The 56394-nt window shown below is 67.5% G+C and carries 57 protein-coding genes and 1 tRNA gene (2 of these 58 only partly in view); 29 read left to right on the top strand and 29 right to left on the bottom strand.

The genetic code is table 11. The features are described 5' to 3' along the window. Positions 1-12, top strand: the 3' portion of a protein-coding gene (locus RTY13_RS11465; protein ID WP_312783523.1) for an IPTL-CTERM sorting domain-containing protein. It extends 720 nt beyond the left edge of the window; 12 of the gene's 732 nt are visible here — the last part of the coding sequence; the start codon falls outside the window, past its left edge; its stop codon occupies positions 10-12. Between the two features lie 10 nt (positions 13-22). On the opposite strand, the gene RTY13_RS11470 is transcribed toward RTY13_RS11465, so the two are convergent. After that, entirely contained in the window at positions 23-208 is a 186-nt protein-coding gene (locus RTY13_RS11470; protein ID WP_312062632.1) for a DUF6898 family protein, read from the bottom strand. Further along, the gene (hemA, locus tag RTY13_RS11475) at positions 208-1434 is read right to left on the bottom strand and encodes a 5-aminolevulinate synthase (protein WP_312783524.1); all 1227 of its coding nucleotides are present in this window, start codon (positions 1432-1434) and stop codon (positions 208-210) included. Before hemA ends, RTY13_RS11470 begins: the two co-directional genes overlap by 1 nt. Positions 1435-1629: 195 nt before the next feature. Between hemA and RTY13_RS11480 the strand changes: the two genes are divergently transcribed. Then, a complete protein-coding gene (locus RTY13_RS11480) occupies positions 1630-2703 on the top strand; it encodes an agmatine deiminase family protein (protein WP_312783525.1) in 1074 nt (357 codons plus the stop codon). Here the strand turns inward: RTY13_RS11480 and RTY13_RS11485 are convergent. The 5 genes from RTY13_RS11485 to gor all read right to left on the bottom strand — a co-directional run bounded on the left by RTY13_RS11485 (position 2700) and on the right by gor (position 7878). Beyond that, positions 2700-3842 (bottom strand): sialidase family protein, encoded by a 1143-nt coding sequence (locus tag RTY13_RS11485; RefSeq protein ID WP_312783526.1) that lies wholly within the window; start codon positions 3840-3842, stop codon positions 2700-2702. The two genes, RTY13_RS11480 and RTY13_RS11485, sit on opposite strands and share 4 nt — an antisense overlap. A 50-nt stretch (positions 3843-3892) precedes the next feature. Then, a complete protein-coding gene (gene mmsB / locus RTY13_RS11490) occupies positions 3893-4792 on the bottom strand; it encodes a 3-hydroxyisobutyrate dehydrogenase (RefSeq protein WP_312783527.1) in 900 nt (299 codons plus the stop codon). An 84-nt stretch (positions 4793-4876) separates the two neighbouring features. Next, positions 4877-5644, bottom strand: coding sequence for a methyltransferase (locus RTY13_RS11495; RefSeq protein ID WP_312783528.1), 768 nt, complete (start codon positions 5642-5644; stop codon positions 4877-4879). Positions 5645-5672: 28 nt separating this feature from the next. Next, positions 5673-6419 carry a hypothetical protein gene (locus RTY13_RS11500; RefSeq protein WP_312783529.1) on the bottom strand — a complete coding sequence of 249 codons (747 nt, stop codon included), beginning with the start codon at positions 6417-6419 and terminating at the stop codon, positions 5673-5675. Positions 6420-6495: 76 nt separating this feature from the next. Then, entirely contained in the window at positions 6496-7878 is a 1383-nt protein-coding gene (gene gor, locus RTY13_RS11505; protein ID WP_312783530.1) for a glutathione-disulfide reductase, read from the bottom strand. Positions 7879-8094: 216 nt separating this feature from the next. On the opposite strand from gor, the gene RTY13_RS11510 reads away from it, so the two are divergent. Both RTY13_RS11510 and RTY13_RS11515 read left to right on the top strand, forming a co-directional pair. Beyond that, entirely contained in the window at positions 8095-9078 is a 984-nt protein-coding gene (locus tag RTY13_RS11510) for a hypothetical protein (protein WP_312783531.1), read from the top strand. A gap of 175 nt (positions 9079-9253) precedes the next feature. Further along, positions 9254-10084, top strand: a complete 831-nt coding sequence (locus RTY13_RS11515; RefSeq protein WP_312783532.1) for a hypothetical protein — start codon at positions 9254-9256, stop codon at positions 10082-10084. 17 nt (positions 10085-10101) lie between these two features. Here the strand turns inward: RTY13_RS11515 and rpiA are convergent, their stop codons facing one another. Next, the gene (gene rpiA / locus RTY13_RS11520) at positions 10102-10785 is read right to left on the bottom strand and encodes a ribose-5-phosphate isomerase RpiA (protein ID WP_312783533.1); all 684 of its coding nucleotides are present in this window, start codon (positions 10783-10785) and stop codon (positions 10102-10104) included. Continuing rightward, the gene (gene glmU, locus RTY13_RS11525) at positions 10782-12161 is read right to left on the bottom strand and encodes a bifunctional UDP-N-acetylglucosamine diphosphorylase/glucosamine-1-phosphate N-acetyltransferase GlmU (RefSeq protein ID WP_312783535.1); all 1380 of its coding nucleotides are present in this window, start codon (positions 12159-12161) and stop codon (positions 10782-10784) included. The genes rpiA and glmU overlap by 4 nt, the downstream gene beginning before the upstream one ends. Before the next feature lie 72 nt (positions 12162-12233). Between glmU and RTY13_RS11530 the strand changes: the two genes are divergently transcribed. The 4 genes from RTY13_RS11530 to RTY13_RS11545 all read left to right on the top strand — a co-directional run bounded on the left by RTY13_RS11530 (position 12234) and on the right by RTY13_RS11545 (position 14810). Continuing rightward, on the top strand, positions 12234-12923 hold the full coding sequence (locus tag RTY13_RS11530) for an HAD-IA family hydrolase (protein ID WP_312783537.1): 690 nt from the start codon (positions 12234-12236) through the stop codon (positions 12921-12923). Between the two features lie 2 nt (positions 12924-12925). Then, positions 12926-13243 (top strand): DUF2834 domain-containing protein, encoded by a 318-nt coding sequence (locus tag RTY13_RS11535; RefSeq protein WP_312783538.1) that lies wholly within the window; start codon positions 12926-12928, stop codon positions 13241-13243. Between the two features lie 117 nt (positions 13244-13360). Then, the gene (locus RTY13_RS11540) at positions 13361-14650 is read left to right on the top strand and encodes a dicarboxylate/amino acid:cation symporter (RefSeq protein WP_312783539.1); all 1290 of its coding nucleotides are present in this window, start codon (positions 13361-13363) and stop codon (positions 14648-14650) included. 85 nt (positions 14651-14735) lie between these two features. After that, a tRNA-Val gene (locus RTY13_RS11545) sits at positions 14736-14810 on the top strand. Positions 14811-14822: 12 nt separating this feature from the next. Here RTY13_RS11545 and RTY13_RS11550 read toward each other — a convergent pair. After that, positions 14823-15860, bottom strand: a complete 1038-nt coding sequence (locus RTY13_RS11550; RefSeq protein WP_312783540.1) for an NADP-dependent oxidoreductase — start codon at positions 15858-15860, stop codon at positions 14823-14825. A gap of 153 nt (positions 15861-16013) precedes the next feature. On the opposite strand from RTY13_RS11550, the gene RTY13_RS11555 reads away from it, so the two are divergent. Together RTY13_RS11555 and RTY13_RS11560 are read left to right on the top strand one after the other, a co-directional pair. Beyond that, positions 16014-16514, top strand: a complete 501-nt coding sequence (locus tag RTY13_RS11555; protein WP_312783541.1) for a nuclear transport factor 2 family protein — start codon at positions 16014-16016, stop codon at positions 16512-16514. 4 nt (positions 16515-16518) lie between these two features. After that, positions 16519-17676, top strand: coding sequence for a 12-oxophytodienoate reductase (locus RTY13_RS11560; protein ID WP_312783543.1), 1158 nt, complete (start codon positions 16519-16521; stop codon positions 17674-17676). 60 nt (positions 17677-17736) lie between these two features. Here the strand turns inward: RTY13_RS11560 and RTY13_RS11565 are convergent, their stop codons facing one another. From RTY13_RS11565 to RTY13_RS11595, 7 genes are all read right to left on the bottom strand, one after another. After that, positions 17737-19158 (bottom strand): aldehyde dehydrogenase family protein, encoded by a 1422-nt coding sequence (locus RTY13_RS11565; protein WP_312783545.1) that lies wholly within the window; start codon positions 19156-19158, stop codon positions 17737-17739. Further along, on the bottom strand, positions 19155-20423 hold the full coding sequence (locus tag RTY13_RS11570; protein WP_312783547.1) for an NAD(P)/FAD-dependent oxidoreductase: 1269 nt from the start codon (positions 20421-20423) through the stop codon (positions 19155-19157). The genes RTY13_RS11565 and RTY13_RS11570 overlap by 4 nt, the downstream gene beginning before the upstream one ends. Before the next feature lie 85 nt (positions 20424-20508). Continuing rightward, positions 20509-22866 (bottom strand): TonB-dependent receptor, encoded by a 2358-nt coding sequence (locus tag RTY13_RS11575; protein ID WP_312783549.1) that lies wholly within the window; start codon positions 22864-22866, stop codon positions 20509-20511. Between the two features lie 146 nt (positions 22867-23012). Continuing rightward, positions 23013-23870, bottom strand: coding sequence for an SDR family NAD(P)-dependent oxidoreductase (locus RTY13_RS11580; protein WP_312783551.1), 858 nt, complete (start codon positions 23868-23870; stop codon positions 23013-23015). Continuing rightward, positions 23863-24699 carry an acetoacetate decarboxylase family protein gene (locus RTY13_RS11585; protein WP_312783553.1) on the bottom strand — a complete coding sequence of 279 codons (837 nt, stop codon included), beginning with the start codon at positions 24697-24699 and terminating at the stop codon, positions 23863-23865. The genes RTY13_RS11580 and RTY13_RS11585 overlap by 8 nt, the downstream gene beginning before the upstream one ends. A 72-nt stretch (positions 24700-24771) precedes the next feature. Next, positions 24772-25962: an amidohydrolase family protein gene (locus RTY13_RS11590; RefSeq protein WP_312783556.1), complete on the bottom strand. Its 1191-nt coding sequence runs from the start codon at positions 25960-25962 to the stop codon at positions 24772-24774. A gap of 130 nt (positions 25963-26092) precedes the next feature. Continuing rightward, positions 26093-27415 carry an MFS transporter gene (locus tag RTY13_RS11595; protein WP_312783558.1) on the bottom strand — a complete coding sequence of 441 codons (1323 nt, stop codon included), beginning with the start codon at positions 27413-27415 and terminating at the stop codon, positions 26093-26095. 283 nt (positions 27416-27698) lie between these two features. Between RTY13_RS11595 and RTY13_RS11600 the strand changes: the two genes are divergently transcribed. The 15 genes from RTY13_RS11600 to RTY13_RS11670 are packed head-to-tail and all read left to right on the top strand — an operon-like array spanning position 27699 to position 41577. Then, positions 27699-28571 (top strand): CoA-transferase, encoded by an 873-nt coding sequence (locus RTY13_RS11600; RefSeq protein ID WP_312783560.1) that lies wholly within the window; start codon positions 27699-27701, stop codon positions 28569-28571. Positions 28572-28582: 11 nt separating this feature from the next. Beyond that, positions 28583-29395 (top strand): CoA-transferase, encoded by an 813-nt coding sequence (locus RTY13_RS11605; protein ID WP_312783562.1) that lies wholly within the window; start codon positions 28583-28585, stop codon positions 29393-29395. A 2-nt stretch (positions 29396-29397) separates the two neighbouring features. Further along, complete coding sequence (locus RTY13_RS11610) at positions 29398-30297, top strand: enoyl-CoA hydratase (protein WP_312783564.1); 900 nt, start codon at positions 29398-29400, stop codon at positions 30295-30297. Further along, positions 30294-31376 (top strand): nitronate monooxygenase, encoded by a 1083-nt coding sequence (locus RTY13_RS11615; protein ID WP_312783566.1) that lies wholly within the window; start codon positions 30294-30296, stop codon positions 31374-31376. The genes RTY13_RS11610 and RTY13_RS11615 overlap by 4 nt, the downstream gene beginning before the upstream one ends. Before the next feature lie 12 nt (positions 31377-31388). Beyond that, the gene (locus RTY13_RS11620) at positions 31389-32138 is read left to right on the top strand and encodes an enoyl-CoA hydratase family protein (protein WP_312783568.1); all 750 of its coding nucleotides are present in this window, start codon (positions 31389-31391) and stop codon (positions 32136-32138) included. Between the two features lie 10 nt (positions 32139-32148). After that, positions 32149-33309, top strand: coding sequence for an acyl-CoA dehydrogenase family protein (locus RTY13_RS11625; protein WP_312783570.1), 1161 nt, complete (start codon positions 32149-32151; stop codon positions 33307-33309). A 2-nt stretch (positions 33310-33311) separates the two neighbouring features. Continuing rightward, on the top strand, positions 33312-34388 hold the full coding sequence (locus RTY13_RS11630; RefSeq protein WP_312783572.1) for an acyl-CoA dehydrogenase family protein: 1077 nt from the start codon (positions 33312-33314) through the stop codon (positions 34386-34388). Next, entirely contained in the window at positions 34378-35529 is a 1152-nt protein-coding gene (locus RTY13_RS11635) for an acetyl-CoA C-acetyltransferase (RefSeq protein ID WP_312783574.1), read from the top strand. The genes RTY13_RS11630 and RTY13_RS11635 overlap by 11 nt, the downstream gene beginning before the upstream one ends. Before the next feature lie 11 nt (positions 35530-35540). Beyond that, complete coding sequence (locus RTY13_RS11640) at positions 35541-36452, top strand: SDR family oxidoreductase (RefSeq protein WP_312783576.1); 912 nt, start codon at positions 35541-35543, stop codon at positions 36450-36452. A gap of 10 nt (positions 36453-36462) precedes the next feature. Beyond that, positions 36463-37623, top strand: a complete 1161-nt coding sequence (locus RTY13_RS11645; RefSeq protein WP_312783578.1) for an acyl-CoA dehydrogenase family protein — start codon at positions 36463-36465, stop codon at positions 37621-37623. Beyond that, the gene (locus RTY13_RS11650) at positions 37620-38399 is read left to right on the top strand and encodes an SDR family oxidoreductase (protein WP_312783580.1); all 780 of its coding nucleotides are present in this window, start codon (positions 37620-37622) and stop codon (positions 38397-38399) included. The genes RTY13_RS11645 and RTY13_RS11650 overlap by 4 nt, the downstream gene beginning before the upstream one ends. Next, complete coding sequence (locus RTY13_RS11655; RefSeq protein WP_312783582.1) at positions 38399-38854, top strand: MaoC family dehydratase; 456 nt, start codon at positions 38399-38401, stop codon at positions 38852-38854. The genes RTY13_RS11650 and RTY13_RS11655 overlap by 1 nt, the downstream gene beginning before the upstream one ends. Before the next feature lie 9 nt (positions 38855-38863). Continuing rightward, positions 38864-40066: an acetyl-CoA C-acyltransferase gene (locus tag RTY13_RS11660; protein WP_312783584.1), complete on the top strand. Its 1203-nt coding sequence runs from the start codon at positions 38864-38866 to the stop codon at positions 40064-40066. Further along, positions 40066-40389, top strand: coding sequence for a 2Fe-2S iron-sulfur cluster-binding protein (locus RTY13_RS11665; protein WP_312783585.1), 324 nt, complete (start codon positions 40066-40068; stop codon positions 40387-40389). Before RTY13_RS11660 ends, RTY13_RS11665 begins: the two co-directional genes overlap by 1 nt. Before the next feature lie 9 nt (positions 40390-40398). Then, a complete protein-coding gene (locus RTY13_RS11670) occupies positions 40399-41577 on the top strand; it encodes an acyl-CoA dehydrogenase family protein (RefSeq protein WP_312783587.1) in 1179 nt (392 codons plus the stop codon). A gap of 64 nt (positions 41578-41641) precedes the next feature. On the opposite strand, the gene RTY13_RS11675 is transcribed toward RTY13_RS11670, so the two are convergent. From RTY13_RS11675 to RTY13_RS11710, 8 genes are all read right to left on the bottom strand, one after another. Next, positions 41642-42412: an SDR family oxidoreductase gene (locus RTY13_RS11675; protein ID WP_312783589.1), complete on the bottom strand. Its 771-nt coding sequence runs from the start codon at positions 42410-42412 to the stop codon at positions 41642-41644. Beyond that, positions 42402-43955 carry a FadD3 family acyl-CoA ligase gene (locus tag RTY13_RS11680; RefSeq protein ID WP_312783591.1) on the bottom strand — a complete coding sequence of 518 codons (1554 nt, stop codon included), beginning with the start codon at positions 43953-43955 and terminating at the stop codon, positions 42402-42404. The genes RTY13_RS11675 and RTY13_RS11680 overlap by 11 nt, the downstream gene beginning before the upstream one ends. Further along, positions 43952-45370 carry an MFS transporter gene (locus tag RTY13_RS11685; RefSeq protein WP_312783593.1) on the bottom strand — a complete coding sequence of 473 codons (1419 nt, stop codon included), beginning with the start codon at positions 45368-45370 and terminating at the stop codon, positions 43952-43954. Before RTY13_RS11685 ends, RTY13_RS11680 begins: the two co-directional genes overlap by 4 nt. 123 nt (positions 45371-45493) lie before the next feature. Next, positions 45494-46189, bottom strand: coding sequence for an SDR family oxidoreductase (locus RTY13_RS11690; protein ID WP_312783594.1), 696 nt, complete (start codon positions 46187-46189; stop codon positions 45494-45496). Next, positions 46186-46734 (bottom strand): 6-carboxytetrahydropterin synthase, encoded by a 549-nt coding sequence (locus tag RTY13_RS11695; RefSeq protein ID WP_312783596.1) that lies wholly within the window; start codon positions 46732-46734, stop codon positions 46186-46188. Before RTY13_RS11695 ends, RTY13_RS11690 begins: the two co-directional genes overlap by 4 nt. A 37-nt stretch (positions 46735-46771) precedes the next feature. Next, entirely contained in the window at positions 46772-47737 is a 966-nt protein-coding gene (locus RTY13_RS11700) for a Rieske 2Fe-2S domain-containing protein (RefSeq protein ID WP_312783598.1), read from the bottom strand. 208 nt (positions 47738-47945) lie between these two features. Beyond that, positions 47946-48911: a LysR family transcriptional regulator gene (locus tag RTY13_RS11705; protein ID WP_312783600.1), complete on the bottom strand. Its 966-nt coding sequence runs from the start codon at positions 48909-48911 to the stop codon at positions 47946-47948. A gap of 151 nt (positions 48912-49062) precedes the next feature. After that, complete coding sequence (locus tag RTY13_RS11710; protein ID WP_312783602.1) at positions 49063-49872, bottom strand: enoyl-CoA hydratase-related protein; 810 nt, start codon at positions 49870-49872, stop codon at positions 49063-49065. 211 nt (positions 49873-50083) lie between these two features. Between RTY13_RS11710 and RTY13_RS11715 the strand changes: the two genes are divergently transcribed. Continuing rightward, entirely contained in the window at positions 50084-50764 is a 681-nt protein-coding gene (locus RTY13_RS11715; protein WP_312783604.1) for an SDR family NAD(P)-dependent oxidoreductase, read from the top strand. A gap of 91 nt (positions 50765-50855) precedes the next feature. On the opposite strand, the gene RTY13_RS11720 is transcribed toward RTY13_RS11715, so the two are convergent. Further along, a complete protein-coding gene (locus RTY13_RS11720; protein WP_312783606.1) occupies positions 50856-51431 on the bottom strand; it encodes a hypothetical protein in 576 nt (191 codons plus the stop codon). An 88-nt stretch (positions 51432-51519) separates the two neighbouring features. Between RTY13_RS11720 and RTY13_RS11725 the strand changes: the two genes are divergently transcribed. From RTY13_RS11725 to RTY13_RS11735, 3 genes are all read left to right on the top strand, one after another. Further along, positions 51520-52599: a winged helix-turn-helix domain-containing protein gene (locus RTY13_RS11725; RefSeq protein ID WP_312783608.1), complete on the top strand. Its 1080-nt coding sequence runs from the start codon at positions 51520-51522 to the stop codon at positions 52597-52599. A gap of 286 nt (positions 52600-52885) precedes the next feature. Then, positions 52886-53356, top strand: coding sequence for a DUF4136 domain-containing protein (locus RTY13_RS11730; RefSeq protein WP_312783610.1), 471 nt, complete (start codon positions 52886-52888; stop codon positions 53354-53356). Between the two features lie 53 nt (positions 53357-53409). Next, a complete protein-coding gene (locus tag RTY13_RS11735; protein ID WP_312783611.1) occupies positions 53410-54483 on the top strand; it encodes a BamA/TamA family outer membrane protein in 1074 nt (357 codons plus the stop codon). 3 nt (positions 54484-54486) lie between these two features. Here the strand turns inward: RTY13_RS11735 and RTY13_RS11740 are convergent, their stop codons facing one another. The 3 genes in view from RTY13_RS11740 to RTY13_RS11750 are tightly spaced (each overlapping or abutting the next) and all read right to left on the bottom strand, a layout consistent with a single transcriptional unit that may run on beyond the window. After that, positions 54487-55431, bottom strand: coding sequence for a formylglycine-generating enzyme family protein (locus RTY13_RS11740; RefSeq protein WP_312783613.1), 945 nt, complete (start codon positions 55429-55431; stop codon positions 54487-54489). Continuing rightward, the gene (locus RTY13_RS11745; RefSeq protein WP_312783614.1) at positions 55431-55982 is read right to left on the bottom strand and encodes a hypothetical protein; all 552 of its coding nucleotides are present in this window, start codon (positions 55980-55982) and stop codon (positions 55431-55433) included. Before RTY13_RS11745 ends, RTY13_RS11740 begins: the two co-directional genes overlap by 1 nt. Continuing rightward, on the bottom strand, positions 55979-56394 hold the 3' portion of the coding sequence (locus RTY13_RS11750) for a DUF2092 domain-containing protein (RefSeq protein ID WP_312783615.1). It continues 367 nt past the right edge of the window; the window shows 416 of its 783 coding nt (coding positions 368-783); its start codon lies off the right edge, out of view; the stop codon is at positions 55979-55981. Before RTY13_RS11750 ends, RTY13_RS11745 begins: the two co-directional genes overlap by 4 nt.

Here is a 56394-nt window from a genome sequence, read left to right on the forward strand (position 1 = left end):
CAGACGGCCTGACCCCAGAGGACTAGCGACGGGTCGCCAAAGCGCGTTTCAGCTTGGCGATGGCGACCCGCTCGACGGCGCGCGGCTCTAGGGCCGGGCCCATGGCGGAGACCTCGACGCCGGTGGCCGTGTGGACGGCCGAGCATTTCACATAGGTCCCGTTTCGGACGAACTCGACGATGACTTCGCCCAGTTCGGCGTCCTGCATCAGGCGGCGACCGGGCGACGCGCCACGTTGCAATGCGAGAACAGCTTGTCCATCGCGTCGACCAGCTTGTCGATCATGCCGTCGTCATGGTTCGGCGACGGGGTGAAGCGCAGACGCTCGGTCCCCTTGGGCACGGTCGGATAGTTGATCGGCTGGACGTAGATGCCGTGCTCTTCCAACAGCATGTCCGAAATCAGCTTGCAGTGGACCGGGTTGCCGACGTGGACCGGGACGATATGGCTGACGCTGGGCAGGACCGGGATGCCGGCCTCCAGCAGACGGCGCTTCAGGGTCTCGGCGCGCTCCTGATGGGCGACGCGCAGTTCCGGGTGGGCCTTGAGGTGGCGCACCGAGGCCAGGGCCCCGGCGGTCAGGGCGGGCGGCAGGCTGGTGGTGAAGATGAAGCCCGAGGCCCAGCTGCGCACCGCGTCCACGATCACCGCGTCGGCGGCGATGTAGCCGCCCATGACGCCGATGGCCTTGCCCAGGGTGCATTCGACGATGTCGATGCCGTCCAGCACGCCGTCACGCTCGGCCACGCCCGCGCCGGTTTCGCCATACAGGCCGACCGCGTGGACTTCGTCCAGATAGGTCATGGCGCCGTATTTCTTGGCCAGGGCGATGGTCCCGGCGATGTCGGCGATGTCGCCGTCCATCGAATAGACGCTCTCGAAGGCGATCAGCTTGGGCGCGCCAATGGGCGCTGCGGCCAGCAGTTCCTCAAGGTGCTCAAGGTCGTTGTGGCGGAAGATGTGGCGCGGGCCGCCGCCGTGACGGATGCCCTCGATCATCGAGGCGTGGTTCAGGGCGTCCGAGAAGATGATCAGGCCCGGCAGGATCTTCTGCAGGGTCGACAGCGTCGCCTCATTGGCCACATAGCCCGAGGTGAACAGCAGGGCCGCTTCCTTCTGGTGCCAGCTGGCCAGCTCGGCTTCCAGATCGACCGCCGAACGGGTGGTGCCGGATATGTTGCGCGTGCCGCCGGCGCCGGCGCCGGCCTGGTCGATCTCGGCCGTCATGGCCTCGACCACGACCGGATGCTGGCCCATGCCCAGATAGTCATTGGAGCACCAGACTACGACGTCCTGTTCGGAGCCGTCCTCGCGGCGACGCACCGCCTGCGGGAACTGGCCGCGCACGCGCTTCAGGTCGGCGAAGACGCGATAACGCCCCTCGTTGCGGACCTGCTCGACCGAGTTTTGAAAGGCGGACTTATAGTCGAACAAGACGGTAGTTCTTTCGCTTATACAGCTTTCCCCGCCTAATTGCGCTCGCCGACCAGCCTTGTCCATGTTCAGAGGCGGACAAAACGTCCCAACCCCTTAATTGATAACGATTCTCACCTCACACGTTTCACATGCGCTTGCGACTTGACCGTCCGTCGACCCCGCCTAGGTTCCGGCGGCATGAACAGACGCCATGTGATCAAAACCGGAGTCGCCGCCTTCGGGATTGGAGCCGCCGGCTGCGCCGCCCCCACTCGCACCTCCTCCGCGCGCTATGAAATGCCGATGGAGAGCGAGCGTCACACCCGCACCCTGATGCAGTGGCCGGTCAGCGTCGAAGTCTACGGCTCGCGGGACCTGGCGGCGGTTCAGGCCGACATCGTCGCGATCGCCAACGCCATCAGCAACTACGAGCCCGTAGCCATGATGGCCGCCCCCGGCGCACGCGGCCTGAACCGCGACCGCTTCAGCGAGGAGGTCGAGTTCTGGGACATCCCCACCGACGACCTGTGGTGCCGCGACAGCGGACCGACCTTCGTCAAGGATGCGGACGGCGAACCGGCCGTGGCCCACATCCGCTTCAACGGCTGGGGCGACAAGCAGCGCCACCGCAATGACAGCCTGATCGCCGAGCGCGTGGCGGCGCGGCTGGGCCTGCCGCTGATCGACAGCGGCGTGATCGGGGAACAGGGCGGGCTGGAACACGACGGCGCCGGGACCATGATGGCCCACGCCAGTTGCTGGGTGAACGACAACCGCAACCCCGACCTGACCGAGGACGAGATCGCCGAGCGCCTGGGCGCCGCCATCGGCGCGACCAAGATGATCTGGGCGCCAGGGGTCAAGGACGCCGACATCACCGACTATCACATCGACTCCCTGGCTCGCTTCACCGGGCCGGGCCAGGTGCTGATCCAGATCGACGACGAGTTGGACCCCGAGGACCCCTGGTCGGTCGCGGCCCACCAGACGCTGGGCATCCTGCAACAGGCGACGGATGCGCGCGGGCGTCCGCTGGACATCCGGCGCCTGCCGGAGCCGATCGACACTCGCGCGACGGGGGACGACTTCGTCTCCAGCTACGTCAACTACTACGTCTGCAACGGGGCGGTGATCGCGCCGCAGTTCGGCGACCGCCGCGCCGACGCCGAGGCGCGCGAGATCCTGGCCGCCCTCTATCCAGGGCGCGACGTGGTGCAGCTCAACATCGACGCGCTTGGCGCATCCGGCGGCGGCATCCATTGCGCCACACAGCAGCAGCCGGCCTAGAGGCAATCACCCCTCAAGGCTGATAACGGGACCCGCGTCACCTGCACGTCTTCCTTATTGGTCGCGTAGCCGACATAGAGCGCGTCGTTCCAGACGATGCTCTTGGGGTAGTGATAGCCGGGACGCTTATACTGGCCTTCGTACCGCAGGGGTTGCAGGTCCCCTGCCCCACGCAGCAGGAAGCTGCGGTCGAACACCCGCCCGTCGTCGCTCAGGGTCACGGCCAGCGGCATGCGCGGGCGGTCGCTGTTGGGCGCATTGACCAGATAGGCGGTCCCGTCGGGCAGATTGCCGGCGCTTTGTTTGGCGCGGGCGTCGGGCATGTCGGTCAGGACCGGCGTGGTCCAGGTGACACCCCGGTCGCAGCTTTCGGACGCCAGTTGGCGGAAGCTCAGCTCCTCGTCGCGGAAGACCATGACGGCGCAGTCGCCGCGCTGGAACAGGCTGGGCTCGATCTCGCGGCTGAGGCGCTTTTCGTGCTCCGCCGCCGCGCCGCTGGCGTCGCGCGGCAGGTTCTGCATCCGGCCGGGCGTCCAGCCCGTCAGGCCCAGCGGGTCGTCAGTGTAGAAGGGGCCGGCGATCATGCCCGGCCGCATGTGGAAGCCCGTCATCAGCCGTCCGCCGATCAGATGCGGGTCCTGTTCGATGACGCCCTCGACCGGACGGCCATCGGCGCCCATGACGCGGCGCGGTTCGCTCCAGGTCTCGCCGTCGCGACTCAACCGGTATTCGGCATAGCCGCCCGCCCCCGACTGGAAGCCGTCGGGCCAGACGTTGACGTAGGCGACCAGGGTCTCGCCGTCGGTCCACCAGCCGCCGCTGGAGCGCATCAGCCCGCCCTCGCCCGCATGGGCCAGGGCGACGGGCGCGCGCCAGGTCTCGCCGTCGTCGCTGACGCTGTAGGCGACCCAGGTGTCGGGCGCATCCTCGTCGCGGGCCGAGCTTTGCCACTGGGCGAAGAGCCGGCCCTTGAAGGGCATCAGCACCACGCCGTTGCTGAACCGGTCCGTGGCCTCGCCCGGCGCGAAAACCGTGAAGGTCTGCGTGCCCGGCGCGGGCTTCAGCCCCAGATCGCGCGCCCCGGCCTGAAACAGGCCAGCCGCCGCGCGATAGGGCGGATCGGCCGGAGCGGCGGCCATCAGGCCAATCGCCGCCAGACCGGTCAATAGAGCAAGCCCCCCCCGGAGCCTCATTGGGCCAGGGTGTCCAGACGCCCGCGGAGCATCTGGACCATGGCGGAGAAGTCCTTGCCGCCGTAGCCGAGGCCGTTGAAGAGGGCGTAGAGGGCCTCGGCCTGGGCGCCCAGCGGGGTGGTGGCGCCCGCCTTGGCGGCGGCGTCCTGGGCGAGTTTGAGGTCCTTAAGCATCATGGCGGTGGCGAAGCCGCCTTCGTAGTCGCGGTTCGACGGGGCGGTCGGGACCGGGCCGGCCCAGGGGTAGTAGTTGCTGACGCTCCAGCACTGGCCCGAGGACTTCGAGGCGATCTCGAAGAAGCGTTCCGGCTCCAGACCCAGCTTCTCGGCCAGGGCGATGGCCTCGCAGGTGCCGACCATGGAGATGCCCAGCAGCATGTTGTTGCAGATCTTGGCCGCCTGACCCGCGCCGTGGTCGCCCGCGCGGATGGTGATGCGGCTCATGGGGTCCAGGGCCGGTTCGACGCGGGCGAAGTCGGCCTCGTCGCAGCCGACCATGAAGGCCAGGGTGCCGGCGTCGGCGGCGGCGGTGCCGCCCGAAACGGGGGCGTCGGCGAAGGCGTAGCCGGCCTCTCTGGCCAGACCCGCGACCTTGCGCGCCGTCTCCACGTCGATGGTCGAGCAGTCCAGCAACAGGGCGCTGGTCGGGGCCACGCCGATGATCTGTTCGGAATAGACGCTGAGAACGTGCGGACCGGCGGGCAGCATGGTGATGACCACCTCGGCGTCCTTCACCGCCTCGGCGACCGAGGCGACGGTGCGGCACCCGGCCTCGGCGGCGCGTTCCAGCGCGGCGGGCGACAGGTCGAAGGCGGCGACGTCATGCCCGGCCTTGGCCTGATTGGCGGCCATGCCGCCGCCCATGTTGCCGAGACCGATGAAGGCGATGCGAGTCATCTGAGGCGTTTCCCTTATGGATTTTGGGGGCAGGGTTAGCCCCTACCCGCCCGCTTCGCCAGTCACCTGTTCGACAGTTTCGGCTCAGGCCGGTTTTCTGAACCGCAGCATGAACTGACTGGTCTTGCCGCGAATGGAGGGGGCGAAGACATTGGCCGTTCGCGGGTCGTCGCCGCGGGCCAGAAGATCGCTGGAGCCGTCGAGGACAAAGCCCGCCGCCTCGACCTCGCGCCTGACCTGATCGACCTCGATGCGGTGCAAGCTGTCAGGGGCGTCTGACCCGGCGCCCGCCGCCGCGTCATGGTCGATGATGACATAGAGGCCGCCGGGCTTCAGGGCCTTGAAGACCGCCGCGTTGACCCTGGTCGCCGTGTCCGTGGCGAAGGGCTTGAGGTGCAGGTCGTGGTAGTTCTGGGCGGTGAAGATCAGGTCCAGACCTTCGGGCCATTCCGGCGCGCCGATGGGCGAACTGATGGCGTCGGCGTTGTCGAGAGCGGCGGCGGCGGCCAGGGCCTCGCCATAACTGGCCTGGAAGCCGATGAACTCGGCCGGTTGCCAGGCCGTGACGTGGCCCTCGGGGCCGACGGCGGCGGCGAACAGACGGGTGAAGTAGCCCCCGCCGATGATCATATCGCCGATCTTCTGACCCGGCTTCACCTCGGCGAAGGCCAGGGTGTCGGCGGCATGACGGGCGACATCGCGCGCCCGGTCCTCCGTCGTGCGGATCGGGCTGGCCATAGCGGCCTCATAGGCGACGGGCGCCGTCTGGGCCGAGGCGACCGGGGCGACCGGGGCGACCGGGGCGACCGCCGCCAATGAGGCGGCGAGGATGACGGCAAGCAAGGGACGCATGACTGATCCTCCTGTGGTTTCAGCCGGTTCAGCCCGGCTTTCTGAAGCGATAGACGAACTGGTCGGTCTTGCCGCGAATGGCCTCGTCGAAGACGTTCAGGCTGTGGTCGTCGGCAGGGTTGGCGACGGCGGCGGTTTCACCGTCGAAGACGAAGCCGGCGGCCTCGACCTCGCGTCGCAACTGCGTGCCCTCGATGCGGTGCAGGGTCTCCACCGCCGTGTTGCCTGCGCCGGGCGCGGCCTGATGGTCGATGACCACGAACAGGCCGCCCGGCTTCAGCGCCTTGAAGATGTCGGCGTTCATCTTGGCCACGTCCACGCCGAAACGGGGGATGTGGAAGTCGTGGTATTCCTGGCTCATGAAGACCAGGTCCAGAGGCTGATCGAAGGTCATGGCGTCCAGGTCGCCGTTGACGCGGCTGATGTTGGGATAGGCGGCGACCAGGGCGTCGGCGCGCGGGTTTTCGCGCTCGGCCGTGCGGTTGGGCACGAAGGCGTAGACGTGACCGCCCTCGCCCACCACCCGCGCGAACAGACGGCTGAAATAGCCCGCGCCGGGCCGGATGTCGGCGACGCGCTGACCCGGTTGAAGCTGGGCGAAGGCGAGGATTTCGGCGGGGTGACGCAGGGGGTCGCGGGCGACCTCTTCGGCGGGACGCAGGGTGTCGGCGACGGCGCTCTGATAGGCGGCGGGGAGCGCGGTCTGGGCCAGGACCGGCGAGGCGGCGGCGACCATCAGGGCGGACAGGGCGGCGGCGAGCAGACGGGACTTCATGGGGCGACCTCCGAAACAGCTGGGCCGCATAAGGCGCGCGTCCGGAGCCGCTGGCAAGCGGCTCCGGACAGCAGGATCAGCCCGCCATCGCTGACGGCGACTGCTTCTCCTTCAGCGTCACCAATTCCTCGGCCATGGTCGGGTGGACGGCGCAGGTGGCGTCCCACTGGGCCTTGGTCAGACCGGCCTTCACGGCGATGGCGGCCAGTTGGATCATCTCGGGGCTTTCCGGGCCGACGATATGGACGCCGACGACGCGCTGGCTGTCAGCGTCCACCACCAGCTTCATCAGCACACGCTCGTCCGAACCGGTGAAGGCGTATTTCATCGGGCGGAAGCGGGTCACATAGACATCCACCTCGCCCGGACAGGCGCGGCGGGCCTCGGCCTCGGTCAGGCCGACGACGCCGACCGGCGGCTGGCTGAAGACGGCGGTAGCCACGGCTTCATAGTCGAAGTGCTGCGGGTTGTTCTTGTAGACCGTCTCGTGGAAGGCGACGGCCTCACGGATGGCGACCGGAGTCAGGTTCATGCGGTCGGTGACATCGCCGATGGCCCAGATGTTTTCGGCCGAGGTCTTCGAGAAGGGGTCGACGGCGATGGCGCCCTCGTCGTTCAGCTCTACGCCCGCGTTCTCGAGCCCCAGTCCCCTGACGTAGGGGACGCGGCCAGTGGCGAACATGACCACGTCATGCTCCAGCGTCATGCCGTTGCCGAGGTGACTGACCAGACCCGTCTCGGTCTTCTCGATCGATGTGTGCTGGCAGCCCAGGATGACCTTGATGCCGCGCTTCTCGATCTCGCCTGCCAGGTGGGCGCGCACGTCGTCGTCGAAGCCGCGCAGGATGTTGGGGCCGCGATAGATCAGGGTCGTCTCGACGCCGAGCCCGGCGAAGATGCCCGCGAACTCGACCGCGATATAGCCGCCGCCCGCGATCATGATGCGCTTGGGCAGTTCGGGCAGATGGAAGGCTTCTTCGGAGGTGATGGCGTGTTCGACGCCGGGCAGGTCCTCGGGCTTCCACGGGCGGCCGCCGGTGGCGATCAGGATCTTCTCGGCGGTGAAGGTCTGGTTCTTGCCGACGATCTCGACGGTGTGGGCGTCCTTCATCACGGCGCGGCCGTGGACCAGATCGACGCCCGCCTTGCCCAGGTTGGCGGCGTAGATGCCCGACAGGCGGGCGATCTCGACGTCCTTGGCCTGCAGGAAGGTCGGCCAGTCGAACTTGGCGTTGTCGAAGGACCAGCCGTAGCCCTCGGCGATCTCCAGCGCGTGGCTGACTTCCGAGGCCATGACCATGAACTTCTTGGGCACGCAGCCGCGAATGACGCAGGTGCCGCCGACCCGATATTCCTCGGCCACGGCCACCTTCTTGCCGCCCAGGGCGGTCAGGCGCGCCGCGCGCACCCCGCCGGAGCCGGCGCCGATGACGAAGAGGTCGTAGTCGTACTGGGTCATTTGAAACTCCGCGCGGCAACCAGAAGCGCTGCCTGCGTTCAAAACGAGATTATAGTGCGCCTGACGCTTCCCCCCAGGCACGTGGAATACCGTCCAGTTAGGAGGGGGGCGGGCCCCAGGCAAGGCGTGAAATCCCGATGTACACGCGAGAGCGATTTGACTTTGCGGTGACCACACCTAGGGTGAAATAACACTGATTGATCGAGCGAGTTCGCAATGATCGCTTTCGCCCTTGCCGCCTTGCTTGCCGCGACCCCGGTCCAGAGCACGCCTTCTGTTGAATCGCCTGCCGTCCTGGAGGATGCGCCCGTCCGTCTCGAAGACGTGGAAGTCACGGGCCGTTCCTTGAATTCCATGATCCAGAACTTTGTCGGCTCGGTCGCCGCGCCCAACCCCAACCGTGGCCTGGCCCGCTGGCGCAACGCCGTGTGCGTGGGTGCTGTCAATCTGCAACCCGAAGTCGGTCGCTACCTGGTCGACAGGGTGTCGGCCACTGCGGATGAGATCGGCCTGACGCCGGGCGCACCCGGATGCACGCCAAACCTGCTGATCGTCGCCACCAATGACGCGCCAGGTCTGTCGAGAATTCTAGCGCGCCAGCACCGCCGCGCCCTGCGCATGGGCGGCGCTGGCATGGACCGTGGGCAAGCCGCTCTGGATGCGTTCCAGACCTCGGAGCGCGCCGTACGCTGGTGGCAGGTCAGCATGCCGGTAGACAGTCAGACCGGCGAGCGCGCCACCCGGCTACCCGGAGAATGCAGGGGGTCTTGCGGCGCCGACCAGCCAAAGGCGGCGCCCGGCGAAGGCGGGTCCAGCTTCATGTTCGCTCCCAACTTGAGCGTCTTCGCCGCCTCACGACTCAGCACGCAGATCGTCGACGACATCATCAAGACCTTCGTGGTGGTCGACGTGAACCGACTGCAAGACGTCAACGCGGATCAACTGGCGGACTACATCGCCATGGTCGCCTTCGCCCAGATCAACCCTGAGGCCGACACCAGCAGTTACGCCTCGATCCTCAATGTCTTTGAGACCCCCAGTGAAACGCCGAACCTGACGGACTGGGACCGAGCCTACCTGCAAGGGCTCTACAACACCGAACGCACGCGCAAGAACCTGGCGACCGGCCGGCTCGAGGTTGCGGCGTCCATCGAGCGAACCCACCAACGGCTACGCGATACGTCGCCGGATCGCCCCTAATGCAATGAGGAGATAGCAAGTCATGATCGCCGCCCTCGCCCTTTCGGTTGCTCTGTCCGCCGCCTCGCCCCAGCCCCTGCCGTCGCCGCTATCCTCGTCGCAACAACCAACAGCCGCGCCTATCCCATCGGAGGACCCCGTCCGACTGGAAGACGTCGAGGTCACGGGGCGTCCCTTGGAATCCCTGATCCGCTCCTTCGTCAATGAGGTGGCCGCTCCCAACTCGGGACGCGGGGTGGCGCGGTGGCGCGACCGACTCTGCGTCGGAACGGCGAATCTGAAGCCGGAAGCCGCGCAGTATATTGTGGACCGGGTGTCCACGGTGGCGGAGGACCTGGGCCTTTCGCCGGAAGGCCCGGGCTGCAAGCCCCACATCATCATCATCGCCACGAATGACGGCGAGGCCGTGGCCCGTCAGTTGGTCCAGGAACGCGGACGCGCCTTCCGCATGGGCGGCGGCGGCATGGATCGGGGCGGCGTAGCCTTGCGCGACTTCCTGGAAACCCCTCGCCCCGTCCGCTGGTGGCAGTTGAGCATGCCAGTCGATGCTGAAAACGGGCAAATAGCCACGCGTATTCCCGGTCAGTGCACAGAATCATGCAGCGACACCTACGAATACGCGCCCATACTCGACATCTTCGCGGCGTCGCGACTGTCCACACAGATTGTCGATGACATTTTCCGGGCGGTCGTGATCGTCGACATGGACGAGATGACGAACGTCACCCTTGCGCAACTGGCCGACTACATCGCCATGGTGACGCTCGCACAGATCCTGCCCAACGCCGACACCAGCAGCTACGCCTCTATTCTCAACCTGTTCGACGCCCCAGCAAGCACCGACGGCCTTACAGAGTGGGACAGGGCCTATCTGGAGGGCCTCTACGACACCGTCCGCACCCGCAAAAATCCGGGAGCCGGCCGCCTCGAAGTGGCCGCTTCGATCGGCCGCACCCATCAACGTTTGCAGAATGAAGCCGCCGCCGGCGACGACGGCAAGGACTAGCCGACCTATCGTCGCCCCTAGGGATTCAACGTCTCGAACCCGTCGTCCGTGCCGATGACAGCCAGGTCGGTGAGGTCGAGGAAGAGGCCGTGCTCGACCACGCCCGTCAGGCTTTTCAGGTCGGCGGCGAGGCGGGCCGGGTCAGCGATCAGCTTGCAGGCGGCGTCGTAGATAAGGTTGCCGCCGTCGGTGCGGATCAGGCCGCGCTCGGCCTGACGGACGCGGGCGGGCGAGGCGATGTCGTGATCGGCCAGGACGTCGGCGATGCGGTTGGCGGTCGTCTTGTGACCGAAGGCGACGACCTCGATCGGCAGGGGGAAGGTCCCCAGGGCGGGAACCACCTTGGCCGCGTCGGCGATGCAGATGCAGCGTTCAGACGCTTCCCACACCAGCTTCTCGCGCAGCAGGGCCGCGCCGCCGCCCTTGATCAGGGCCAGACCGGGGCCGATCTCGTCGGCGCCGTCGACGGTCAGGTCGATGCGGGGGGTGTCTTCCAGCGTCGACAGGGTCAGGCCCAGCTCGCGCGCCAGATCGGCGGTGCGCTCCGACGTCGGCACACAGCGCAGGTCGGGAAGGTTGCGCGCCGCTAGCGCCTTGACGAACCAGGCGGCGGTGGAGCCGGTGCCCAGGCCAACCACCATGCCCGCCTCGACATAGGCGGCGGCGGCTTCGCCGGCGTTCTTCTTCTGCAGGTCGCTCATTGGGATTTCGCCGCCTTCTTTGCGCGCATCGTGTCCATGAAGCGGGCGGCCCAGCCCGGCTTCGTCGTCTGTTCGGCGCGGCCCAGCGCCAGATCGCCCGGCGCGACATCCTTCGTCACCACCGAGCCCGAGCCGATCATGGCGCCCGCGCCAATGGTCACGGGGGCGACCAGAGAGGAGTTCGAACCGACGAAGGCGCCCTCTCCCACCGTGGTGCGGTGTTTGAAGAAGCCGTCGTAGTTACAGAAGATGGTTCCGGCGCCGATGTTGGCTTTCGCGCCCACATGGCCGTCGCCGAGATAGGCCAGGTGGTTGGCCTTGGCGCCCGCGTCCATGCGGACGTTCTTGACCTCGACGAAGTTGCCGATCTTGACGCCCTCGCCCAGGTCCGCACCGGGGCGCAGACGGGCGTAGGGGCCGACCTCGGCGCCGCTGGCGACCTTGGCGCCTTCGATATGGCTGAAGCTGCGGATGCGCGCGCCGTCGGCCACGACCGCGCCCGGGCCGAAGACGACGAAGGGCTCGATAGTCGTGCCGGCGCCGACTTCAGTGTCCCAAGCGAAGTGGACGGTGTCGGGGGCGCTCATGGTCACGCCCTGCGCCAGGAAATGCTCACGCTGCGTCGACTGGAACAGGGCCTCGGCCTGGGCCAGCTCGCTCTGGGCGTTCACGCCCATGACCGAGTCCTCAGCGGCGAAGACCGCGCGGGTCGGGGCGCCGCGCTTGCGGGCCAGCTCGACCACGTCGGTCAGGTAGTATTCGCCCTTGGCGTTGTCGTTCGTCACCTGGGCCAACAGGTCGAACAGCAGGCCGACCGGGGCCGCCATGACGCCGGAGTTGCAGGCGGTGATGGCCAGAACCTCGGCCGAGGCCTCCTTGGCCTCGGTGATGGCCAGAAGCTCGTCGCCTTGCAGGATCAGACGGCCGTAGGCGCCGGGGTCGCGGGCCTCGAAGCCGATGACGGTGACGCCCTCATGAACTTTGTCAAAGTCTGGGGCGAAGACCGGTTCGATGTCGGCGGCCTTCAGCAGGGGCACGTCGCCGTAGGTCACGACCACATGGCCGATGAAGTCGCCCAGCACGGCCTCGGCGGCGCGGACGGCGTGGCCGGTGCCCAGCGGCGGGTCCTGAACCGCAATGGCGTCCTCACCCAGGCGCTTTTCGACGTGGGCGCGGACTTCAGGAGAATGGCTGCCGACGACGACCACGATGCGTTCGCAGCCCAGGGCCTCGGCGGCGTCGATGGCGTGGTCCAGCATGGCGCGCTGGCCGACCGGATGCAGGACCTTGGGCAGGGGCGACGTCATCCGCGTGCCCTGGCCGGCGGCGAGGATGATGGCGGCCCTGGGATGACTATGAGGGTGAGGTGCGGTCATGAATCGATCCGGCGGCTTGTCGTCCTGCGCGATCTAGCCCATTGCCGGGGTCTGCGCGAGCCGGGAGACGACATGAGCACTGAACGCGATCTGGAAGGCTGGACCATCGCCTTCGACCTGGACGGGACCCTGGTGGACTCGGCGCCCGACCTGATCGGCACGCTGAACCGGATGCTGGCGCAGTATGAGCTGCCGCCCGTGCCCATGTCCTCGGCCCGGCATCTGGTCGGACACGGGGCCATGGCCCTGCTGCGTCACGGCTTCATGGAGGCGGGCGCCGCCTGGGACGAGGCCCATGCCCCCGGCCTGTTCGAACGCTTCATCGAGGACTATCTGGCCCACATCGCCGATGAGAGCACCGTCTTTGACGGCGTGGTCCCGGCGCTGGAGCGGCTGGCCGCGCGCGGCGCCATCCTGTGCGTCGCCACCAACAAGCGCACCGACCTGTCGGTCGCCCTGATCGAGGCGCTGGACCTGACGAAGCACTTCGCCTTCATCGCCGGACCGGACGCGGTCTCGGCCCGCAAGCCCAGCGGCGCGCACATTCATGAGGCGGTGCAGAAGGCGGGCGGCGATCCGGTGCGCTGCGTCATGGTCGGCGACAGCACCACCGACACCAAGGCGGCCAAGGACGCAGGCGTGGCCTGCATCGTCGTCGGCTTCGGCTACAACGACGTGCCGCGCGAGGAACTGGGCGGAGACGTGGTGATCGACCATTACGACGGCTTCGAAGCCGCGCTGGCCGAGGTGATGAGCGCCTGATCATGAACGCCAGGACCTTCTATCTGGCCATGGCTGCGGTCGGGACAGTGGTCCCCTGGCTGTTCTTCGGGTCCTTCTTCGCCCTGAACGGGCTCGATATTCCGCTCTTCCTGAAGTCGCTGTTCGCCAATGGCGCCGCCGGCGGTTTCTCGGCCGGTGTGCTGATTACGATCATCGTATTCTGGGTGTGGTCGTGGCGGGATGCGGCCCGGCACAGGGTCGCGCGCTGGTGGCTGGTCCTTCCGGCAAGCTTTTGCGTCGGGCTGTCACTGGCGTTGCCGCTCTACCTGTACCTGCGTGAGCGCAGCCTGAGACCCTGAGCGATCAGAAAAACTAAACGACACGGCAGAACTTCTCAGCGTCAATCGCTCCCGCCGCTGTTGCCGTCTCTCCTTGCGCCAAACACATAGGACGACCGTTCCTCCTCAAGGGTCGTCATGTTCCGTCGCTTCTTCGCCATACCCCTCTGGCAGCGCACCGCCGCCGGTTTCGCCCTGGGCATCATCGCCGGCCTGATCCTGCGCGAGCAGGCGACCGTCTGGCTGCAGCCGATCGGCGACGTCTATCTGAACCTGATCCGCATGGTGGTGGCGCCCCTGGTGCTGTTCACCATCGCCAGTTCAATCGCCAAGCTGGGCGAAGGCGTGGGCGCGGTGCGGCTGGGGGTGCGGACCATCGTCTGGTTCGCCATCACCTCCCTGCTGGCCGTGCTGGTGGGCTTCGCCTTCGGGCACATCATCAATCCGGGCGTCGGCCTGGCTGACCTGCCGCTGGGCGAGGTCAAGGAGCGAGTGATCCCGACGCCGCTGCAGGTGCTGCTGGGCGTTGTCCCGACCAATCCCTTCGCCTCTCTGGCCGAGGGCAAGGTGCTGCAGATCATCTTCTTCTCGGCCCTGCTGGGCGCGGCCCTGGTGGCGCTGGGCGACCGGGCGCAGAATGCACGCCGGCTGGTGGACGAAGGGGCCGCCCTGATCTTCCGCATCACCCGCTGGGTGATTCAGCTGACGCCGTTTGGCGTGTTCGGCCTGATCGGTTCGGTGGTCGGCGGCTACGGCTGGGAGGCGCTGCTGCCGCTGGGCAAGTTCATCTTCGCCATCTACGCCGCCTGCTTGTTCCACATCCTGATCGTCTATTCGGGCCTGCTGAAGCTGCATGGCCTGAAGGTCCGCAGCTTCTTCCGCGGGGCCTTCGCGGCCCAGCAGACGGCCTTCGCCACCTCCTCGTCGCTGGGCACCCTGCCCATCACCCTGCGCCAGACCGTCGAGCGCCTGGGCGTGCCGCAGGCCTACGCCGCCTTCGCCGTCCCCCTGGGCGCCAATGTGAAGATGGACGGCTGCGGCGCCATCTATCCGGCCATCGCCTCGATCTTCATCGCCCAGTATTTCAGCATCGACCTGACGCTGACCCAGTACGTCCTGATCGGCCTGACGGCGGTGCTGGGGTCGCTGGGAACCGCTGGCGTGCCCGGCACCAGCATCGTCATGCTGACCCTGACCTTGTCGACTGCGGGACTGCCTCTGGAAGGCATCGGCTATATCGTCGCCATCGACCGGATCATCGACATGATGCGCACAGCCACCAACGTCACCGGCCAGATGGTCGTGCCCGTTCTGGTCGCCAAGGAAGAAGGCATCCTGAACGAGGACATATACAACGGTCACGTCGCCTGGCTGCCCGGCGATCCCGAGGCGGAGACGCCAGAAGGCGTGCGCGCGGCGGGTATTTGATCAAAGAGGCTTGCCGTCGTCGGAATCGCAGGCTACATCGCGCCTCCCGACGGCCCAAGCCTTTCTGATTTGGCCGTTCTGCGCTGGACGCGTAGCTCAGCGGGAGAGCACCTCGTTCACACCGAGGGGGTCACAGGTTCAATCCCTGTCGCGTCCACCATTTTTTTTCATGTCACTCCAGCCCAATATCCGGCGCCTCGAGCCGCAGCAGCTGCTTGCCTTGGCTGGCGCTGCTGAACAGGCGCAAAAAGGTTTCGGGGATGGCCTCGAATCCCTGCTGCATGTCGATCCGATAGCGGATCCCGCCGGCGCGCAGCCAGGCCTCGAGTTGGGACCTGGCGGTGGCAACCGTGGCCAGATGGTCCAGCAGGATGAAGCCGCGCATCTCGGCGCGCTGGGCGATCAGTCGCCACAGGTTGCGCGGGCCGGGCGCAGGTTGCTCGTCATTGTAGCCGGATATGGCTCCGCACAGGACGATACGGCCAAAGCGGGCGATGTGGGCGATCCCCGCCTCTAGGGTTTCACCGCCGACATTGTCGAAGAACAGGTCGATGCCATCAGGAGCCAGCACCGCCAGCCGCGCGGCGACGTCCTCGTGGCGATAGTCAATGGCGGCGGCGGCGCCATAGTCCTCGACCAGCCAGCGGCATTTCTCCGGCCCGCCCGCTATGCCGATGACGCGCGCGCCGTTCAGCCGCGCGATCTGCACCGCCATCGACCCGACCGCCCCCGCCGCGCCCGAGACCAGAACCGTGTCGCCCGCCGCCAGACGGCCGACCGCCTTCAGCCCGACCCAGGCGGTCAGGCTGGCCCCGCCGAACACGCCCAGCGCCTCTTGCGCAGTCACGCCTTCGGGGATCAGGGTCGGCGCCGCCTCGCCCGCACGCGCTGCGACAGCATAGTCCTGCCAACTGAACAGGCCGCGCACCAGCGCGCCCTCGGGATAGGCGGGATTGGTCGAGGCGACCACGCGCGCCACCGCGCTGCCGCGCACCGGCTCGCCGATGGCCATGGGCGGCATATAGCTGGGCGCATCGTCCATCCAGCCGCGCTGGGCGGGATCAAAGCCGAACATCTCCGTGCGGATCAGGATTTCCCCGGCGGCCAGATCCGGGACCGGGACCGGAGCGTCGCATCTAGCGAAATCCTCGACACGCACCTGGCCTTTCGGACGGCGCGCGAGCACCCACTGGCGATTGATGCGGGACATGATGCGGCTCCGGCCTTGTAGGCGATAGGAGCACTATCGGCAGGCCAGACGATCCCAGCCAGACGCCCAGCCTCAACACAGCGTTTCCAGCGAGCCGACTAATCATCGGCGTGGAATGTCGGATGCTGCGGGCCAACTGCACAGGAGTCCGTCTTGCCTGATACCGAAACCCGCCTCGCCCGGCTGGAAGCGCAAGTTCAGGCGCTGCAAGACCATGTAGCCGTCTGTCAGATCATCGCCCGCTATGGCCCCCAGGCCGACACCGCAGACACCTATGAGCGCGGTCTGAAGGTCGGGGCGCTGTGGGCCGAGGACGGGGTCTATGAACTGGCCGCGGGCTGGGCGGGTCTAGGACCGGAGGGCATCGCGGACCTGCTGGACAACGACGTCCACCGCGCCCTGGTGCGCGAGGGGGCGGCCCACGTTCCCAGCGCGCCCCATGTGACGATCGACGGCGACCGTGCCACGGCGGTCAACTATTCGCGTGTGTACAAGCACGTGGACGGGGCATTCGTCGTCTGGCGGGTCTCGGTCAACCACTGGACGCTGACGCGCACCGAGGACGGCTGGAAGGTGCTGCGCCGGACCAACCGCCTGCTGAACGGCTCGGACGAGGCCCGCGCCGTGCTGCGCACCATCGATCAGGCGGCCTGACCCCATGGACATGAAGGTCCAGCCTGCCGCTCGCACTGACGTCCTGTTCACGCAGCTGACGGTCCGCAACCTGACCCTGACCAATCGCATCGTCATGTCGCCTATGACGCGCTATTTCTCGCCGGGTGGCGTGCCGGGCGAGGACGTGGCCGCCTATTACCGTCGTCGCGCCGAGGGCGGCGCCGGGTTGATCGTCACCGAGGGTGTGGGCGTGGATCACCCCTCCGCCATCGACGACCCGGCCATTCCCCATATGCACGGCAAAGCGGCGCTGGACGGCTGGCGGCGCGTGGTGTCCGAGGTCCACACGGCCGGCGGGCGCATCTTCCCCCAGCTCTGGCATCAGGGGCCGCTGCGCGATCCGTCGCGCGCCTTGCGGCCCGACCTGGTCGGCGCCCGGCCTTCGGGACATTGGGGCAAGCCCGGCCACACCTCCTATGGCGACGCCTATGTGGACGCCATGCGGGCGCCGACCGCGCCCATGACCACCGCCGAGATCAAGGCCGTGATCGCCGCCTTCGCCAGCGCCGCGCGCAACGCCATGGAGGTGGGCTTCGACGGGATCGCCCTGCACGCGGGGCATGGCTATCTGATCGACAGCTTCCTGTGGGCCGACACCAATCTGAGGACCGACGCCTATGGCGGCGACGCCGCCCGGCGCGCGGCCTTCGGCGCCGAGATCGTGGCGGCGGTGCGGGCCGAGATCGGAAACGCCCCCATCATGTTCCGCTTCTCCCAGCACAAGCAGCAGGACTATGCCGCGCGCCTGGGCCAGACGCCCGAAGACCTGGGCGCCCTGCTGAAGCCTCTGGCCCAGAGCGGCGTCGATCTGTTTGACGCCAGCGGGCGCCATTTCGACCGCCCGGCTTTCGACGGCTCGCCCCTGTCGCTGGCGGGATGGGCGCGCCGACTGACGGGCAAGCCCACGGTCGCCATCGGCGGGATCGGCCTGGGCAATACGTTGGGCGACACCCTGTCGGGCCGTGGCGAGACGGCGCCCCACGACAACCTGAACACCGTGCGCGCCGCCATCGCACGCGGCGAGTTCGATCTGGCCGGCGTCGGCCGGGCCATCCTGAACGATCCACAGTGGCCGCAGCGCGTGAAGACCGGCCAACCCGCCCTGCCCTTTGACCGGGCCAATCTGCGACGTCTGGCCTGACGAAGGAAAACGGCGCCGCCCCGAGGGGCGACGGCGTCTGTTTCCGTCTATCGCCGCGCGTCAGGCGTGGCCGAGCGTCGCCTTGACCTCGAGGAACTCGGCGAAGGCGTGATCCCCCCATTCTCGGCCATTGCCCGACTGCTTGAAGCCGCCGAAGGGCGCCATCAGGTCCGGGCCCGCATTGTTCAGGATCACCTGTCCGGCGCGCAGTTGCCGGGAGACGCCCCGAGCCCGAGCAATGTCGCCCGACTGCACATAGGCGGCCAGGCCATAGACGGTGTCGTTGGCGATCTCGATCGCCTCCTCCTCGGTGTCATAGGGAATGATCGACAGGACGGGACCGAAGATCTCCTCGCGGGCGATGGTCGCGTCAGGCGCAACGTCGGCGAAAACGGTCGGCTTGACGAAATAGCCGGCGCTCAGGCCGTCCGGGCGACCGACGCCGCCCGTGACCAGGGTCGCGCCTTCCTCGATACCCTTGGCGATCAGGGTCTGGATCTTGTTCCACTGCACATCGGACACCACCGGCCCCAGGGTGACATCCCCGGTCGGATCGCCGACGGTCAGGGCCTCGGCTGCCGCCTTGGCGGCGGCCTTGACCTCGTCCATGCGGGCGCGGGGGACCAGCATCCGCGTGGGCGCGTTACAGGACTGGCCGCTGTTGTTCATGATGCGGGCCACGCCCGCAGCCACGGCCGCCGGAATGTCGGCGTCGTCCAGGACGATGTTGGCCGACTTGCCGCCCAGTTCCTGATGCACGCGCTTGATGGTCGGAGCGGCGTTCCTGGCCACCTCGACACCGGCGCGGGTCGAGCCGGTGAAGCTGACCATGTCCACGCCGGGATGGCTGGACAGGGCCGCGCCGACGCCTGGTCCGTCGCCGTTAATCAGGTTGAACACGCCCGCCGGCACGCCCGCGGCCTCCATGATCTCGGCCCAGAGAATGCCCGACAGGGGCGCCACCTCGGAGGGCTTCAGCACCATGGTGCAGCCGACGGCCAGAGCCGGGGCGACCTTGCAGCCGATCTGGTTCGACGGCCAGTTCCACGGAGTGATGAAGGCGCAGACGCCGATGGGTTCACGGCTGATCAGGGTCGAACCGCGCGCCTCCTCGAATTCATAGTCCTTGAGCACGGAAATGGCGGTGTTCAGGTGGGCAACGCCCATGAAGGCCTGGGCGTTGCGCGCCAGGGCGGCAGGCGCGCCCATCTCGGTCGTGATGGCCTGGGCCATCTCGTCCTGACGGCGGACATATTCGGCCAGGATGGCTTCCAGCAGCTCGATGCGTTCCTGCCGCGAGGTGCGGCTGAAGCTGGCGAAGGCGCGCTGGGCGGCCTTGACCGCCCGGTCCACGTCCTCGGCTGCCCCCAGGCTGATGCGGGCCACGGCCTGCTCGGTCGCCGGATTGATGACGTCCAGAGTGCGCGGCGTCGCGGGATCGACCCAGGCGCCGTCGATGTAGAATTTGAGATGGTCGGTCATGACGCCTCCAGGGACGAGGGAATTGGGCAGAGCGCGACCGCCTTCATCGGCGTCGCGCGGTCGGCCAAGAGCGCACGGGACACGGGCGTGCGGCGACCGATCAGTTGGCGTCCGACCATGAACTCGCCTGGCGCGTTGACGGCTTCCACCGCCTGGATCAGGTCGCCCGCCATGTGGAACAGGGCGAAGCCGGGCGCATCAGGAGCGCCACGCACCACCAGATCGTCGCAGCCGATCGGCACGCCCGCGATTTGCAGCTTGAGATCATACTGGTCAGACCAGAACCACGGCGTTTCCGGCTCCGGCGCCGCGCGGCCCGTGATAGCGGCGGCGGCCTGACGCGCCTGCTCCAGCGCATTGGGCACGCTCTCCAGCCGCATGACCGTATCGTAAAGCGGCATGGGGCGCCGGGTCACATCGCCGATGGCGAAGATGGCCGGATCGCTGGTCCGGCCCGACAGATCGACCAGGACCCCGTCCTCACAGTCCAGCCCCGCCGCGCGCGCCAGTTCGTCATTGGGCACGGCGCCGACCCCGACCAGAACCGCGTCGCAGTCCAGAACCGAACCGTCGCCCAGATGCACGGCCTTGACCTGCCCGCCTTCGCCGATCAGGCGCTGGACCGTCGCATCGAGGATGAAATGCACCCCGCGCTCGCGATGATAGGCTTGAAAGAAGCGCGACAGGATCGGACAGGCGACACGGGCCAGAATCCGGCTCTCACGCTCAACGATGACCACCTCGGCGCCCAGCGCGCGGGCCGAGGCCGCCGCCTCCAGGCCGACATAGCCGCCGCCGATGACGGCCAGCCGCTTCACGCGATGCCGCTCCGGCGCCAGGGCCGTCTTCAGCACCTCAGCGTCGGCGGCGGTGCGCAGGGCCACGACGCCGTCCAGGTCCGCCCCCTCGATAGCCAGAAGACGCGCTCGCGCCCCGGTGGCCAGGATCGCCTTGTCATAGGAGAGCGTCTCGCCGTCGCTCAAACGCACCGTCCGCGCGGCCCGGTCGATGGCTGCGACTGTCTGCGACAGGCGCAGGTCGACGCCGTTGTCGGCATACCATTCGGGCGCCTTGAGCCGCAGGCTGTCGCCGTCCGCCTCACCCTTCAGCCAGGCCTTGGACAAGGGCGGTCGTTGGTAGGGCGCGACGGGCTCGGCGCCGATCAGGGTGACGGTCCCCGCGTGGCCATACTGGCGCAACAGGGCGGCGACGGTTCCACCCGCGTGTCCAGCCCCGACGATGACGATGCGCGTGCTGTCGCTCATGGACCCTGGCTCTGCCCGGAAAATACAAGGTCTCGATCAGGAGACCGACGACGCTGGCGCCGCCGATCTCCCAGCGAGTGTCGGCCTAGAACTTCACGCTGGCCTGCAGGCCGAAGCTGCGCGGGTCGCCCCACTGCCGCAGCGTGAACAGGGTCAGGTTGATGCCCGAGACCCAGTATTCCTCGTCCAGCATGTTCTTGCCCCACACCGAGATCTCGGCGGTGCGACCATCGCCGATGTCGATGTCGCTGAGCGAGATGCGGCCGTCGAGCAGCCCATAGGTCTTGCGATAGGACAGCGGGTCGCCGGTGATGCCGCCCTCCTGCCGGTCGCGCCAGTTGTAGTTCAGGCTGGCGACGAAATCGCCGCCCGCCAGACCCGGCCAGCGATAGTCGACCCCCAGGGTGTAGTTGTGCTTGGGGATCAACGGGAAGACGTAGGTGTCGGTGACGTCCTGGCCCGAAGGCAGGATGAACTCGTCATACTCGGCCTTGGTGTAGCCGTAGCCGAAGTTGATCCGCAGGTTATCGACCGGACGCACCGTACCTTCAAGCTCGATGCCCGACATGTGGGCCTTGCCGGCGTTGATGATGGTGGTCGTCACCAGCGACGGCACGAAAACACCCGCCTGGAAGTCCTTGTAATCACTGTAATAGACAGACGCCGACAGGTTCAGGCGGCGGTCGAACCACTGGCCCTTGGTGCCGACCTCATAGGCCGTCAGCTTTTCAGGATTGTAGGGGGTCATGAAGCTGGCATTGGTCGCCGCCACGTCGTTGTTGCCGCCGCTCTTGAAGCCCGTGGCCACGCGACCGTAGACGTTCCAGTCGTCGGCCAGTTTCCAGGACAGGTTGAACTCGGGCGTGAACTCGGACCACGAGCCGTCCGCCGTCAGGGGGATCAGATCGGACGGGCCGATATTACCCGGCCCCGGAAGGGCGCCCAGAACGGGGCCGCCGCTGCGCGTGATCGGTTTCCCAGTTGCGTCACGTTGGAATACGCCCGACCCCGGCGCAGACGGATTGGCGAGATAGGCCGAGTAGCTCTGGCTGAGCGAGGTCGCCGACTTCTCATCCTTGTTGATGCGGCCGCCCAAGGTCAGGCTGAGCCGCTCGTCGAAGGCGGTCGGCGTCCAGGTCAGCTGGCCATAGGCGGCGACCGAGGTGTTGTCGGCGGACCGCTCCTGCAGGTCGTACTTGTTGCCGCCGAACTGGAAGTTCCAGCGCGGATTGAAGACGCCGTATTCTTCCTGGAAGCCGAAAAGGCCGAAGGTGTACTTCACCGGCCCGTTCGAGCCGATCAACTGCAGCTCCTGCGACCACTGTTCGTAGTTGTTGTTGAGCGTGAAGTGCATCAGGTCGACGCCCGTGCCGTCGAAGTCGGTCTGACTGCGCGACTTCATGCTGCGATAGGCCGAGATCGACTTGAGGGTGATGTCGCCGAAGAAGGGCACGGCGTCGGCATTGTACTCGGCCGTCAGCGAGTGACCCTTGACGAAGAAATCGCTGCGATTGGAATAGTCGTTGGCGATGCCGTCCGGTCGCGTCGTGTGGATGGCGTTCTGGATATAGGGATAGAGGGAGGCGTAGGCGCCGCCCGGCCCAATGGCGCCTGACGCGCTGATCGCCAGCATGGCCGGCGAACTGCGGCTGGAGGTGTCGTCATAGCCGTAGGCGACCTTGAGGTCCTCGGTCGGGCGCCAGACCACGTCCAGGCGACCCGCCTGCTGGTTCTGCTCGCCGAAGGTCGAGAAGCGAGCGGTGGGGTGGGTGTTGTCGAAGAAGCCGTCCCGGGTGCGGCCCGAGTAGGCGACCTTGATGTCAAAGGCCCCGATGCCCTGACCGACCTCGCCTATGCGCGGCAGGTCCAGCGACAGACGTTGCTCGAACAGGTCGGCGCTGCCGACGCCCAGCATGAACTTGCCGCCGAACTGGCCCGTCGGCTGTCGCGTCACCAGGTTGACGGCGCCGCCGATGGTGTTCTTGCCGTACAGGGTGCCTTGCGGACCGCGCAGAACCTCGACCCGTTCCAGATCGACAGTGTCGAAGGCGGCGCCGGTCGATTTCGCGATCGGCACCCCGTCGATGTACATGCCGACCGGCTGGTCGCGACCCAGGCTGGTGTCGGCCGACGGCGCCAGACCGCGCATCGAGATCAGCGGCCCGAAGGCGCCGCCGACCGTCTGGTTGATCTGGATATTGGGCACATAGCCGCTGATGGCGGAAATGTCGGCCACGCCCGCCCTTTGCAGAGCCTCGCCGCCCAGGGTCGACACCGAAAGCGGCACGTCGATCAGGCGTTCTTCGCGGCGCTGCGCGGTGACGACCACGTCGTCGATGCTGGTGGTCTGTTCCGTCGCCGCAGCCTCCTGGGCCATGGCCATGGCGGGCCAGGCGCCGGCCAGAGCGGTGCTCGCCAGCAGAATGGTCGCGGTGCGAGTCATGCGTCGTGTCATGTAACCCTCCCTAATAGCCATGACCATTTTCTGATCTAATTGGCTGTTTTTATTTTATTTTTATGAGACGCCACTCTGGATCGACGGCAAGGACGAGCCCCCTCCTCCCTGCCGCCTTCCAATTTCTTTCTGCTTTAGCCCCCGAGCCCGACCGGCGCGCTGCGGGCCAGGATGCTGTCGGTGCGGCGCCGGATGTTGCCGTCCGACCGTTCGCTTTCCGGCAACAGCCAGAAGCGACCCGCCGCGACCCCGTCCAGGGCGAAGGCGGCCACCTCTTCCGGCTCGGTCACTGGGACCCCGCCGTTCTGCTGGGCCAGTTCCTTCATCGACTTGCCCTCGGGCTGCGGGCTAGCTGCATCGACATAGTCGGCCGGTCGCGCCGAGCGCATCAGGTTGGTGTTGACCAGATGCGGTCCGGGGAAGAGCAGCGCCGCCTTGACCTTGGCGTCCTGGGCCGTGAGCTGATGATGGAGCACCTCCGTCAGGCTCGTGACCGCCGCCTTGGTCGAAGCGTATACGGGCGTTCGGGCCGAGGGCACCAGTCCGCCGTTGGTAGAGGTGGTGTTGACGACATAACCGTCCTCGCCCCCCGCCAGCATCCGGGGCACGAAGGCCCGGATGCCGTGGACCACACCCATGACATGGATGTTGTGGCCCCACTCCCAGTCCTTGAGCGCCAGGGTCCAGATCGGCTCGCGGAAGTCACCCAGACCGACGCCGGCGTTGTTGAACAGCAGGTGGACCGCGCCGTGACGGGCATAGGCCTGATCGGCCAGGGCCTGAACCGAGTCCTGCTTCATCACATCGGCGACGACGCCGACGACATCGCCCCCCTTGGCGCGCAGTTCAGCGGCGGTCGCCTCCAGCGCCTCGGCGTTGATGTCGCTGAGCACAACCTTGGCGCCGCGCTCGATCAGGGCTTCGCCCAGGGCGCGGCCGACGCCGCTGGCGCCGCCGGTGACGACGGCCACCCTTCCCGTCAGATCACGCATCCTGAAGCGCCGCCTCCGAAGCGAGCGCGATCTCGATGCCGCCGGTGGGGTTCTCGTCGTAACGGCCGAACCAGAAGGGCTGCAGCCACTCGCCCGGCACCTTCTCGAGGATCTCACCGCCGGTGACGCTGCGGCCTTCGGAATATTCCATCTTCAGCAGCTTGCGCACCGGCACATCGATCAGAGGATCGGCGGGGGACTCGCGCAGGGTGACTTTTCCGCCGTCGACGACATGGTGCATGTCCCAGTCGCGGTCCCAGTTCAGCTGAGTCAGGAAGACGTCGCCGTCGAAGCCGAAGCCGTTCGCGATGCCGGGCATCCCCTTGTAGCAGAACAGGTTCTCGGTGAACTTCTTGGCGCCCAGGCTCTCGCCGATCTGGCCTTCCAGCTCGACGAAGGCGACGCCGTTGCGGGTGCAGGTGACGTGCAGACGGTTGCCGTTCTTCGTGAACTGGACGTCGGCCAGCTTCTTGGGCTCGCCGAAACGCTCGCGGCCGCCGATGACGACAAACTCGCCGCCCATGGGCATGGCCAGGACGTACCAGCCGGTCTTGCCCTTGTAGGTGGACTCCACGCCGACCGTCATGGCGGCCGAGACGATCAGCTTGTCGGGCGTGGGACGCATTTCGACATAGGAGAACTGGATCAGGATCTTGGAGGCCGCCGTCGGCTCCAGCGGCTTGGGCAGTAGGGCCGCCACGATCTCAGGATCGGTCTCATAGAAGGCGCGCAGGGTCTGCACGGTGTTCTTGAGACCGCCGCCGGAGGCGCGCGCCTCCATGGCGGCCTTCAGTTTGTTCACGTCCTGAACGTAGCGCAGCTTGGCCAACGTCTCTCTCCCAATCTTTTTTTATGTGGATTTTTGAACGGGAGCGGCGCGCACGCGGCCGCTCCCTCAGTGTCAGGCAGCGGCCTTGATGAAGCTGGCCTTCTGCGGGCCGATGCGGGCCGCAATGGCGTTCAGCGCCTTCTCATCCAGGTCGTAGACTTCCAGGGCGTTGCCCGCGAACATCTTGGCGATGTCGGCTTCCGGCAGGCCGCCCAGGCTGGCGATCATCTTGGGCAGGGTGTGGGGCCAGGTGCCCTCGGGGTGCGGATAGTCGGTGCCCCACAGAACCCGATCGATGCCGATGTTGTAGTAGGACTCGGTCGTCTCTTCGTCCGGCAGAGCCGAGCAGCCGACCCAGATGTTGCGCTTGAAGTATTCGCTCGGCTTCATCGACAGGTTCGAGCGGTGATCCCCCAGCTTGCCGCTGGTGTGCTTGACCGAGGCGCGGACGTCCATCAGTTCCAGCATCCAGGGGAACCAGAACTCGCCGCCCGCTTCGGTGAAGGTGACCTTCAGCTTGGGGAACTGCTCGAACACGCCGCCAAAGATCAGGGCCGACATCGGGCGGGTCAGGAAGAAGGCGTATTCCGACAGATAGATGCCGATCCAGCCGGGCTGCGTCGTGTCATAGGCCGGCGCCGCGCCCGAGTGGAAGTTCACGGGCATGTTGAACTCTTGCAGCATGGCCCACATCCGGTGGTATTTCGGATGATTGTAGAAATCGAAGCCCTCCATCAGGGTCGGCAGGACCACACCCTTGAGGCCGTTCTCCTTGGCCCAGCGGATCTCCTTGAGGTTCTCCTCCATGTCGTAGAGGGCCGGGATGATGGCCAGGCCGATGCGGCGCACCGGGTCCATCTGACAGAACTCGGCCATCCAGCGGTTATGGGCGCGGGCGCCGGCCCACTGCAGGTGCGCGTCCTTCAGAACCGGCCTCAGACCGATGTCGGCGCCGAAGGGCGGGGCGTTCCGCTCGGTGATGCCGTCAGGATAGAGGACCTCGGCGGCGACGCCGTCCTCGTCGAGAATACGGCTGCGGATCGTCGAGTCCCAGGCGCCTTCCATGCCTTCCCCGGCGTCGGCGCGCCATTTATTGTTGAAGTCATCGAGAAGGAAGTTCTTCTCATGCTGCTCACGCGCTGCGATTTCCTTGACGATGCGCTCGTCGAACTCCGCCCGATACTGCGGGTCCAGATATTCGCGATATTTTTCCGGGGGCAAACCGGCATGACCATCAGATGAAACTACCAGATACCGATCCACGGAACACTCCCACGTTTCTTTGACGGTCGCGAACTGATCTGTTCGTCAGCCGATTTTTAAATCTTGATGAGGCGATTATTACCCGCCGCTCGTCGACAACAAGCGCGTGGACGCAGACGGTTTATCCGCATCAGGAAACAATCGAGGTTTGCGCCAAGCCGGGCTCGCCGCGCCGCAATGAGGCGTTTTTCCAGGCGTAGAGCGCCAGTCCGGACATGACGATGCAGTTCAGGACAAAGGGCGCCGCAGGTGCGAACTCGTACAGCAGCACCCCGACCACAGGAGTGACGACGATGGCCGCCCCCGACAGGCTGGACACCATCCCGGCCACGAGACCCTGCTGATCGGCTCGCGCCGCCAACGACGAGCCTGCTGTAAAGCCCGGCCGACAGAAGCTGAACCCCAGGGTCAGCACCACATAGCCGATCGTCAGCAGCCAGATCTCGCTTGCGAAGACCGTGACCAGATTGCCCGCCAGCGCCAGAACGGCCCCGGCCCGCAATAGCCGCCGCGGCGTCATCTTCAGCCCGGGGATCAGGACCCACTGGCCGACCAGCCCCGCCGCCGCGCCCGCCGCCATGGCGATGCCGATATAGCCCTGAGCCTCGGTCGCCGGCAGGGCCATTTCGTCCATGATGACAAAGCCCAGGGTATAGACGTTGATCGCCTGGGCGCAGGCGGACAGTAGGCCGAACCACAGGTAGGGGCCGATGTCCTTGTCGCGCCAGACGCCAATCCCCCCCTTGGCCCGCGCCGGTCGGTCGTCCGCCGCGCTCGCCTTCAGGGCCGCCGCCCTCGCCTGAGCGGATGGACGATCCGACGGGATCACCACCGCCACCGCAATCAGGATCGCCGCGGCGATCAGGGCGAAAATGGTCATGGGCCCGGCCAGACCGAGGAAGCCGAACACCAGCAGCGGCGACACCGCCGGCCCGATGATCGTGCCCATGCCCAGGGCTCCGGCCAGGGCCGACAGGGCCGCCGTCCGGTCCTTCTCGGACGTGCGCTCGGCCACATAGGCCTGGCTGGACGAGGCCGTCGCCGACCCCAACAAGCCGAACACGCCACGGATCGCCGCGAAGGCCAGGAAGACCACCATGGGCGCCAGCAGGGCCTGCAGCCCGGCCCAGACCACCAGGGCGCAGCCCAGCATGGAAAAGACAAAGCCGCCCAGCCCCAGCATCATCATCGGCTTGCGTCCGCGCACGTCCGACACCCTGGCCCAGTGCGGCGCGCTGATGGCCCACAGAAGGGCCGACAGGGAGAAGATCGCCGCCACCAGATGGTCGGAAATGCCGATGGCCCGACCGATGGCCGGCATGACCGAGACCAGGCCCAGATTGCCGACCGCCATGGCCATCGAGATCACGAAGATCAGGGCGAACACGCCCTTGGACAGAGTGGTCTCGCCCGTCAGGGGCGCGCCCGGGGTGTTGCGAAGTCTCTGAAGCACTCTGGTCTCCCGACCCCGTCCACGCCGAACCTCGGGCGCGGCGACTTATGAATTGTCGCGAGCGGACGACGCCGCCGGTGGCGGAAAATAGAGCCCAAGCCGTCCGCAACGATAAGGCGCGGAACACGACCAGAGTGTTTCGCCAGCGACCCTATTTCGGTTCGCGCCCAGATTGTCTTCGGACGCAAACAATCCGTTCCTTTGGGGCCTCTTCACCCTCCCCAGCCCGTCTCATAGCGTCGTGACAGGAACCAATCTTCCCTGCTTCACGGAGTGTCTCGGCGTGCTGGACAAACGGCTGGATCTGGATGGCTTCGTCGCCAGCCTGCGCGACGGAATGACGATCGGAATCGGCGGCTGGGCGACGCGTCGCAAGCCCATGGCCCTCGTGCGCGCCATCGCGCGTTCCAACCTGAAAGACCTGACCATCGTCGGCTACGGCGGTCCTGATGTCGGCACCTTGGTGGCGTCGGGCAAGGTGAAGAAACTGATCTTCGGCTTTGTTTCCCTGGATCATTTCCCGCTGGACCCGCACTTCCGCGCCGCGCGGCAGGCGGGCGCCCTGGAGATTCTGGAGCTGGACGAGGGTCTGCTTCACTGGGGGCTGCGCGCCGCCGCCATGCGCCTGCCCTTCCTGCCCGCCCACTTCGGCCTGGCCACCGACATTCCGGCGCAGGGGATCAAGACGATCCGCTCACCTTACGACGACGGCCAGACCCTGCTGGCCATGCCGGCGATCAAGCTGGACGCGGCCATCATGCACGTCCACCGCGCCGATCTGGCCGGCAACACCCTGATCTTCAGCCCCGACCCCTTCTTCGACGACCTGATGGCGCGCGCCGCCGATCAGGTCTTCGTCTCGACCGAGCAACTGGTCGAGACCGAGGCCCTGGACCTGCCCGCCAACGCCCGTTTCCACCCGTTCGAGCGCAGCGTCGTCACCGGGGTGATCGAGGCCCCGCTGGGCGCCCACCCGACCGGCGCCTCGCCTGACTACGGCATCGATATGGCCCACTTGAAGACCTACGTCGGCGCGACCTCGCCCGAAGCCTGGGACGACTATCGCGCCCGCTTCATCGACACGACGCCCGACGCCTATCTCGCGGCGGTCGGCGGCGCCGACCACGTCCGCGCCCTGCCCGCGCCGATCTATTGAGGCCCGCCGACATGACCCAGACCGCCCCCTACACCCTGGCTGAACTGTGCATCGCCGCCGCCGCCGACGCCTGGCGCAACGACGGTGAAGTCCTGGCCACCGGCATCACCCTGATGCCGCGCCTGGCCGCCGGCCTGGCCAAGCTGACCGTCAACCCGGCCCTGATGCTGACCGACGGCGAAAACCACTTCGTCGCCGAACCCGTGCCGGTCGGCCCGCGCAACGGCTACGTCCCCAAGGTCGAGGGCTGGATGCCCTTCGCCCGCACATTCGACAACCTGTGGGGCGGCAAACGCCACGCCATGGTCGTCCCGACCCAGATCGACCGCTTCGGCCAGACCAATATCTCCGTCATCGGCGACCACGCCAAACCCAAGGCCGCCCTGCTGGGCGCGCGCGGCTATCCCGGCAACTCGATCAGCCACCCCAACAGCTATTTCGTGCCGACCCACAACACCCGCGCCTTCGTGGCGGGCGAAGTCGATTTCGTCTGCGGCGTCGGCTACAATCCGGCCCGCTGGCCCGATGGCCAGAAGCCCGCCGGTCTCGACCTGCGCATGGTCGTCACCGACCTGGCCGTGCTGGACTTCAGCGGCGCCAACAAGGCGATGCGGGTGCGGTCCCTGCACCCCGGCGTCACCTTCGACGAGGTTCAGGACAACACCGGCTTCGCCCTGGCGCGGCCGGAAAACATCCCCGAGACCGCCGCCCCGACGTCCGAGCAGCTGACGATCATCCGCGAGCGGCTGGACCCGCACAATCTGCGCGCCACCCTGTTCAAGGGCGACCCCGTCGGCGACCGCCGTCTGCAGGACGCCGCCTGATCATGAGCGACCTGGTCCCCCCGAAAGACGTCGAGATCACCTACGAGACCGAGACGCCCGTCGCCTATGCGGTCGAGGGGCCGGTCGCCTGGATCACGATGGACCGCACGGCGTTCCACAACGCCCAGAACTCGCAGATGACCTATGCGCTGGACGACGCCTTCCGCCGCGCCGTCGACGACGATGCGGTCAAGGTCATTGTCCTGCGCGGGGCGGGCAAGCATTTCTCGGCCGGTCACGACATCGGTACCCCGGGCCGCGACCTGCACAAGAGCTTCGAGCGTCGGCATCTGACCTATGACCACGTCAACAAGCCCGGCGCCGAGCTGCTCTATGCCCGCGAGCACGAGGTCTATCTGGGCATGTGCCGCCGCTGGCGCGACATCCCCAAGCCGACCATCGCCATGGTCCAGGGGGCCTGTATCGCCGGGGGGCTGATGCTGGCATGGGTCTGCGACCTGATCGTGGCCTCCGACGACGCCTATTTCCAGGACCCTGTCGTGCGGATGGGCATCCCCGGCGTCGAGTATTTCGCCCACGCTTTTGAAATGCACCCGCGCATCGCCAAGGAGTTCCTCTTCCTGGGCGAGCGCATGCCCGCCGCCCGCGCCTATGAGCTGGGCATGGTCAACCGCGTGGTCGCCCGCGATCAGTTGGAAGACCAGACCCGCGCCATCGCCGAAAAGATCGCCCTGATGCCGCGTCTGGGCCTGTCCCTGACCAAGCAGGCGGTGAACCACGTCGAGGATCTGCGCGGCAAGCGCACGGCGATGGACGCCGTCTTCCACATGCACCACTTCGCCCACGCCCAGAACGACCTGGTCAGCGGCCACAGTCTGGGCGGGCTGGACGGCAAGGCCATGGCCGCCGGCAACAGGCGCGCGGACGAGGGCAAGGCATGACCCTCGACACCGAACTGACCGCGCGTCTGGGTTGCCGTTATCCCGTCATCCAGACCGCCATGGGCTGGATCGCCACGCCCGAACTGGTGGCCGCCACCAGCGAGGCGGGCGCCTTTGGTTTCCTCGGGGCGGCGGTGATGCGGCCCGACGAACTGCGTCAGGCCATCGCGCAACTGAAGACGCTGACCAGCAAGCCCTTCGGCGTGAACTTCCATATGTTCCAGCCGGGCGCCGCCGAGATCGTGGAGATCATCCTGGCCGAGCGCGCTCAGGTCCGCGCCGTCAGCTTCGGGCGCGGTCCCGACAAGGCGATCATCGCCCGCTTCCGCGACGCGGGCATCGTCTGCATCCCCACCGTCGGCGCGCTGAAGCACGCCCGCAAGATGGTCGAACTGGGCTGCGACATGATCACGGTCCAGGGCGGCGAAGGCGGCGGCCACACCGGCTCGGTCGCCACCACCGTCCTGCTGCCTCAGGTTCTCGACGCCGTCGACGTGCCGGTCGTGGCGGCGGGCGGCTTCAGCGACGGGCGCGGTCTGGCCGCCGCCCTCGCCTACGGCGCCGGGGGGATCGCCATGGGCACCCGCTTCCTGATGACCGCCGAAAGCCCCGTGCCGGGCGTCACCAAGGCCCACTACGTCAAGGCGGGTCCCGACGACATTCTGGTCTCGACCAAGGTCGACGGCCTGCCCCAGCGGATGATCCGCAACCGCCGTCTGGCCCGCATCGAAAGCGCCGGTCCCGTCTCCATGTGGCTGCGCGCGCTGGAAAGCGCCCTGATGATGAAGCGGGCGACCGGGGCCTCCGTGCCCGAGCTTCTGGCCGCCGCCCGCGCCATGACCAGCCACGGCGGGCTGACCCTGGCCCAGGCCATGATGGCCGCCAGCGCCCCCATGCTGATCCAGCGCGCCGTGGTCGAGGGGCGGCCCGACGACGGCCTGATGGCCACCGGCCAGGTGGCGGGGCGCCTCGGCGACCTGCCGACCTGCCACGACCTCATCGAACAGATCATCGCCCAGGCCCACGCGCGGCTGGAGGCTGTCGCCAGCCCCGCCGCCTCCCTGACGACGGCGGCCTGACGGAACCCAAGCATGCCCATCCGCACCGACATCACAGACCGCATTGGCGAGGTCATCCTCGACCACCCGCCGGTCAATGCGCTGGACTCCACCCTGTGGAACGCCCTGCCGGGCATCATCACCGAGGTCGGATCGCGCGAGGACGTGCGGTGCGTCCTGATCCGGGCCGAGGGCCGCGGCTTCTGCGGCGGCGTCGACATCAAGGAGATGCAGGCCCACCCCGAGCGGATCGTGGCTCTGAACCGCGGCAACTACCTGACCTTCAAGGCCGTGCGCGACTGCCCGGTCCCGGTCGTGGTCGCCGCCCACGGCTTCGTCATCGGCGGCGGCATCGGCATCTGCGGCGCGGCGGACACCGTCATCGCCTCTGACGACTGCTACTTCTCCCTGCCCGAGATCGACCGAGGCGCCATGGGCGGGGCCTCGCACCTGTCACGGATGCTGCCCCTGCATGTGGTGCGCGCCGCCTTCTTCACCGGCGGCAAGATCACGGCCCAGGACGCCTGGCGTCTGGGCGGGGTCGAGAAGCTGGTCCCCCGCGATCAGTTGCACGCCGAGACCCGCGCCTTCGCCGCCGTCATCGCCGCCAAGAGCCGCACCGCCCTGGTCCTGGCCAAGCAGGCGCTGAACGGGCTGGAGCCGCGCGACGTCGATCACGGCTACCGCTTCGAGCAGGGCTTCACCCTGGAAATGTACATGCACGCGGACAGCCAGGCCTCTCGCGACGCCTTCGTCCACGACAACAAGACCGCCCAGTTCTGAAGGTCCTCCCGTGAACCTGAGTTACACCCCCGAGCAGACCGCTTTCCGACACGAGGTGCGCGCCTGGATGGCCGGCCACGTGCCCGCCGAGCCCCTGCCTTCGTTCGACACCGCCGAAGGCTTCGAGGCCCACCGCGAATGGGAGCGCACCCTCAGCCGGGGTAATTTCGGCATGGTCACCTGGCCGAAGGCCTATGGCGGGCGCGGGCTGGACCTCGTCCAGTGGCTGATCTTCGAGGAAGAGTATTACCGCGCCGGCGCGCCCGGCCGGGTCAATCAGAACGGCATCTTCCTTCTGGGCCCGACCCTGATGGAGTTCGGCACGGCCGAGCAGAAGGCGCGCTTCCTGCCCGCCATGGCCGCAGGCGATGAAATCTGGGCCCAGGCCTGGTCCGAACCTCAGGCGGGCAGCGATCTGGCCGCCGTGGCCGCCACCGCCGTGATCGACGGCGACGACTATGTGCTGAACGGCCACAAGATCTGGTCGTCGCGCGCCGTCTTCGCCGACTGGGCCTTCGTCCTGGTCCGCACCGAGGCGGGATCTCAGCGGCACAAGGGCCTGTCCCTTCTGCTGATGGACCTGAAGACGCCGGGCGTGCGCGTCCAGCCCATTCCCCAGATCGACGGCGAGGCGGGCTTCGCCGAGATCTTCCTGGAGAACGCCCGCGTGCCCGTCCTCAACCGGCTCGGCGACGAGGGTCAGGGCTGGCACGTCTGCATGGCCACCGCCGGGTTCGAGCGCGGCCTGATGCTGCGCAGCCCCGCCCGCTATCAGGAGGCCGCGCGCCGATTGGCCGCCCTCTATCGTCGCCACGAAGCCGAGGTCGATCCGGCGCTGGGCCGCGACGTGGCTCAAGCCTGGATGAACGCCGAGGCCTATGCCCTGTCGATCTATTCGACGGCCTGTCGCCTGACGGCGGGCGGATCAATCGGGGCCGAGGCCAGCTGCAACAAGATCTTCTGGTCCGAGATGGACATCGCCCTGCACCAGACGGCCCTGGCCATCCTGGGGCCGCGCGCCGAACTGCTGGCGAGCGCGCCCGACGACGAGGAAACCGGCGACTGGCTGGGCGGCTACCTCTTCTCGCTGGCCGGGCCGATCTACGCCGGATCGAACGAGATCCAGCGCAACATCATCGCCGAGCGCCTGCTCGGCCTGCCGAGGGGCTGATCGTGGATTTCGCCTTCTCCGACGAACAACAGGCCATCGCCGAGGTCGTCCGCACCCTGCTGCGGGCCGAATGCACGGGCGCGCACCTGCGCCGACTGATGGACAGCGACCAGGCCCGAGACGAGCCGCGCTGGCGCCAGATCCTCGACCTGGGCCTGACCGGCGTCATGGTGCCCGAGGCTAAAGGCGGCCTGGGTCTGGACGAGACCGACTTCGTCCTGATCGCTCAGGTCTGCGGCCACGCCGCCCTGCCCGAGCCTCTGGTCGAGCTGGCGGGGGTGGTCCTGCCGCTGCTGGCGGCGGTCGATCATCCCCGCGCGGACGAATGGCTGGGCCAGGCTGTGGCAGGCGAGGCGACGGTGGCTCTGGGCCATCCGTCCAATCCCTTCGTCGCCGACGCCGACACGGCGGACGTCCTGCTGCTGGTCCACGACGGCGCCCTGCATCTGGTCGAGCGTTCGGCGGTCGAACTGATCGTCCAGCCCAGCATCGACCCCTTCCGTCGCCTGTCGCGCGTGGTCTGGACGCCCTCCGCTGACAACCGGATCGCCGACGCCGCCACGGCTGCGCCCCTGCTGGCGACGGCGCTGGAACGCGGCGTCATCTTCGCCGCCGCCCAGTGCATCGGTCTGGCCGAGCGCAGCGTCGAACTGGCCGTCGACTACGCCAAGGAACGCACCCAGTTCAGCAAGCCCATCGGCGTCAACCAGGCGGTGAAACACCTGCTGGCCACGGCCCAGGTGAAGATCGAGTTCGCCCGCCCCGTCGTCTTCGCCGCCGCCGGTGAACGCGCCGCCGACAACGCCCTGTCGCGCGCCCGCGCCTCGCACGCCAGACTGGCCGCCGCCGAGGCCGCCGTCCTGGCCGCCCGCACCGCCATCCAGGTCCACGGGGCCATGGGCTATTCGTGGGAGGTGGACGTCCACTTCCTGCTGAAGCGCGGCCTCGCGCTCGCAGGCGTCTGGGGCGACGAAAGCTTCCACCGCGCGCGGGTCATGACCCGCGCCCTCTCCTCCCCCGACATCGACCACAGCTTCGCCTGGGCCGCCCTGAAGGAAGACGCCGCCCATGCCGCATGAGGCCTATATCATCGACGCCGTCCGCTCCCCGGTCGGGCGCAAGAAGGGCGGGCTGGCCCATGTCCACTCAGCCGATCTGGGCGCCCACGTCCTGTCGGCCCTGATGGCCCGCGTCGGGGTCGATCCCGGCGCGGTCGAAGACGTGGTGTTCGGCTGCTGCGACACCATCGGTTCTCAGGCTGGCGACATCGCTCGATCCTGCTGGCTGGCGGCGGGCCTGCCCGAACACGTTCCCGGCGTGACCATAGACCGTCAGTGCGGCTCGGCCCAGCAAGCGGTGCATTTCGCGGCACAGGGCGTGATGAGCGGGACCCAGGACATGGTCGTCGCCGGCGGCGTGCAGAACATGAACGCCATCCCGATTTCGGCCGCCATGCTGGCGGGGCAGACCTATGGCTTTGCCGACCCCTTCCGCGGCTCGACCGGCTGGCAGGCGCGCTATGGCGACCAGGAGGTCAGCCAGTTCCGTTCCGCCGAGATGATCGCCGACAGGTGGAACATCAGCCGCGCCGAGATGGAGCAGTTCGCGCTGGAGAGCCATCACCGGGCCCTCGACGCCGCCGAGGCCGGGCGCTTCGACAACGAGATCATCCCGCTGGAAGGCGTGACGCGCGACGAGACCCCGCGCCAGACCTCGCTGGAAAAGATGGCGACGCTGCAGCCGCTGACGCCCGATGGCCGCATCACCGCCGCCGTGGCCAGCCAGACCGCCGACGGCGCCGCCGCCCTGCTGCTGGCCTCGCCCAAGGCGGTGAAGGATCACGGCCTCAAGCCCCGCGCCCGCATCCACCATCTGTCGGTGCGCGCCGATGATCCGGTGTGGATGCTGACTGCACCCATCCCGGCCACTCGCCGCGCGCTGGAGAAGACCGGCCTGCGGATCGAGGACATCGACCTGTTCGAGTGCAACGAAGCCTTCGCCTCGGTCGCCATGGCCTGGATGAAGGACCTCGGCATTCCGCACGACCGGGTCAACGTCAACGGCGGCGCCATTGCTCTGGGCCACCCGTTGGGGGCCACAGGCGCGCGCATCATGACCACCATGCTCAACGAGCTGGAACGTCGCGGCGGCCGCTACGCCCTGCAGACCATGTGCGAGGGCGGGGGTCAGGCCAATGTCACCATCATCGAGCGTCTGTGAGGGAAGCGTCCATGTTCGGGATCTGTGAGAACCGCGTGGTCATCGTCACGGGCGCGGGCGGCGGGCTGGGGCGGGCCTACGCCCTCGCCCTGGCGGCGGAAGGCGCGAAGGTCGTGGTCAATGACCTGGGCGTCGGAACCCACGGCGAGGCCGGTCAGACGGTCGGCGCGGCCCAGATCGTGGTCGATCAGATCATCGCAGCGGGCGGCAAGGCCGTCGCCAACACCGACGACGTCACCGAGGTCGAGGGCGGGCAGCGCATGGTCCAGACCGCGCTCGACGCCTTTGGCGACCTGCACGCCGTGGTCAACAACGCCGGCTTCGTGCGCGACCGTATGTTCGTCTCCTGCACGCCCGAGGAATGGGACGCCGTGCTGCGCGTCCACCTGCGCGGCCACTTCTGCGTCAGCCGCGCCGCCGTCGACTACTGGCGCGCCAAGCAGAAGGCAGGGCGCAATCCCGACGCCCGCATCATCAACACCTCGTCCGGCGCGGGCCTGCAGGGCTCGATCGGCCAGAGCGCCTATTCGGCGGCCAAGGGCGGCATCGCCAGCCTGACCCTGGTGCAGGCCGCCGAGCTGGGCCGCTATGGGATCACCGCCAACGCCCTGGCCCCGGCGGCGCGTACCCGCATGACCGAGACCGCCTTCGCCGACGCCATGCAGGCGCCCGAGCAAGGGTTCGACGCCAACGACCCCGCCAATGTCGCCCCCACCATCGTCTGGCTGGCCAGCGCCCTGTCCGCCGAGGTGACGGGTCAGGTCTTCGAACTGCAAGGCGGACGGATCATGCTGTCCGAGGGCTGGCGCAACGGCCCCGGCGTGGACCAGGGCCGCCGCTGGCGTCCGTCCGAGGTCGGCGCCGTCGTCCACGACCTGCTGGCCCGTCGCACTCCGGCGCAAGCCGTCTATGGCGCGGGCTGAGGGGGCGCGGATGAACATCACCCTCAGCGACGAACAACTGGCCATCGCCGAAAGCGCCCGGGCGTTTCTGGACGAACACGGCAGCTCGGCCCGTCTGCGCGCCGCCATCGAATCCGCCGACGGCTGGGACGCCGAACAGTGGCGCGCCATGGCCCAGGAGATGGGCTGGCTGGGCGTGGCCGCGCCGGAACGGTTCGGCGGCAGCGATCTGGGCCTGGTCGAACTGGCCATCCTGCATGAAGAGGCCGGGCGCACCCTGACGGCGGCTCCGCTGTTCCCGACCTTGGGCTTGGCCCTGCCTGCCCTGATGTCGGCGGGCTGCGAGGCGCGACAGGCCGAGCACCTGCCCCGTCTGATCGAGGGCGAGATCCGCGCCGCCGTCTGCCTGACCGGGGCCAGCGGCGCGCCCGTTCCCGGCGATGTCGCGATCGATCTGAAGGCCGATGGCGGCGGCTGGCGCCTGAACGGGACCGCCGAATACGTGCTGATGGGCCACGCCGCCAATCTGCTGATCGTCGTCGCCCGGACCGAGGGAACAACCGACTGGGATGGCCTCAGCCTGCTGGCCGTGGCCGCCGACACGTCGGGGATCAGCGTCGAGCGCCTGACCAGTCTGGACCTGACCCGCCCCTTCAGCCGCGTGCGCTTCGAACAGGTCCGCGTCACCGATGACGCCCTGCTTGGCGCGCCGGGCAAGGCCGCCGCCGCCATCCGCCGGATGCTGGCGGTCGGCACGGTCATGCTGGCCGCCGAACAGCTGGGCGGGGCCGAACGGACGCTGGAGATCACCACCGAATACGCCAAGCAACGGGTCCAATTCGGGCGCGTCATCGGCTCCTTCCAAGCCATCAAGCACAAGCTGGCCGACATGATGATGGCCGTCGAATCCGCCCGCTCGGCTCTCTACTACGCCGTGCGCCTGCTGGACGTGCCCGACGAGATGAAAGAGGCCGCCGCCGTCGCCGGGGCCAGCTGTTCCGAAGCCTTCCTGCAATGCGCGGGCGACGCCATCCAGATCCACGGCGGCATCGGCTTCACCTGGGAGCACGACGCCCATCTCTATTTCAAGCGCGCCCGCGCCAGCGCCGCCCTGCTGGGCGGCCCGTCCCATCATTACGAAGCCATAGCTGGCCTGATGGGTCTGGACGAGGCCCCGGAACCCACCACATGACGCCTCCCCCGCCCTATCCGGCCCCCCGCAACCTGTTGCAGGGCAAGACCGCCGTCATCACCGCCGCCGCCGGCACCGGCATCGGCTTCTCCGTCGCCAAGCGCTTCGCCGAGGAAGGCGCAACGCTTCTGATCAGCGACCTGCACGAGCGCCGCCTGAACGAGGCCGCCGACGCCATCGAGGCCGCCGTCGGCCGGCGCCCGGCGACCCAGCTTTGCAATGTCACCGTCGAGGCCGAGGTTCAGGCCCTGGCCGCGCGCTCGGTCGAAGTGCTGGGCCGGGTCGACATCCTGGTCAACAACGCCGGGCTGGGCGGCTCGACCGCTGTGGTCGACATGGCCGACGACGAATGGGCGCGCGTCATCGACGTGACCCTGACCAGCGTCTTCCGCATGAGCCGCGCCTTCCTGCCGATCATGTATGCGCAAGGGTCCGGCGCCGTGGTCAACAACGCCTCGGTCCTGGGCTGGCGGGCGCAAAAACTTCAGGCCCACTACGCCGCCGCCAAGGCGGGGGTCATGGCCTTCACCCGCTGTTCGGCGCTGGAAGCCGCCGAGCGCGGCGTGCGCGTCAACGCCGTCGCCCCGTCCATCGCCATGCACGCCTTCTTGGCCAAGGTGACGACGCCGGAACTGCTGCAGTCGCTGGCGGCGCAAGAGGCTTTCGGTCGTCCCGCCGAGGTCTGGGAAGTGGCCAACGCCATGCTCTTCCTGGCCTCGGACCTGTCCTCCTACATGACCGGCGAAGTGCTGTCGGTCTCCAGCCAGAGGGCCTGATGCGCGTCTTCGAGAACCCGCGGCTCATGTTGGGCCTGGCCGATGAACCGCTGGGCGTCAGCGACTGGCTCCAGATCGACCAGGACCGCATCGACGGATTCGCCCACGTCACCGGCGACGACCAGTGGATCCACGTCGATCCCGAACGCGCGAGAACCGGCCCATTCGGCGCCACCATCGCCCACGGCTATCTGACCGTGTCGCTGGCCAACCTCTTCCTGCCCCAGATCATCGAGGTGCGCGGCTTTTCGATGGGCGTGAACGTCGGGGTCGACAACATCCGCTTCCTCGCCCCCGTCCGGGTCGGCTCGCGCCTACGTGGTTCGGGCGTCCTACTGCACGCCGAAGAAGCCAAGGCCGGATCGGTTCAGGCCACCGTCCGCATCACCATCGAGCTCGAAGGCGAGGCCAAGCCGGCCTGCGTCCTCGACGCCATCAGTCGCTATTATCCGTAAAGAGATTTCATGCGCCAAGCCGTCATCGTCAGCGCCGCCCGCACCCCGATCGCCAAGGCCTATCGCGGCGCCTTCAACGACACCGAAGCCACCGCCCTGTCCGGCCACGTCGCCGCCGAGGCCGTGCGCCGGGCGGGCATAGACCCGGCCGGCATCGAGGACGTCATCGTCGGCTGCGCCGCCCAGCAGGGCACGCAGGGCTACAACATCGGCCGCCTGACCGCCGCCGCTGCGGGCTTCCCCGACAGCGTCGCCGGCATGGCCCTGGACCGGATGTGCGCCTCGGGCCTGATGGCCATCGCCACCGCCTCGAAACAGATCGCCGACGACGGCATGGAGGCGGTGGTTGCGGGCGGGGTCGAGTCCATCTCCCTGACCCAGAACAAGCACAAGAACGCCTATCGCGCCCGCAACGAGAGCGTCCTCGCCCATTCGCCGCATATGTACATGCAGATGATCGAGACCGCCGAGATCGTCGCCGACCGCTATGGGATCACCCGCGAGGCCCAGGACCAGTACAGCCTGCAAAGCCAGCAGCGCACCGCCGCCGCCCAGGCCGCCGGTCGCTTCAATGCCGAGCTGGCGCCCCTGACCACGCGCAAGCAGGCGGTGGACAAAGCCACTGGCGCGATCAGCCACGAGACCGTCACCCTGACCGCCGACGAAGGCCCGCGCGCCTCGACCACGCTGGAAAACCTCGCGGCGCTGGAGCCGGTGTTCAAGGACGGCGACGTCGTCAAGCAGGGCCGCCACGTCACGGCGGGCAACGCCTCGCAGCTGTCGGACGGCGCCGCCGCCGTGGTGCTGATGGAGGCAGCCGCCGCCGAGCGCGCGGGCCTGTCGCCGCTGGGCGCCTGTCTGGGCATGAGCGTCGCCGGCTGTAGTCCCGACGAAATGGGCATTGGCCCGGTTTTCGCCGTGCCCCGGCTGCTGGCCCGCCACGGGCTGAAGATGTCGGACATCGGCCTGTGGGAGCTGAACGAGGCCTTCGCCTGTCAGGCCCTCTATTGTCGCGATACTCTGGGAATCGACCCGGAACTGTTCAATGTCGATGGCGGGGCCATCGCCGTGGGCCATCCCTTCGGCATGACCGGGGTGCGCACGGCGGCGCACGCCCTGATTGAAGGCAAGCGTCGCGGCGTCAAGCACGCCGTGGTGACCATGTGTGTCGGCGGCGGCATGGGCGCCGCCGCCCTGTTCGAGGTGTTCTGATGCCCCAGATTTTCGTGACCCAACAGGACGGCCAGCAACTGACGCTGGAGGTCGCATCCGGGCGGCGGCTTATGGAGGCCCTTCGAGACGGCGGCACCACAGTCGAAGGCACCTGCGGCGGGGCCTGCTCGTGCGGCAGCTGCCACGTCTATGTCGACGACGCCTGGCTGGCCAAGCTGGCCGAGGCCGAGGGCGATGAGCGCGAGATGATCGAGGCCATCGGCGACGTGATCGAAGTGCGTCCCAGCTCTCGCCTCGCCTGCCAGATCCAGATGAGCGACGCCCTGGACGGCCTGACCCTGACCATCGCCGAAGCCATCTAGGAGGCAGGGATGAGCCGCAATTTCGCGCCCGAACACGAGGGCTTTCGTCGTCAGGTCGCGGCCTGGCTGGACGAACAGCTGTCCGGTCCCTTCGCCCATCTGCGCGGGCTGAACAACCACGTCGACGCCATTCCTGAACGCCGTGAATGGGAAGCCGCCCTGGGCAAGGCCCGCTACGGCTGCATCGGCTGGCCCGAGGAATGGGGCGGTCGCGGCGCCAGCATCGCGGAACAGGTGATCTTCGCCGAGGAATACGCCCGCGCCAAAGCGCCCTCGCGCATCGGCCACATCGGCGTCGAGCTGGCAGGGCCGACCCTGCTGCTGCACGGCACCGAAAAGCAGAAGCAGCAGTTCCTGCCCGGCATCGCCTCGGGCGCCGACATCTGGTGCCAGGGCTATTCCGAGCCCAACGCCGGCTCCGATCTGTCCAACGTCCGCACCACCGCCTGGCTGAAGGACGGACGCTGGATCATCAACGGCCAGAAGGTCTGGACCTCGATGGCCCAGTTCTCGGACTGGGTCTTCGTCATCTGCCGCGCCGATTCCGGCACCCGCGGGGCCAGCGGCCTGGCCTATCTGCTGGTGCCGATGAACCAGCCCGGCGTCACCGTCCGCCCCATCCGCCAGATGACCGGCGAGGCCGAGTTCAACGAGGTCTTCTTCGACAACGCCGAGACGGCGGCCGAGAACATCGTCGGCCAGCCGGGCGAAGGCTGGAAGGTCGCCATGGCCACCCTGGCCTTCGAGCGCGGGGTCTCGACCCTGGGCCAGCAGATGCATTTCAGGAACGAGCTGGAAGAACTGGTCGCCCTCGCAAAAGCCAATGGCGCGGCGCGCTCGCCCCTGATCCGCCAGCGCCTGGCCAAGGCCCATGTCGGTCTGACGGTGATGCGCGCCAGCGCCCTGCGGATGCTGGCCAACCAGGACCCGACCCCGACCTCGGGCGCCTATACCTACAAGCTCTACTGGGCGCTGTGGCATCGTTCGCTGGGGGAACTGGCCATGGACGTTCAGGGTCTGTCGGGTCAGATCGGCACGGGCGAGACCGACTTCGGCGACCTGACCAAGATGCATCTGATGTCGCGCGCCGAGACCATCTACGCCGGCACCAACCAGATCCAGCGCAACATCATCGCCGAGCGCGCCCTGGGCCTGCCCCGCGAAGCGCGCGGCGCCGAACGCGGCTGAACCCGGCATAAAAAAGGGGCCTCTCCGCGGAAAAGAGGCCCAGGTCGCCGGTCCTGGCCGGAGTCTAGACCAGGTCGAGGAAAGAGGGTCGTTCGCCGCCGCCATCGACCGACAGCCGCGCCCCGCTGATGTAGGACGCCAGAGGCGACGACAGATACAGCACCGCATTGGCGATATCGCGCCCGACGCCCATCCGCTTCAGCGGCAGAGCCTGAGCGATGGCGGCGTGACCGGCGCCATAATGGTCCGCCGCGCCCTCAGTGGCGATCAGGCCGACGATGACGGCGTTGACGCGGATCTTGGGCCCCCACTCCATCGCCAGACTCTGGGTCAGATTGATCAGCCCGGCCTTGGCCGCGCCGTAGATGGCCGTGCCCGGCGAAGGCCGCACGCCCGAAACGCTGCAGATATTGACGATGGAGCCGCCCTTCGGCTGGGCCTGCATGTGCCGCCAGGCGGCCTGCGAGACGTGCAGGGGCGCCATCAGGTTCAGCGCCACGATGGCGTCGCTGAAGCGCGGCGAGGCGGTCGCGGCTTCGGCCATGGGCGAGCCCCCGGCGTTGTTGACCACGATATCGAGCCGCCCGTGGCGCTCGACCAGGCCGTCGACCATGGCCCGCACCTGGTCGGCGACGCGCACATCGCAAGCGACGAACTCCGCGGTCCGTCCGTCATGGCTCGGAAGGGCCTCCGGCGCGTTGCGACCGCAGACGACGACGCGGCACCCGGCTTCGAGCAAGGCCTCGGCAATCGCCTTGCCGATCCCCTTGGCCCCGCCGGTGACCAGGGCCACCTGGCCGCTCAGATCGACCGTGACCGAGCCCTCACCCGACATGGCGCAGACCTTCGTCCGACGGCATGGCGGCCAGCAGGAACTTCTGCACCTTGCCCGCCGGATTGACCGGCAGGGCGTCGATGAAGGCAAACAGACGCGGAACCTTGTAGTTGGCCATGTTGGCGCGGCACCACTGACGGATTTCCTCGGCGTTGGCCTCGGCGCCGGACCTCAGGACGATGAAGGCCTTGCCGATCTCGCCCATGCGTTCATCGGGCGTGCCGATCACCGCCACCTGGGCGATGGCCGGGTGGCCCGACAGGATGCGTTCGATCTCGGCGGGATAGCAGTTGAAGCCGCCGGTGATGAACATGTCCTTCATCCGGTCCGTGACCCGCAGATAGCCGTCGGCGTCGAAACAGCCGATGTCGCCGGTGTGCAGCCAGCCGTCGGCGTCCACCGCCTCGGCGGTCGCGTCCGGGTCCTCGAAATAGCCCGCCATGACGTTGAAGCCGCGCACCCAGATCTCGCCTTCGCGGCCAGCAGCGACCGGCTCGCCAAGACGATCGACGCACTTCACCTCGACGCCGGGAATGGGCTTGCCGCAACTGTGGGCGATGCGATCCACGCCGTCGCCCATCTGGGTCATGGTCACCATGCCCGAGCTTTCGGTCAGACCATAGGCGGTCAGGACGTTGCGGATGCCCAGCTCGCTCTGCATCCGCTGCACCAGCGACGGCGCCACCGAGGCGGCCCCCGTCACGGCGACGCGGATCGAGGACAGGGTCACGCCCGTCTCGGCGCTGCTGGCCAGCATCTGCTGGAAGATGGTCGGAGGCCCCGGCAGGACGGTGATGCCCTCGGCCTCGATCAGCTCGACCACGCGCACGGGATCGAAGGTCGCCATCGGATAGGCCGTCGCCCCCTTCAGCAGGCAGGCCAGCCAGCCGGCCTTGTAGCCGAAGGTGTGGAAGAAGGGATTGACGATCAGGTAGCGGTCGCCCTCGCCCAGCCCGGCGCAATCGGCCCAGCAGGTGAAGGCCTGAACGCTCTGGGCATGGCCGCTGACCACACCCTTGGGATGGCCCGTCGTGCCCGAGGTGAACAGGATGTCGGCGGGGTCCTCGCCCCGGACCGCCAGCATGGCGGTCCGGGCGGCCTCTAAATCCTTGCCCGTCGCGGCGAAGGCGTCCCATTCGCCGTCCAGCGTCAGGACCCGTTCCAGATGCGGCAGGTCCAGCCCCTCCAGCAGGGTGCGGTAGTCCTGCCCCAGGAAGTCGCCGACGGTCAGCAGGATGCGGGCGCGGGTCTTGTCGAGGATGTACTGCGCCTCGATCCCCTTCAGCCGGGTGTTCATGGTCACGACCACGCCCCCGGCGGACTGGACCGACAGACAGGCGACGATCCATTCGGCGCTGTTCGGCGCCCAGATCGCCACCCGGTCGCCGGGCCTCAGGCCCGTCTCGATCAGGGCCGCCGCGCCTTGCAGCACGCGCTGCTCCAGCTGGGCGAAGCTCAGGCGTTCGCCGTCGACGATGGCCGGCGCATCGCCAAACCGGGCGGCGGCGTCGATCACCGCCCGCGGCAAGGTCGAGACGCTCATGCCTTCTTCTCGTGCCACTCGCCCATCTCGATCATGGCGGCGCGATAGGGCTTGCGGGCCATGAAGAACATCAGCGCTACCAGCGGACCGATGATGGCCGGCAGGATGGCCAGCGAGTAGCGCAGCGCATTGTCGTCATGGAAGACGAACTGGGTCACGGCGGCGATGACGCTGGACCCCAGGGCCATGCCGATGGTCGTCACGCACATCAGCATCAGGGCCGTCATCTGGCCGCGCAGGCGGCTGGGGGTGATATCCTGCAGCGAGGCCAGGGCGACGCTGTTGGTGCCTTGGCCGATGAAGGTGGCGACGCCCATCAGCAGCAGGGCCCCGCCCGCCGTCGGCATCAGCGGTCCCACCACCAGAGGTGCGACCTTCACCAGGGTCACCCAGATCATGATGTTCAGATTGGCGCCCGGATGGCCGCGACGCATGAAGAAGCCCGAGAACCAGCCGCCTGTCAGATTGCCCAAACCGCCGCAGACGATCATCAGGATGCCGAAGGAGTAGCCCGCCTCGGTGGCGCTCATCCCATAGGTGCGGATCAGGAAGGTCGGGTACCAGATGGCCGTGCCGATCGCGAGCATCCCCAAGAGGGACACCGAGCCGATCAACGACGAATAGACCTTCCAGCGACGGGCCAGGAAGGCGCCGGTTTCGCGCAGGGTCAGGCGCTCGACGCCGATCACCGCCGTGGGCGCTGCGTGGCGCTTGGGTTCGCGGATCATGGCCACCAGACCGGCCACCAGCAGGCCCGGAAGGCCGACGATGAAGAAGACCATCTGCCAGGGCTGAACCAGGCCGATGATCGGCACCATCACCGCGCCATGCGCCTTGGCCAGTTGCAGGACGTAGGCGCCAATGACCAGGGCCAGGCCGCCGCCGACCGGATAGCCCAGGGCGAAGACGCTGATGGCGAAGGCGCGGCGCTTGGGCTCGAAATAGTCGCTGATCAGCGAATAGGCCGTCGGCCCCAGGGTGGATTCACCGATGCCGACCGCCACCCGCGCGCCGAACAGATGACCAAAGGTCCGCGCCAGGCCGCTGGCCGCCGTGGCCAGGCACCACAAGACTATGCCCCCCGCCAGCAGCTTGCCGCGATGACGCCCGTTGTCGACGATGCGCCCGATCGGCACGGCCGCCACGGCGACCAGAAGCACGGTGGCGAAGCCCTGCACCAGGCTGATCTGGAAGTCGTCCAGCTTCAGATCCTGACGGATGTCCGACACCATCAGGGTCATGACTCGGGAGTCGATCGCCGAGATCGTGTAGCAGACGAACAGCAGGATCACGACCGCCCAGGCATAGGCGCTCGACGGCTGTTTCTCGGCCTGAGCCAAGGGTTCGCCCGCCTTCATCGTCGGTTCGTCATCGGGGATCACCCGGGTTACTGGGGCTTCATCCAGGACGGTCATCGATGATCTTTCTCAAGGACGAAAAGGGTGACGGATATGATCCGATGCTCGACTATATTCAGCGGGAACTGCGGGATAAGTCCGCCTGAACGACGGCTTTGTTTCTCGTCGTGAACACTCGGCTCACCGTTCGATCTGGCCCAGGTTGGCGTGCAGGACGGCGCCGTTCAGGGCCGGACTGTCGGCGCAGACCCGGATCAGGTCGGCGATTTCCTCGGGGTTCAGCAGCCGCCCGGCCGCCACCATGCCGGTGATCGCCTCGATCGCCTCGCCCACATGGGCGCGCAGCATTTCGGTGTCGGTGAAGCCGGGGCAGACGCAGGCGGTATGGACGCCGCTGCCTGCCAGATCCTGACAGGTGGCTCGCATCAGGCCGATCATGCCGTGCTTGCTGGCAACATAGGAGGCGGCGCCCGCCACCGCCTTCTCCGCCAGGGTCGAGCCGACATAGAGGATGGACGAACCCGGCTTCATCACCGGGACCAGGCGCTGGTTCAGCGCCTGGGGCGCCGCCAGGTTGGCGCTGAGCACGGCCAGCAGATCGCGCGCCGACAGATCGGGGACCGTGTCGTGGCGATGGACGGCGGCGTTGTGGATCAGGACCGTCCGGTCCCAGATCGCCGCACGTTCGGCCACAAGCGCTGCCGCGCGCTCGACCGACGCCAGGTCAGTGATGTCGGCGGCCAGATGTTCAATCTCCGGCGTCGGCGGCGCCGAGCGCGACAGGCTGACCACCTCATGACCGAGGCCCTGAAACAACCGCGCCGTGGCCAGACCGATGCCGCGACTGCCGCCTGTCACGACGACGCCGCGCCTCATGCGCCGACGCTCCGCCAGCGGCACTGGGCCGACTGGCCGGGACCGGACGAGACCTCCAGTGCGATCTCGGTCACGCCCCAGCGCGCCGACCAAGCCTCCTGCCCCACCAGCCGGTTCAACAGATAGGCGGCCAGTTCCTCGACCGTCGTATTGCGGATCGGCAGCAGGCGCACATCATCGGCCGGCAGGCGGAACTCGTCCTCGCCAAAGACGATGACGACGCTGCGCCCGACCGTGCTGATCGTCAGCGACGGCGCCTGGGTCGGGATCAGGACATACTCATCCAGCTCCTCGCACAAGGCCCGAAGCGCGCGCTTGATGATGTTGTAATCAAACGCCATTCCGTGCGCCGCCACGCGGGTCGAGATGACCGCAGCAACCTTGAAATTATGGCCGTGCAGCCGCTCGCGCGCGCCGTCCGCGAACAGGGTGAAATGACCAGCGGAGAACTTGATGTCCTCCTTGTCGATCCGGATTGAACACTGCTGGATCGGAATGGGCGCAACCTCGTGGGCGTGCCGTTCCGATCCCATCGCCATTCCCATCAGAACGCCTGTCTACTGAGTGAAGGGAAAGGCGCGTCTATTCCGCCGCGACACGGGCGGCAGGCCCGCCGTCGAACTGATAGAACTGTTCGAAATACTCGCGGAAGCGCAGCACCGGGCCGTCGCCGTCACACAGCAGCGGGCGGACGCGGTGGATCTTGGTGTGCCAGATCGGAATATCGCCCTCGACGCCCGACTGACCGATGATGCCGGCGATCGAGCGGCGGATCATCTCGTTCTCGGGCGCGCCTTCGGGGAATTTCGGATGGCGGAATTCAAAGCGCAGCTCGACCTTGTCGTGCTCGACCGGGGTGGCCAGGACCTGGAGCAGCAGGTCGGCCATGCCCTTGAAGCGGGTCGATTTCTGACCGGCGCCGGTCTGCAGGGTGCGGACCTCGGTATCCAGGGTGCGGACCGTGCCGTCCGGCAGTTCCATCGTGCGCTGACCCGCGGCCAGACTGCGACGGACATGGCCCTCGTAGTGGCTCTCGCCCTCAGGGACCGCGTCCATCTTGTGCACGTATTTGAAGTGGGCCAGATCGACGCCGTTCTCGGCGATCTCCTGCGGATTGCTGTCGAAGGTCCACTCATAGCGGATCGGCGCCCCCCAGTCGGGCGACGACACCTCTTCCAGCACCTCGACCTCGAACAGGGGGGCCACGCCCTGAGGGTGATGCCAGGCCCAGACCACGCCATTGGTCTCGGTGATCGAATAGGTCTTCAGACAGCCCGGCTTGCGCGCCGCCGGCGGAATGATCCGCGAATAGGGAATTTCCTTGCAAGCACCGTTCAGATCAAAGGCCCAGGAGTGGAAGGGACAGCGAATGGTCTCGCCCTCGACCACCCCGCCATGACCGATATGGGCGCCCAGATGGGGGCAATAGGCCTCGGCCAGACCGGCGACGCCCCCTCGGTGCGATACAGCACCAGGTCTTCGCCGAAGTAGCGAACCGGCTTCACGTCGCCGATCTCCAGCTCGTTCGAATAGGAGACGAAAAACCAACCGAACGGAATCGGCATGGGGAACCGGTCGACCATGGATAATCCTCCCAAAGCGCCGGTTGGTCCGACGTCTAAAGTTCAGCGATAGCGGCGCCTGCCCGCCTGTGACGGTGCAGACTGAGCCGGCACGTTATCAAGAACGGGCGCAGCGATAAGGCGTCGTGCTTAGACTGAGCGTTCGCGCGGACGGACAATCGGCGGGCGCAGTTTCAGCCGACCGCCTCGGGCTCGACCGCGCTTCTCCCTGCCAGGAAGACGTCCAGTTCGGCCAGTGAGGTCTGCATCCAGGGCCGCAGCTGAGTGCGGGCGAAGCGGCTGGACAGGAAGTCGAGCAACAGCCTCAGCGTGGCCGGAACCGGCGTGCCCGGCGCGAATATGGCCCAGGCCTCGCGGTCGTAGTAACTCCACTCGTCCTCGACCGCGACCAGGGCGCCGGACGCCAGCTCGCTGCGCACGAAGGCGATCGGCAGTTGGGCCAGGCCCAGGCCGCGCACGGCCGCAACCCGCAGCGCCGCCCCCTTGTTGCTCTTCCAGCGGCCGTTGACCCGCACCTTCTCAGCGCCGTCGGTCGAGTTGAACCACCAGTGACCGGTCAGGTCGGACAGGCAGATGTGGTTCTTCAGGTCCGCAATCCCCTTGGGCGTTCCGTGCTCGGCCAGATAGGCGGGCGAGGCGCACATGCAGAAGGACAGATAACCGATGCGGGCGGCCCTCAGGCTGGAATCGATCAGGTCGCCGTAGCGGATGGCGACATCGAAATCCTCGCCGATCAGATCCACCTCGCGCGAACCCGCGTGGACCTCGATGCCCACGCCCGGATACTGGCAGGCGAAGTCGGCGATGACCGCCGAGATGAAGTTGACGTCAAAGGTGTCGTTCAAGGACACCTTCAGCTTGCCCGTCGGCGTCTGCTGCATCTGCGCCGCCTCGTGGCTGGCGGCGGCCAGCGACCGGCGCATATCCCGGCACGAGGCGTAGAATCGCTCGCCGATGGCGGTCATCGAGACCTGACGCGTGGTGCGTTTCAGAAGTTGCACCCCGAGCCGCGTCTCCAACTCGCTGACCCGCTTGCTGACAAAGGATTTCGAGGCGCCCAATTGGTCGGCGGCGGCGGTGAAACTGCCCGTCTCCACGACCGAAATATACTCTTCGATGCCGTCCCAGATAGAAATCACAGCCTCCCCCGGCCATTCTCTAAGCAGGCCGTCGCCTCACGCCCCCACGCGCTGCAACCGGTCCTGACGCTCACCCTACATGTCCGCTTGATCATGACAATTGTTCGCGTGACGAAACTATCTAGAAAACAGACGCCCCCGGACATCATGCCTATCGCCCTGTGAACTGCGGCGCCCGCCGTTCCATGAAGGCCGCCGGGCCTTCGCGGGCGTCCGCGCTGGCCATCACGACCGCCTGGCAGTCCTGCTCGACCTGAAAGGCGCGTTGCAGGTCGCAGCCGCTGGAGCGCACCACCGCCTCCTTGGCCTTGCGCAGCGCCAGGGGCCCGCCCTCGGCGATCCGGGCGCAGAGAGCCTTGGCCGAACGCCGCACGTCCGGGGGCGCGACGAGGCGATTGACCAGACCCATCGACAGCGCGCGCTCGGCATTGATCGTTGTGGCCGCCAGAATGATCTCCATGGCGTTGGCCCAGCCTATCTGGCGCGGCAGCCGCGCCAGCCCCCCGCCGCTGGGGATCAGCCCGTGCCTCACTTCGCTCAGTTGGAAGTTCGAGGCCGAAGATGCGACGCGAATGTCGGCGCCCAGCATCAACTCGAACCCCGCCGCCACCGCCAGTCCGTTGACCGCCGCCACCACGGGCTTGAGAAAGTCGGTGTTGCGCAGCAATGCGCGATCCACCAGCGACTGATGCTCATCGACCCAACGCTGCTCAAATGCGGTCTGCGGCAAGCGGGCTCCCGTCGCCAGAGGGGCCAGCGAGCCGAGGTCCGCCCCCGCGCAGAAGGCCTTCTCGCCCGCTCCGGTCAGAAGAACCACGCGCACGCTCTCGTCGCGCGCGACTTGATCCCAGGCCTCGGCCAGCCCGACCATCATCTCGGCGTTCAGGGCGTTGTGCTTATCGGACCTGTTCAGCGTCACTACCGCCACGCCGTCGTCATTCTCGATCTGAATCAGCGACATGAACCGCCCCTCGGACGCAGGGACGTCCGCCCGGCCAAGGCAGTTAAGGCGTCAAATCGACCATCGGACAACGGCTCGAAGACGGAGAAACCTACCGGAAAATCACTGTTTACGCAGAGGGCGCTTTCGCAGAGAGATCGCGCACCTTCCCTGCCTTGACCCCGTCCAGGCCACACCCGAAGCTGAACCACAGACCGAAAGAGAGAGCCCGATGAGCAAGCGAGTCACAGTGATCACCGGCGCCTCAGGCGTTTTGGGACGGGCGATCGCGGACGCGGCCCTGGCGCGGGGCGACGCCGTGGCCGCAGTCGACTTCGGTCCCATCGCGCGTGAGGACGGCCACGACTGGCTAGGTCTAGGCGGCGTCGACCTGACCGATCCAGCCGCGGCCCAGGCCGCCATGGACGCCGTGGTCGAGCGCTTTGGCCGCATGGACAATCTGCTCAACGCCGTCGGCGGCTTCGTCTGGCAGATGACCGACGGCCCCCTGGAAAGCTGGGGCCGGATGCAGCGGATGAACCTGACGACGGTGCTGAACGCCTGTCGCGCCGCCCTGCCCCACCTGACGCAGTCGACCGCCGGGCGCATCGTCAATGTCGGCGCCCTGGGTGCGCTTCAGGCCGGCGCCGGCATGGGCGCCTACGCCGCCTCCAAGGCGGGCGTGCACAAGCTGACTGAGGCCCTGGCCGAGGAAACCAAGGCGTCGGCCCTGACGGTCAACGCCGTCCTGCCTTCCATCATCGACACCCCCGCCAACCGCGCCGACATGCCGGACGCGGACGTCTCGACCTGGGTACAGCCGGCGGAACTGGCGGCGGTGATCTTGTTCCTGGCCAGCGACACCGCCTCAGCTGTCACGGGTGCGCTGGTGCCGGTGAAGGGGCGCGTCTAGTCGCCCCCTACGCTGGTTTCTTGCCGCGCGACACAGAAGGTCCTCCGCTGCGCCCCGTGGCAGCCCGGCCAGAACCCCATGCCTCTAGGCGTTAGGCTGCCGCACGCGCCGCCCGGCGAAACAGGAAGGCTGACGCCAGCCAGATCAGGGCGAAAAGGGTGCTGAGCACGATCACCGCCCGTGGCCAGTTCTCCGCGCCCTCGCCCCATCCGCGCAGGACAGCGAGAGCGCCGATCAGCGCCTGAAGCGCGGCGGCGCAGACCATGGTCAGAGACAGTCCGCGCGCATCGAAGCGACTGACTACGGCGCCGACGAAAACGGCGGCGATGACTCCGAGGTACAAAAGGTTCGCCAGATTGTCCTCAGAACCGATGATGCCCACCGCTCCGTTGATCCACAGCAAGAGCACGCAGGTGAGGACGGCGAGACCCGCGCCGATACGATACGACCAGTCGCCTGACGCCCGCACGGCCAGCTCGGCGACGACGCCCGCGCCGACCAGGATGACCCCCGCGAAGACAAAGTCAGAGGTCGTCCACTGGACGGCGTCGGTGAACCGCATGGCGACGGCGGGCGTAATCAGGAGCCCCGCCACCAGGCCCCATCCAACGACCCGCAAGGTCTGCGTCAGGCGATCATTTCGAGTAGGTGCGATGGGGTTGGTCATTGCCTTCGTTTCCGGCTTGGTTGAGGCTCCGAGGATGGCGAAGCGGGCGATGAAAGCCGTGAGCGTGAAATGAGGAAACACTGAAATCGTGACCGCCGCCTATCGTTTCGACCGCTTCGTGCTGGACCCGGTTGACCGCCGCCTTAGCGAGGACGGCCAGACGGTGGAATTGTCCGGGCGATATCTGGATGCGCTGATCCTGCTGGTGGTCGAGGACGGTCGTCTGGTCACAAAGGCGCAATTTCTGGACGAGGTCTGGAAGGGCGTGCCGGTGACGGACGAGGCGCTGACGCAATGCGTCCGGTCCCTGCGCAAGGCGCTGGGCGACGCTGCGGCGCGGCCGAAGTTCATCGAGACGGCGCCGCGGCACGGCTATCGCTTCATCGCACCCGTCACGCGGGTCGAAGCGTGTTCGCCCGCCGCACCCGAGCCCCAATACCCCCCTTCCTACGACGGAAAGCCGGCGCCATCCCGCACGAGGCTGGAGGCCAGGAAGCGGTTCGTCGGCATGGGTCGCGCCGGTTTGATCGGCGGTGGCGTGGCGGGCGTAGTCGGGGGCGTCATCTATGGGTTCGCAGGCGTGGCGGACGGCGCAGGCGGCGCAGTGTCCGGCCTGCTGGTCCTTGCGGCCCTAACGGCCGTGGTCGGGATGATCGGCGGCGCGGGCGTCGGCTTTGGCGTCGGGGCGGCGGCCTTCGTCCCACGCCAGCCCGCCCCCTTCCTCATGGTTGGCGGCGCACTGGGAGGCATGATCACAGGCGCTGTGGTGCGATTGGCCGGGTTGGACGCCTTCTCCCTTCTGTTCGGCTCTTCGCCCAGGGCGATGACTGGCGCGGGCGAAGGCCTGCTGCTCGGCGCCGCCATCGGCGCCGGGGTCTGGATCGCACAGGAACGCCCCAAGAGGATGGCCCTGCTCGCGGGCGGTGTTCTGACCGGTTCCGCCGCGACAATCGCCGCATTGCTCGGCGGTCGACTGATGGGCGGGAGCCTGGCGGCATTGGCGGAGCAGTTCCCCGGCGCGCGACTGAAGCTGGACCACTTAGGCAGCCTGTTCGGCGAGGCGACGTTCGGGCCAGTCAGCCAAGCCGCCACGGCTGGACTTGAAGGGGCTTTGTTCGGCGCAGCAATGGTGCTGGCGCTGAGCTTGGAGTGGCCCCCAAGGCGCTGAGCAACCGAGAACACCCAGGCTAGGCTGAGGTTCGCCCCATTCCTTGATACCTCTGATCCACCCTCTCGGCGCCGGTTTCGACTCGCGCCTGTCTTGAGCGTGGCCAGATTGGTCGTGGGTCCCCGGGTAATACCTGATCGCCAAATGTCCTGGCGATGACAAGTTGATGGCTTCGTCAAACCTCGCTGAGGCTCTCGACATGTTGCGAATGTTCTCATTCAGCCTTGCCCTGGTGACAGCGCCGTGCCTCGTGGCTTGCGCCAGTCCAGGGATGGAAGTCGATGTCGTGAGGTCGGATGTAGTGTCGGTCCAGGCAGGCTCGTCCTTCGCCTGGGCGCCGGTCCCGTCCTACTCGAACCAGGACCCACGAGCCGCCAACGACATCATCGACCAGCGCATCCGTCGGGCGGTCGAGCAAGCCCTGACCGAAAAGGGCTACCGCCAAATCTCCGATCCCGCGTCGGCCGCCTTGACGGTCGCCTACTATGTGGCTGTCGATGAGCGACAGGAAACCCGGATCGACTCCTGGGGCGGTGCAAGCTCTCGCTGGGGTGTCTATGGCGCGCCGCAGTTCAGCGCCCACACGGACACCTATACCGAAGGCGCCCTCATTCTGGACCTGACCGACCGCGCCTCCGGGCGTCTGGCGTGGCGCGCGGCATCGCGCAAGAAACTCCATACCGGCGACGGTGCGCAGGACGCCATCACCGAGACGCTGCGCACGATGACAGCGTCCCTTCCGAGCCAGGCGAGGTGAAGCTGATCACGGTAGTTGCTGGCCTAACCTGCGCCTTCGCGCCGGCGGCGGCGATGGCGCAGGCCTCCGATCCAGAATGGACGATCGAGGAAGCCAATCGCTCGATCCAGACGGTCTCTGAAACGGCCGGCCGGGACACGGTGATCATGCCCATCCCGGTCTCCAGCCCCGCCATCGGCAGCGGCCTGGGTCTGGCCGCCATGGCTCTGTATCGCCCGGGCGGGCGCGCCGTGCCTTGGACCAGCGGGGTGGGCGGCATGTACACCGACAGCAAGAGCTGGGGCGCCGCCGTCTTTCACAAGGCCAACTTCAACGAAGACCGGTTGAGATTGAACGCCGCCGCGGGTCTGGGCGACCTGCATGTGGACTTCTACGGCATCGGCGCCGATGCAGGTTCGCGCGATATGTCCATTGCGCTTGAGCAGAAGGTGCATTTCGCCAGCGGGCGCATCCTGACCCGGATTCGCGACGGGACCTATCTGGGCGTCACGGGGCGCTATCTGGATGTCCGAACCATACTGGATCTCAGCGAGATCGACCTTCCCGGCGACCTGACAATCCCGCCATTGGAACGCGACAGTCGAACCGTCACCCTGGGCGCGGCGCTGGAACACGACACGCGCGATTCCCCCTATGGGCCCAGGCGCGGCCTCTACGGAACCGCTGACTACGTCTGGGCTGACGAGGCTCTGGGCGGAGATTTCAACTACACGCGGCTTCAAGCCTCGTTGAACGCCTATGCGCCGCTGGCCGAGAACACGGTGGTGGCTGCGCGGGTGTCGCTCTGCAATGTCGGCGACGGAGCGCCCTTCTACGACCTGTGCTCCTTTGGCCAAAACGCCGACCTGCGTGGGTACGCCAGCGGACGTTTTCGCGACCATGCCCTTCTGGCCGGACAGGTGGAACTCCGGCAAAGCCTGTCACGCCGCTTCGGCGTCGTCGTGTTCGCGGGCGTCGGCGGGGTCGCCGCCGATCTGGACAAGATCGGCGAGGGCGAGCTTCTGCCCGCTGCGGGCTTGGGGCTGCGCTACCGCGCGTCCGAGGCCTATGGCGTGAACCTCAGCATCGACTACGCCGTCGGCCGCGACAGCCACGGTCTGTACTTCCGGATCGGCGAAGCCTTCTGAGCCTCAAGCCGGGCGCGTCACACAGCGAAAGCCAACGTGAGAGGTCGATGTATCGACCGGTTGGGCGTGGCGTGCGGCTGGGCGATAACGACGGCAGTAGGACGGCGCGCAGAGGTGAGACCCCCCTTTCAACACCTTGCGGGGAATACGGATCTGGGGCTGAGCGGGATCAAAGCTCTCGGCCTGATCCCCGCCGCGCGGATTTCGGGGCGCGCAGCAGGACTTCGTGGCCTTCGCCGTCGTAGACCACCAATCCTGGGTCCATTCCCAAGTGTTGCCGATCATGTCGTAGAGACCAAACCCATTGGGCGGAAAGGCCCCCGCTTCACTGGTGTAACGACTGCCCGACGGCTTTCGGTTGTCCCACGGGAACTGCCCCTGCCAGGTATTGGCCATGAGCTTCCCCTCGGGTTCCAATTCCTCTCCCCAGGCGAAGGCCGCGCCATCCAGTCCGCCGCGCGCGGCGAACTCCCACTCCGCCTCCGTCGGCAAATCGGCGCCTCGCCAACGGGCATAGGCCTCGACATCCAGCCAGGCGACATGGACAACCGGATGATCGTCCAGCCCCTTCAGATCGCTGCCTCGTCCGCGTGGATGACGCCAGTCGGCGCCGGGCTCGAAACGCCACCAGGCCCGGATGTCATGCAGAGGCACTGCGCCTGGCGGCGGCGTAAAGACCAAAGACGCCGGTTGCAGCATCTCCGGCAGGGCGCCCGGATAGGCTCGGGGATCGGGCGCGATCTCGGCGATCGTGACCCAACCCGTGTCCTCGACAAAGGCGCCGAAATCCCGGTTTGTCACCGGATAGGCGTCGATGACAAAAGCATCCACGACCACCGGCCTGGTTGGCTTTTCCTCATCATAGTGGTCGTCCGAACCCATCCGGAACAGGCCGCCCTCTAATTCGACGCGAGGAGGAGACTTGGGATCGAAGGACTTGCCGATCATCAATACGGACGCTCCACCACGACATATTCGACATTCGAACCATAGTATCTGGGCTGATACCAGGTGTCGCCGCAATAGTAGTAGGTCAAGCTCGAGTAAGGACGTGCGACGCAGGACGGCGGAAGGCTGCGGGTCACCGAGCCGATCACCGCATTGGTCACGGCCACCGTGGCGGTGACGGCGGCGGCGGTCCCCACCGCATCCCAGACGTCATAGTCACGATCCCAGCGCCGATCCCAGTGGTGATCGACGTCCACATCGATGTGGTGCGGAGGCGGCGGACGGTGACCGCCGCCCGGTGGCCGATTGTGATCCGGCCGACCGCCCGGAGGTCGCCCGCCGGGCGGACGTCCGCCGGGCGGACGAGCGGATGGTCCCGGCCGGTCGGGCCGACCCGCGCCTGGCCCCCGGTTGTGATCCCGCTGCGCAGCGTGGGCGCTGCTCGGTCCGTGATGGCCGCGCCGAGCCTGGGCGTTGGCGATATCGGCCAGGCTCAGCGCGGCGGTCGCGACGAAGCAGACCAGGATGCAGGTTGTGGCCGGACGAGTCATTGGTCGCTCTCCTGCGTCGTCATGTCTCCGAAGACGATCCGTCGAGCCGCGTGCGGCGGCTTGAAGGTGAATTGCTCGGCTGTCAGCGTCGGGGCGACATTCCAGGTCAGGTCCGCCGCGAACTGAGGCCGGGCAGGATCGGTCGTGTCGGTCACCACAAGACGAAGCGGCAAGGGAGCGTCTCCTCGCTTGATCCAGACCTGCCACTCGGCGGCGGGGCCGACGAAGAGATACTGGTCCGTCTCCTGCCCGGCGACCTCGGCATAGCCGATCACGGCAGCGCCAGTCGGCTGCACATCCGCCGAACGGGCGTTCCACAGGAACAGGTCGGCCAGAGGCAGGTCGATTCCGTATTCGTCGGCCAGGGCGTCGATCAGGTCGCGAATAGATCCCGGTGCGGTCGCGCTGGCGT

The sequence above is a fragment of the Brevundimonas sp. genome (genome assembly GCF_032055285.1).
In the GTDB taxonomy this organism is placed as follows: Bacteria; Pseudomonadota; Alphaproteobacteria; order Caulobacterales; family Caulobacteraceae; genus Brevundimonas.

Excerpts from the sequence above, each read along its gene's own strand:
- RTY13_RS11470 (WP_312062632.1), bottom strand. The coding sequence starts at position 208 with ATGCAGGACGCCGAACTGGGCGAAGTCATCGTCGAGTTCGTCCGAAAC.
- RTY13_RS11485 (WP_312783526.1), bottom strand. The coding sequence starts at position 3,842 with ATGGCCGCCGCTCCGGCCGATCCGCCCTATCGCGCGGCGGCTGGCCTG.
- mmsB (WP_312783527.1), bottom strand. The coding sequence starts at position 4,792 with ATGACTCGCATCGCCTTCATCGGTCTCGGCAACATGGGCGGCGGCATG.
- RTY13_RS11495 (WP_312783528.1), bottom strand. The coding sequence starts at position 5,644 with ATGCGTCCCTTGCTTGCCGTCATCCTCGCCGCCTCATTGGCGGCGGTC.
- RTY13_RS11500 (WP_312783529.1), bottom strand. The coding sequence starts at position 6,419 with ATGAAGTCCCGTCTGCTCGCCGCCGCCCTGTCCGCCCTGATGGTCGCC.
- gor (WP_312783530.1), bottom strand. The coding sequence starts at position 7,878 with ATGACCCAGTACGACTACGACCTCTTCGTCATCGGCGCCGGCTCCGGC.
- RTY13_RS11510 (WP_312783531.1), top strand. The coding sequence starts at position 8,095 with ATGATCGCTTTCGCCCTTGCCGCCTTGCTTGCCGCGACCCCGGTCCAG.
- rpiA (WP_312783533.1), bottom strand. The coding sequence starts at position 10,785 with ATGAGCGACCTGCAGAAGAAGAACGCCGGCGAAGCCGCCGCCGCCTAT.
- glmU (WP_312783535.1), bottom strand. The coding sequence starts at position 12,161 with ATGACCGCACCTCACCCTCATAGTCATCCCAGGGCCGCCATCATCCTC.
- RTY13_RS11530 (WP_312783537.1), top strand. The coding sequence starts at position 12,234 with ATGAGCACTGAACGCGATCTGGAAGGCTGGACCATCGCCTTCGACCTG.
- RTY13_RS11535 (WP_312783538.1), top strand. The coding sequence starts at position 12,926 with ATGAACGCCAGGACCTTCTATCTGGCCATGGCTGCGGTCGGGACAGTG.
- RTY13_RS11540 (WP_312783539.1), top strand. The coding sequence starts at position 13,361 with ATGTTCCGTCGCTTCTTCGCCATACCCCTCTGGCAGCGCACCGCCGCC.
- RTY13_RS11550 (WP_312783540.1), bottom strand. The coding sequence starts at position 15,860 with ATGTCCCGCATCAATCGCCAGTGGGTGCTCGCGCGCCGTCCGAAAGGC.
- RTY13_RS11560 (WP_312783543.1), top strand. The coding sequence starts at position 16,519 with ATGGACATGAAGGTCCAGCCTGCCGCTCGCACTGACGTCCTGTTCACG.
- RTY13_RS11565 (WP_312783545.1), bottom strand. The coding sequence starts at position 19,158 with ATGACCGACCATCTCAAATTCTACATCGACGGCGCCTGGGTCGATCCC.
- RTY13_RS11570 (WP_312783547.1), bottom strand. The coding sequence starts at position 20,423 with ATGAGCGACAGCACGCGCATCGTCATCGTCGGGGCTGGACACGCGGGT.
- RTY13_RS11575 (WP_312783549.1), bottom strand. The coding sequence starts at position 22,866 with ATGACTCGCACCGCGACCATTCTGCTGGCGAGCACCGCTCTGGCCGGC.
- RTY13_RS11580 (WP_312783551.1), bottom strand. The coding sequence starts at position 23,870 with ATGCGTGATCTGACGGGAAGGGTGGCCGTCGTCACCGGCGGCGCCAGC.
- RTY13_RS11605 (WP_312783562.1), top strand. The coding sequence starts at position 28,583 with ATGACCCAGACCGCCCCCTACACCCTGGCTGAACTGTGCATCGCCGCC.
- RTY13_RS11610 (WP_312783564.1), top strand. The coding sequence starts at position 29,398 with ATGAGCGACCTGGTCCCCCCGAAAGACGTCGAGATCACCTACGAGACC.
- RTY13_RS11615 (WP_312783566.1), top strand. The coding sequence starts at position 30,294 with ATGACCCTCGACACCGAACTGACCGCGCGTCTGGGTTGCCGTTATCCC.
- RTY13_RS11620 (WP_312783568.1), top strand. The coding sequence starts at position 31,389 with ATGCCCATCCGCACCGACATCACAGACCGCATTGGCGAGGTCATCCTC.
- RTY13_RS11635 (WP_312783574.1), top strand. The coding sequence starts at position 34,378 with ATGCCGCATGAGGCCTATATCATCGACGCCGTCCGCTCCCCGGTCGGG.
- RTY13_RS11640 (WP_312783576.1), top strand. The coding sequence starts at position 35,541 with ATGTTCGGGATCTGTGAGAACCGCGTGGTCATCGTCACGGGCGCGGGC.
- RTY13_RS11645 (WP_312783578.1), top strand. The coding sequence starts at position 36,463 with ATGAACATCACCCTCAGCGACGAACAACTGGCCATCGCCGAAAGCGCC.
- RTY13_RS11650 (WP_312783580.1), top strand. The coding sequence starts at position 37,620 with ATGACGCCTCCCCCGCCCTATCCGGCCCCCCGCAACCTGTTGCAGGGC.
- RTY13_RS11655 (WP_312783582.1), top strand. The coding sequence starts at position 38,399 with ATGCGCGTCTTCGAGAACCCGCGGCTCATGTTGGGCCTGGCCGATGAA.
- RTY13_RS11660 (WP_312783584.1), top strand. The coding sequence starts at position 38,864 with ATGCGCCAAGCCGTCATCGTCAGCGCCGCCCGCACCCCGATCGCCAAG.
- RTY13_RS11665 (WP_312783585.1), top strand. The coding sequence starts at position 40,066 with ATGCCCCAGATTTTCGTGACCCAACAGGACGGCCAGCAACTGACGCTG.
- RTY13_RS11670 (WP_312783587.1), top strand. The coding sequence starts at position 40,399 with ATGAGCCGCAATTTCGCGCCCGAACACGAGGGCTTTCGTCGTCAGGTC.
- RTY13_RS11675 (WP_312783589.1), bottom strand. The coding sequence starts at position 42,412 with ATGTCGGGTGAGGGCTCGGTCACGGTCGATCTGAGCGGCCAGGTGGCC.
- RTY13_RS11680 (WP_312783591.1), bottom strand. The coding sequence starts at position 43,955 with ATGAGCGTCTCGACCTTGCCGCGGGCGGTGATCGACGCCGCCGCCCGG.
- RTY13_RS11685 (WP_312783593.1), bottom strand. The coding sequence starts at position 45,370 with ATGACCGTCCTGGATGAAGCCCCAGTAACCCGGGTGATCCCCGATGAC.
- RTY13_RS11690 (WP_312783594.1), bottom strand. The coding sequence starts at position 46,189 with ATGAGGCGCGGCGTCGTCGTGACAGGCGGCAGTCGCGGCATCGGTCTG.
- RTY13_RS11695 (WP_312783596.1), bottom strand. The coding sequence starts at position 46,734 with ATGGGAATGGCGATGGGATCGGAACGGCACGCCCACGAGGTTGCGCCC.
- RTY13_RS11710 (WP_312783602.1), bottom strand. The coding sequence starts at position 49,872 with ATGTCGCTGATTCAGATCGAGAATGACGACGGCGTGGCGGTAGTGACG.
- RTY13_RS11715 (WP_312783604.1), top strand. The coding sequence starts at position 50,084 with ATGAGCAAGCGAGTCACAGTGATCACCGGCGCCTCAGGCGTTTTGGGA.
- RTY13_RS11720 (WP_312783606.1), bottom strand. The coding sequence starts at position 51,431 with ATGACCAACCCCATCGCACCTACTCGAAATGATCGCCTGACGCAGACC.
- RTY13_RS11735 (WP_312783611.1), top strand. The coding sequence starts at position 53,410 with ATGGCGCAGGCCTCCGATCCAGAATGGACGATCGAGGAAGCCAATCGC.
- RTY13_RS11740 (WP_312783613.1), bottom strand. The coding sequence starts at position 55,431 with ATGATCGGCAAGTCCTTCGATCCCAAGTCTCCTCCTCGCGTCGAATTA.
- RTY13_RS11745 (WP_312783614.1), bottom strand. The coding sequence starts at position 55,982 with ATGACTCGTCCGGCCACAACCTGCATCCTGGTCTGCTTCGTCGCGACC.